At 67.9% G+C, this 54,977-nt stretch carries 53 protein-coding genes and 2 riboswitches; of the genes, 29 read left to right on the top strand and 24 right to left on the bottom strand.

The window, feature by feature from the left end:
* The first annotated feature begins 79 nt into the window (after nucleotides 1-79).
* Complete coding sequence (locus AC3WMR_RS12335) at nucleotides 80-883, top strand: aspartate dehydrogenase (RefSeq protein WP_492265243.1); 804 nt, start codon at nucleotides 80-82, stop codon at nucleotides 881-883.
* Nucleotides 884-926: 43 nt separating this feature from the next.
* Here AC3WMR_RS12335 and AC3WMR_RS12330 read toward each other — a convergent pair whose 3' ends face one another.
* Together AC3WMR_RS12330 and AC3WMR_RS12325 are read right to left on the bottom strand one after the other, a co-directional pair.
* Nucleotides 927-2,759, bottom strand: a complete 1,833-nt coding sequence (locus tag AC3WMR_RS12330) for an ABC transporter ATP-binding protein/permease (RefSeq protein ID WP_492265242.1) — start codon at nucleotides 2,757-2,759, stop codon at nucleotides 927-929.
* 187 nt (nucleotides 2,760-2,946) lie between these two features.
* The gene (locus tag AC3WMR_RS12325; RefSeq protein WP_492265241.1) at nucleotides 2,947-3,834 is read right to left on the bottom strand and encodes a LysR family transcriptional regulator; all 888 of its coding nucleotides are present in this window, start codon (nucleotides 3,832-3,834) and stop codon (nucleotides 2,947-2,949) included.
* A gap of 131 nt (nucleotides 3,835-3,965) precedes the next feature.
* Between AC3WMR_RS12325 and AC3WMR_RS12320 the strand changes: the two genes are divergently transcribed.
* From AC3WMR_RS12320 to AC3WMR_RS12305, 4 genes are all read left to right on the top strand, one after another.
* Nucleotides 3,966-4,802, top strand: a complete 837-nt coding sequence (locus AC3WMR_RS12320) for an amidohydrolase family protein (protein ID WP_492265240.1) — start codon at nucleotides 3,966-3,968, stop codon at nucleotides 4,800-4,802.
* Nucleotides 4,799-5,788, top strand: coding sequence for a tripartite tricarboxylate transporter substrate binding protein (locus AC3WMR_RS12315; RefSeq protein ID WP_492265239.1), 990 nt, complete (start codon nucleotides 4,799-4,801; stop codon nucleotides 5,786-5,788). Before AC3WMR_RS12320 ends, AC3WMR_RS12315 begins: the two co-directional genes overlap by 4 nt.
* Nucleotides 5,789-5,992: 204 nt before the next feature.
* Nucleotides 5,993-7,687: a putative bifunctional diguanylate cyclase/phosphodiesterase gene (locus AC3WMR_RS12310; protein WP_492265238.1), complete on the top strand. Its 1,695-nt coding sequence runs from the start codon at nucleotides 5,993-5,995 to the stop codon at nucleotides 7,685-7,687.
* Nucleotides 7,688-7,749: 62 nt separating this feature from the next.
* Nucleotides 7,750-8,130 carry an RNA-binding S4 domain-containing protein gene (locus AC3WMR_RS12305; RefSeq protein WP_025135705.1) on the top strand — a complete coding sequence of 127 codons (381 nt, stop codon included), beginning with the start codon at nucleotides 7,750-7,752 and terminating at the stop codon, nucleotides 8,128-8,130.
* Nucleotides 8,131-8,205: 75 nt separating this feature from the next.
* Here the strand turns inward: AC3WMR_RS12305 and ppk2 are convergent, their stop codons facing one another.
* Nucleotides 8,206-9,426 carry a polyphosphate kinase 2 gene (ppk2, locus tag AC3WMR_RS12300; RefSeq protein WP_492265237.1) on the bottom strand — a complete coding sequence of 407 codons (1,221 nt, stop codon included), beginning with the start codon at nucleotides 9,424-9,426 and terminating at the stop codon, nucleotides 8,206-8,208.
* Between the two features lie 246 nt (nucleotides 9,427-9,672).
* Between ppk2 and AC3WMR_RS12295 the strand changes: the two genes are divergently transcribed.
* Together AC3WMR_RS12295 and AC3WMR_RS12290 are read left to right on the top strand one after the other, a co-directional pair.
* Complete coding sequence (locus tag AC3WMR_RS12295) at nucleotides 9,673-10,131, top strand: hypothetical protein (protein WP_492265236.1); 459 nt, start codon at nucleotides 9,673-9,675, stop codon at nucleotides 10,129-10,131.
* Nucleotides 10,132-10,169: 38 nt separating this feature from the next.
* Nucleotides 10,170-11,237, top strand: coding sequence for a hypothetical protein (locus AC3WMR_RS12290; RefSeq protein WP_492265235.1), 1,068 nt, complete (start codon nucleotides 10,170-10,172; stop codon nucleotides 11,235-11,237).
* Nucleotides 11,238-11,325: 88 nt separating this feature from the next.
* On the opposite strand, the gene AC3WMR_RS12285 is transcribed toward AC3WMR_RS12290, so the two are convergent.
* The 7 genes from AC3WMR_RS12285 to AC3WMR_RS12255 form a co-directional block, all read right to left on the bottom strand.
* The gene (locus tag AC3WMR_RS12285) at nucleotides 11,326-12,516 is read right to left on the bottom strand and encodes a trans-sulfuration enzyme family protein (protein WP_025135701.1); all 1,191 of its coding nucleotides are present in this window, start codon (nucleotides 12,514-12,516) and stop codon (nucleotides 11,326-11,328) included.
* Nucleotides 12,517-12,562: 46 nt separating this feature from the next.
* Nucleotides 12,563-13,219, bottom strand: coding sequence for a methionine ABC transporter permease (locus AC3WMR_RS12280; protein ID WP_025135700.1), 657 nt, complete (start codon nucleotides 13,217-13,219; stop codon nucleotides 12,563-12,565).
* Entirely contained in the window at nucleotides 13,200-14,315 is a 1,116-nt protein-coding gene (locus AC3WMR_RS12275; protein WP_492265234.1) for a methionine ABC transporter ATP-binding protein, read from the bottom strand. Before AC3WMR_RS12275 ends, AC3WMR_RS12280 begins: the two co-directional genes overlap by 20 nt.
* 7 nt (nucleotides 14,316-14,322) lie before the next feature.
* Nucleotides 14,323-15,162, bottom strand: a complete 840-nt coding sequence (locus AC3WMR_RS12270) for a MetQ/NlpA family ABC transporter substrate-binding protein (protein WP_492265233.1) — start codon at nucleotides 15,160-15,162, stop codon at nucleotides 14,323-14,325.
* Nucleotides 15,163-15,359: 197 nt separating this feature from the next.
* Complete coding sequence (locus tag AC3WMR_RS12265) at nucleotides 15,360-15,785, bottom strand: CopD family protein (RefSeq protein ID WP_492265232.1); 426 nt, start codon at nucleotides 15,783-15,785, stop codon at nucleotides 15,360-15,362.
* A 169-nt stretch (nucleotides 15,786-15,954) separates the two neighbouring features.
* Nucleotides 15,955-16,839: a DUF2242 domain-containing protein gene (locus tag AC3WMR_RS12260; protein ID WP_492265231.1), complete on the bottom strand. Its 885-nt coding sequence runs from the start codon at nucleotides 16,837-16,839 to the stop codon at nucleotides 15,955-15,957.
* A gap of 151 nt (nucleotides 16,840-16,990) precedes the next feature.
* Complete coding sequence (locus AC3WMR_RS12255; protein ID WP_492265230.1) at nucleotides 16,991-18,391, bottom strand: spinster family MFS transporter; 1,401 nt, start codon at nucleotides 18,389-18,391, stop codon at nucleotides 16,991-16,993.
* Between the two features lie 183 nt (nucleotides 18,392-18,574).
* Here AC3WMR_RS12255 and AC3WMR_RS12250 point away from each other — a divergent pair, with 183 nt between their 5' ends.
* The 3 genes from AC3WMR_RS12250 (at nucleotide 18,575) to AC3WMR_RS12240 (ending at nucleotide 21,855) form a co-directional block, all read left to right on the top strand.
* Nucleotides 18,575-19,567, top strand: coding sequence for an AraC-like ligand-binding domain-containing protein (locus tag AC3WMR_RS12250; protein WP_492265229.1), 993 nt, complete (start codon nucleotides 18,575-18,577; stop codon nucleotides 19,565-19,567).
* Between the two features lie 189 nt (nucleotides 19,568-19,756).
* Nucleotides 19,757-20,854: an NAD/NADP octopine/nopaline dehydrogenase family protein gene (locus AC3WMR_RS12245; protein ID WP_492265228.1), complete on the top strand. Its 1,098-nt coding sequence runs from the start codon at nucleotides 19,757-19,759 to the stop codon at nucleotides 20,852-20,854.
* Between the two features lie 2 nt (nucleotides 20,855-20,856).
* Nucleotides 20,857-21,855, top strand: a complete 999-nt coding sequence (locus tag AC3WMR_RS12240) for a 3-hydroxybutyryl-CoA dehydrogenase (RefSeq protein ID WP_492265227.1) — start codon at nucleotides 20,857-20,859, stop codon at nucleotides 21,853-21,855.
* Nucleotides 21,856-21,884: 29 nt separating this feature from the next.
* Here AC3WMR_RS12240 and ampC read toward each other — a convergent pair whose 3' ends face one another.
* Complete coding sequence (ampC, locus tag AC3WMR_RS12235) at nucleotides 21,885-23,063, bottom strand: class C beta-lactamase (RefSeq protein ID WP_492265373.1); 1,179 nt, start codon at nucleotides 23,061-23,063, stop codon at nucleotides 21,885-21,887.
* A gap of 163 nt (nucleotides 23,064-23,226) precedes the next feature.
* A riboswitch (glycine riboswitch) is annotated at nucleotides 23,227-23,317 on the top strand.
* 1 nt (nucleotide 23,318) lies between these two features.
* A riboswitch (glycine riboswitch) is annotated at nucleotides 23,319-23,409 on the top strand.
* Between the two features lie 44 nt (nucleotides 23,410-23,453).
* Here ampC and AC3WMR_RS12230 point away from each other — a divergent pair.
* Nucleotides 23,454-24,683: a D-amino acid dehydrogenase gene (locus AC3WMR_RS12230; RefSeq protein ID WP_492265226.1), complete on the top strand. Its 1,230-nt coding sequence runs from the start codon at nucleotides 23,454-23,456 to the stop codon at nucleotides 24,681-24,683.
* Nucleotides 24,684-24,686: 3 nt separating this feature from the next.
* Here AC3WMR_RS12230 and AC3WMR_RS12225 read toward each other — a convergent pair whose 3' ends face one another.
* The gene (locus AC3WMR_RS12225; protein ID WP_492265225.1) at nucleotides 24,687-25,430 is read right to left on the bottom strand and encodes a sulfite exporter TauE/SafE family protein; all 744 of its coding nucleotides are present in this window, start codon (nucleotides 25,428-25,430) and stop codon (nucleotides 24,687-24,689) included.
* 174 nt (nucleotides 25,431-25,604) lie between these two features.
* Nucleotides 25,605-26,207, bottom strand: a complete 603-nt coding sequence (locus AC3WMR_RS12220) for a hypothetical protein (RefSeq protein WP_492265224.1) — start codon at nucleotides 26,205-26,207, stop codon at nucleotides 25,605-25,607.
* A gap of 228 nt (nucleotides 26,208-26,435) precedes the next feature.
* Here AC3WMR_RS12220 and AC3WMR_RS12215 point away from each other — a divergent pair, with 228 nt between their 5' ends.
* Entirely contained in the window at nucleotides 26,436-27,251 is an 816-nt protein-coding gene (locus tag AC3WMR_RS12215) for an alpha/beta fold hydrolase (RefSeq protein WP_492265223.1), read from the top strand.
* Here the strand turns inward: AC3WMR_RS12215 and pdxR are convergent, their stop codons facing one another.
* Complete coding sequence (gene pdxR, locus AC3WMR_RS12210; protein ID WP_492265222.1) at nucleotides 27,252-28,832, bottom strand: MocR-like pyridoxine biosynthesis transcription factor PdxR; 1,581 nt, start codon at nucleotides 28,830-28,832, stop codon at nucleotides 27,252-27,254.
* Nucleotides 28,833-28,937: 105 nt separating this feature from the next.
* Here pdxR and AC3WMR_RS12205 point away from each other — a divergent pair, with 105 nt between their 5' ends.
* Nucleotides 28,938-30,638, top strand: a complete 1,701-nt coding sequence (locus AC3WMR_RS12205; protein ID WP_492265221.1) for a M24 family metallopeptidase — start codon at nucleotides 28,938-28,940, stop codon at nucleotides 30,636-30,638.
* A gap of 42 nt (nucleotides 30,639-30,680) precedes the next feature.
* Here AC3WMR_RS12205 and AC3WMR_RS12200 read toward each other — a convergent pair whose 3' ends face one another.
* Nucleotides 30,681-31,175, bottom strand: coding sequence for a nucleoside deaminase (locus AC3WMR_RS12200; protein ID WP_492265220.1), 495 nt, complete (start codon nucleotides 31,173-31,175; stop codon nucleotides 30,681-30,683).
* Between the two features lie 146 nt (nucleotides 31,176-31,321).
* Between AC3WMR_RS12200 and AC3WMR_RS12195 the strand changes: the two genes are divergently transcribed.
* Nucleotides 31,322-31,768: an SRPBCC family protein gene (locus AC3WMR_RS12195; protein ID WP_492265219.1), complete on the top strand. Its 447-nt coding sequence runs from the start codon at nucleotides 31,322-31,324 to the stop codon at nucleotides 31,766-31,768.
* A 79-nt stretch (nucleotides 31,769-31,847) separates the two neighbouring features.
* On the opposite strand, the gene AC3WMR_RS12190 is transcribed toward AC3WMR_RS12195, so the two are convergent.
* Nucleotides 31,848-32,795: a Dyp-type peroxidase gene (locus AC3WMR_RS12190; protein ID WP_492265218.1), complete on the bottom strand. Its 948-nt coding sequence runs from the start codon at nucleotides 32,793-32,795 to the stop codon at nucleotides 31,848-31,850.
* A 118-nt stretch (nucleotides 32,796-32,913) separates the two neighbouring features.
* Here AC3WMR_RS12190 and AC3WMR_RS12185 point away from each other — a divergent pair, with 118 nt between their 5' ends.
* Both AC3WMR_RS12185 and AC3WMR_RS12180 read left to right on the top strand, forming a co-directional pair.
* Nucleotides 32,914-33,960, top strand: a complete 1,047-nt coding sequence (locus tag AC3WMR_RS12185; protein ID WP_492265217.1) for a transporter — start codon at nucleotides 32,914-32,916, stop codon at nucleotides 33,958-33,960.
* Nucleotides 33,961-34,155: 195 nt separating this feature from the next.
* The gene (locus AC3WMR_RS12180) at nucleotides 34,156-36,861 is read left to right on the top strand and encodes an autotransporter family protein (RefSeq protein ID WP_492265216.1); all 2,706 of its coding nucleotides are present in this window, start codon (nucleotides 34,156-34,158) and stop codon (nucleotides 36,859-36,861) included.
* Between the two features lie 79 nt (nucleotides 36,862-36,940).
* Here the strand turns inward: AC3WMR_RS12180 and AC3WMR_RS12175 are convergent, their stop codons facing one another.
* Complete coding sequence (locus AC3WMR_RS12175; protein WP_492265215.1) at nucleotides 36,941-37,915, bottom strand: GlxA family transcriptional regulator; 975 nt, start codon at nucleotides 37,913-37,915, stop codon at nucleotides 36,941-36,943.
* Nucleotides 37,916-38,085: 170 nt separating this feature from the next.
* Here AC3WMR_RS12175 and AC3WMR_RS12170 point away from each other — a divergent pair, with 170 nt between their 5' ends.
* Together AC3WMR_RS12170 and AC3WMR_RS12165 are read left to right on the top strand one after the other, a co-directional pair.
* A complete protein-coding gene (locus AC3WMR_RS12170; RefSeq protein ID WP_492265214.1) occupies nucleotides 38,086-38,454 on the top strand; it encodes a DUF1428 domain-containing protein in 369 nt (122 codons plus the stop codon).
* 133 nt (nucleotides 38,455-38,587) lie between these two features.
* Nucleotides 38,588-39,091, top strand: a complete 504-nt coding sequence (locus AC3WMR_RS12165) for a VOC family protein (protein WP_492265213.1) — start codon at nucleotides 38,588-38,590, stop codon at nucleotides 39,089-39,091.
* Nucleotides 39,092-39,238: 147 nt separating this feature from the next.
* Here the strand turns inward: AC3WMR_RS12165 and AC3WMR_RS12160 are convergent, their stop codons facing one another.
* From AC3WMR_RS12160 to AC3WMR_RS12150, 3 genes are all read right to left on the bottom strand, one after another.
* On the bottom strand, nucleotides 39,239-39,751 hold the full coding sequence (locus AC3WMR_RS12160) for a DUF1993 domain-containing protein (RefSeq protein WP_492265212.1): 513 nt from the start codon (nucleotides 39,749-39,751) through the stop codon (nucleotides 39,239-39,241).
* Between the two features lie 186 nt (nucleotides 39,752-39,937).
* Entirely contained in the window at nucleotides 39,938-40,939 is a 1,002-nt protein-coding gene (locus AC3WMR_RS12155; protein WP_232786479.1) for an extracellular catalytic domain type 1 short-chain-length polyhydroxyalkanoate depolymerase, read from the bottom strand.
* 203 nt (nucleotides 40,940-41,142) lie between these two features.
* The gene (locus AC3WMR_RS12150) at nucleotides 41,143-41,325 is read right to left on the bottom strand and encodes a hypothetical protein (protein ID WP_492265211.1); all 183 of its coding nucleotides are present in this window, start codon (nucleotides 41,323-41,325) and stop codon (nucleotides 41,143-41,145) included.
* 283 nt (nucleotides 41,326-41,608) lie between these two features.
* On the opposite strand from AC3WMR_RS12150, the gene trhA reads away from it, so the two are divergent.
* Nucleotides 41,609-42,253: a PAQR family membrane homeostasis protein TrhA gene (trhA, locus tag AC3WMR_RS12145; protein ID WP_025135674.1), complete on the top strand. Its 645-nt coding sequence runs from the start codon at nucleotides 41,609-41,611 to the stop codon at nucleotides 42,251-42,253.
* Between the two features lie 49 nt (nucleotides 42,254-42,302).
* On the opposite strand, the gene AC3WMR_RS12140 is transcribed toward trhA, so the two are convergent.
* Together AC3WMR_RS12140 and AC3WMR_RS12135 are read right to left on the bottom strand one after the other, a co-directional pair.
* Complete coding sequence (locus tag AC3WMR_RS12140) at nucleotides 42,303-43,487, bottom strand: FAD-dependent oxidoreductase (protein WP_492265210.1); 1,185 nt, start codon at nucleotides 43,485-43,487, stop codon at nucleotides 42,303-42,305.
* Nucleotides 43,488-43,621: 134 nt separating this feature from the next.
* Nucleotides 43,622-44,389, bottom strand: coding sequence for an AraC family transcriptional regulator (locus AC3WMR_RS12135; RefSeq protein ID WP_492265209.1), 768 nt, complete (start codon nucleotides 44,387-44,389; stop codon nucleotides 43,622-43,624).
* 101 nt (nucleotides 44,390-44,490) lie between these two features.
* Here AC3WMR_RS12135 and AC3WMR_RS12130 point away from each other — a divergent pair, with 101 nt between their 5' ends.
* The 4 genes from AC3WMR_RS12130 (at nucleotide 44,491) to AC3WMR_RS12115 (ending at nucleotide 47,539) form a co-directional block, all read left to right on the top strand.
* A complete protein-coding gene (locus tag AC3WMR_RS12130) occupies nucleotides 44,491-45,306 on the top strand; it encodes a sulfite exporter TauE/SafE family protein (protein WP_492265208.1) in 816 nt (271 codons plus the stop codon).
* 151 nt (nucleotides 45,307-45,457) lie between these two features.
* The gene (locus tag AC3WMR_RS12125) at nucleotides 45,458-46,162 is read left to right on the top strand and encodes a 4'-phosphopantetheinyl transferase family protein (protein ID WP_492265207.1); all 705 of its coding nucleotides are present in this window, start codon (nucleotides 45,458-45,460) and stop codon (nucleotides 46,160-46,162) included.
* 214 nt (nucleotides 46,163-46,376) lie between these two features.
* Nucleotides 46,377-46,781, top strand: a complete 405-nt coding sequence (locus tag AC3WMR_RS12120; RefSeq protein ID WP_025135669.1) for a DUF4168 domain-containing protein — start codon at nucleotides 46,377-46,379, stop codon at nucleotides 46,779-46,781.
* A 62-nt stretch (nucleotides 46,782-46,843) separates the two neighbouring features.
* Nucleotides 46,844-47,539 (top strand): glutathione S-transferase family protein, encoded by a 696-nt coding sequence (locus tag AC3WMR_RS12115; protein ID WP_492265206.1) that lies wholly within the window; start codon nucleotides 46,844-46,846, stop codon nucleotides 47,537-47,539.
* A 39-nt stretch (nucleotides 47,540-47,578) separates the two neighbouring features.
* Here the strand turns inward: AC3WMR_RS12115 and AC3WMR_RS12110 are convergent, their stop codons facing one another.
* Together AC3WMR_RS12110 and AC3WMR_RS12105 are read right to left on the bottom strand one after the other, a co-directional pair.
* Complete coding sequence (locus AC3WMR_RS12110) at nucleotides 47,579-48,340, bottom strand: ABC transporter permease (RefSeq protein ID WP_492265205.1); 762 nt, start codon at nucleotides 48,338-48,340, stop codon at nucleotides 47,579-47,581.
* Nucleotides 48,337-49,260 carry an ABC transporter ATP-binding protein gene (locus tag AC3WMR_RS12105; RefSeq protein WP_025135666.1) on the bottom strand — a complete coding sequence of 308 codons (924 nt, stop codon included), beginning with the start codon at nucleotides 49,258-49,260 and terminating at the stop codon, nucleotides 48,337-48,339. The genes AC3WMR_RS12110 and AC3WMR_RS12105 overlap by 4 nt, the downstream gene beginning before the upstream one ends.
* 191 nt (nucleotides 49,261-49,451) lie before the next feature.
* Between AC3WMR_RS12105 and AC3WMR_RS12100 the strand changes: the two genes are divergently transcribed.
* From AC3WMR_RS12100 to cynS, 6 genes are all read left to right on the top strand, one after another.
* The gene (locus AC3WMR_RS12100) at nucleotides 49,452-50,591 is read left to right on the top strand and encodes a sensor histidine kinase (RefSeq protein WP_492265204.1); all 1,140 of its coding nucleotides are present in this window, start codon (nucleotides 49,452-49,454) and stop codon (nucleotides 50,589-50,591) included.
* Between the two features lie 12 nt (nucleotides 50,592-50,603).
* Nucleotides 50,604-51,242, top strand: coding sequence for a response regulator (locus AC3WMR_RS12095; RefSeq protein ID WP_025135664.1), 639 nt, complete (start codon nucleotides 50,604-50,606; stop codon nucleotides 51,240-51,242).
* A 132-nt stretch (nucleotides 51,243-51,374) separates the two neighbouring features.
* Nucleotides 51,375-52,748: a CmpA/NrtA family ABC transporter substrate-binding protein gene (locus tag AC3WMR_RS12090; RefSeq protein ID WP_492265203.1), complete on the top strand. Its 1,374-nt coding sequence runs from the start codon at nucleotides 51,375-51,377 to the stop codon at nucleotides 52,746-52,748.
* Complete coding sequence (gene ntrB, locus AC3WMR_RS12085) at nucleotides 52,748-53,590, top strand: nitrate ABC transporter permease (RefSeq protein ID WP_492265202.1); 843 nt, start codon at nucleotides 52,748-52,750, stop codon at nucleotides 53,588-53,590. The genes AC3WMR_RS12090 and ntrB overlap by 1 nt, the downstream gene beginning before the upstream one ends.
* A 5-nt stretch (nucleotides 53,591-53,595) precedes the next feature.
* Nucleotides 53,596-54,390 (top strand): ABC transporter ATP-binding protein, encoded by a 795-nt coding sequence (locus AC3WMR_RS12080; RefSeq protein ID WP_492265201.1) that lies wholly within the window; start codon nucleotides 53,596-53,598, stop codon nucleotides 54,388-54,390.
* Nucleotides 54,391-54,399: 9 nt separating this feature from the next.
* The gene (cynS, locus tag AC3WMR_RS12075; protein WP_492265372.1) at nucleotides 54,400-54,843 is read left to right on the top strand and encodes a cyanase; all 444 of its coding nucleotides are present in this window, start codon (nucleotides 54,400-54,402) and stop codon (nucleotides 54,841-54,843) included.
* Nucleotides 54,844-54,977 lie beyond the last annotated feature (134 nt).

Here is a 54,977-nt window from a genome sequence, read left to right as displayed (position 1 = left end):
CCCTGGCCGGGCAGACCCACCGCCCGCTGGCCCAGCCTTCGACCCCGCGGCTCGCCGCGATCTTCATCCGGAATCTTCCATGAACAGCTACCGCGTCGGCATCGCCGGCTTCGGCGCCATCGGCCAGGCCGTGGCGCAATCCCTGGATGCCGGCCTGCCCGGCCTGACCCTGGCCGCCGTGGCCGTGCGCGACCCCAAGGCCCCGCCCGCCTTCGCCTGGCAAAACGCCAAGCCCACCTTCACCTCCATCGGCGAGCTGGTCGAACACTGCGACGTGGTCGTCGAATGCGCCCCCGCCGCCGTGTTCCGCGAACTAGCCGAACCGGTGCTCAAGGCCGGCAAGAAACTGGTGGTGCTGAGCTCGGGCGCGCTGCTGCGCCACGACGACCTGATCGAACTGGCGCGCGCCCACCAGGGCCAGATCCTGGTGCCGTCCGGCGCCATCCTGGGCCTGGACGCCATCACCGCCGCCGCCGAAGGCGTCATCCACTCGGTCACCATGATCACCCGCAAGCCGGTGCGCGGCCTGCTCGGCGCGCCGTACCTGGTGGACAACAACATCGACATCGCCGACATCACCGAGCCGCGCCTGATCTTCCGCGGCTCGCCGCGCGAAGCGGCCGTGGGTTTCCCGGCCAACCTGAACGTCGCGGTCAGCGTGTCGCTGGCCGGCATCGGGCCGGATCGCACCACGCTCGAAATCTGGGCCGACCCGTCGCTGGAACGCAATATCCACCGCGTCGAAGTGGTGTCCGATTCGGCCTCGTTCTCGATGGAAATCCAGAACATCCCGTCGGCCAACCCCAAGACCGGCCGCATCACCGCGCAAAGCGTCATCGCCGCGCTGCGCAAGCTGACCGGGCCGCTGCGCGTCGGTACCTGAGCGTTCCTTGATGCGACGTTCACCGCCGTCCTGAACGTCGTGCCTACGCAGCGGCCAACGTGCGCGCAGACCCGTGCGCAGCATCCATCGCCCCCATCGTCCACCCGCCCTCGCCATCCAGCGCCAGCCGGTGCGTATGAAACGGGTCCAGCGTGCTGCGATGGCCCACGCTGACCAGCATGCAATCCGGCAGTTCCTGGCGCAGCAGGCTGTACAGCATGTGTTCCAGGCCTTCGTCGGTGGCCGACGTGGCTTCGTCCAGGAACACGATGGCGGGCCGGTTGAACAGCACGCGGGCGAACGCCACGCGTTGCTGCTCGCCGATGGACAGGATGCGCGACCAGTCGGCCGCTTCGTCCAGACGCCCGGCCAGGTGGCCCAGGTTCACTTGCCGCAGCGCGGCCGCCAGGCGGGTGTCGTCACCCGCCTGGGCGTGGCCCGGATACGCCACCGCATCGCGCAGCGCACCCAGCGGCAGATAGGGCCGTTGCGACAGGAACAGCGCCGCCGCGCCCAGCGGCCGCTGCACGCTGCCCTGCGCATACGGCCACAGGCCGGCCAGGGCGCGCAGCAAGGTGGTCTTGCCACTGCCCGACGGCCCCTTGATCAGCAGGGCCTGGCCCGGATGCAGCGACAGATTCAACTGGCGCAACAAGGCCTGCCCGTCGGGCCGCGACACATCCAGGCCGGTGATCTGCAGGCCGTCGGACAAGGGTTGCGGCTCGATGGCCGGCAGTTCACGTGCCGCCGCGTTCGCATCCAGAAAGCCCGCCAGGCGGTTCAGCGTGGCGCGGTACTGGGCGAACGAATCGTACGAGGTACGAAAGAATGACAACGAATCCTGCACCTGGCCGAAGGCCTGCGCGGTCTGCATGACGTCGCCCAGCTTGATGGCGCCGCTGAAAAAGCGCTGCGCCTGCAACAGGAAGGGGAAAACCACCGCCACCTGGCTGACCGCCAGGTTGAAGCCGTCGAACTTCAGGCCCCGATACACCCGCGCCCACAGGTTGGCGATGTAGGCCGAAAACCGCGTCCACAGCGTGGCGCGCTCGACGGCTTCGCCTTGATAGAAGGCCACGTTCTCGGCGTTTTCGCGCAGCCGCAGCAAGGCGTAGCGGAAGTTGGCGGTCAGGCGTTCGGACAGGAAGTTCAAGAGGATCAACGGCCGTCCGATCTTGAAGGCGAACAACGTGGCGACGATGACATACAGGTACACCATGAAGACCATGGCGCGCGGAATCTCGACGCCGGCCACACCCAGCGGCCCGGACAGGTTCCACAGGATGCCCGTGAACGCCACCAGCGACACCATCGCGCTGAGCGCACCGATGGCCAGGCTGCGCGAACCGGTGACGAACATCGAGATGTCCTGCTCGATGCGCTGGTCGGGGTTGTCCACCGGCTCGCCGACGAAGTGGCTGCGGTAGTAGGCGCGCGCGCCCAGCCAGTCGCCGGTCAGGCGGTCGTTGAGCCACACCCGCCAGTGGATGTCGAAAGCCTGGCCGGCGTAGCTGTCGACCAGCGAGCGCACCACGTGCACGCTGGCCAGCACCGAAAAGATGCCCAGGAAGCGCCAGAATGCGGTCGGGTCCAGCGCCTGCAAGGCGCTGTAGAAGCCGTTGTACCAATAGGAAAACAGCACCGTCATGCGGACCGAGAACATCGCCAGGAACAGCAGCGCAGCCAGCGTCAGCAGCGGCCGCCAGCTGCGGCGCGGCGTCAGGTAGGGCCAGGCCAGGCGCCAGAACTTGCGGCCCCAGTCGGTCCAGCGCGACAACGCCAGGGACACCGCCACCAGCGCGATGGCGGTGATGCCACAGGCGCGCGCCAGCCAAAGCGCGCTTTCCCATAACTGCTGCTGCCAGTTCAGATCCATGACATGCCCCTCTAGCGTCGTTTCTGGTTAGAACGACGAAGGGGGGGTAGTTCCGGCGAAAACGCGGTCTTAAGCGTGGCTTAAGCGTTCGGCGGCGCGACTGAAGGCGGACTGAAAGACTGGGCCAGGATAGGCCCGCAGCCAGCTGCGCAGCAACGGCACCATGCCGTGCAAGGCGGCCCTGGCCTTACCGCGCCCCCAGATCCAGATTGGCGAACGTATCCGCCAGCGTCGGCACCGACCGCGCCGGCCAGATGGCGCTGAGGTCGAAGCTGGGCAGGCGTTCGCCGTCGCGCACTTCGCAGAAACGCACGCCGCTGAAATCCAGCGACCGGATCCAGCTGGGCAGCAGCGCCACGCCGCAGCCGCCCGCCACGCAGGCCAGCACGGTCAGGGTGCGGTTGGCTTCCTGCGCGACGTGGGCGTCGTGGCCGCCTTTGCGCATGGCGTCCAGGATGTCGGCATAGAACGCCGGCAATTGCGATTGCGGATACATCACCAGGCCGGCCTGGGCGATCTGCGCCATCGACACCTGGCCGTCCGGCGCAACCTCGAACTCGTCCGGCACGGCCGCCACCAGGCGGTCGCGCAGCAACTGGCGTTCGCGCATGCGGCCGCCCACCGCCACCGGGGTGTGCATCAGTCCGATATCGATCTCGCCGGTCTGCAAGGCTTCGGCCTGCTCGGCGTTGCTCATCTCGCGCAGGATGATGCGCACGCCGGGCGCCTGCCGCCGCATTTCGCGCAGCGCGCGAGGCAGCGTGTTGAACAGTGCCGACGACACCAGCCCCACGGTCAGTTGCCCGGCGCTGCCGCGGCCGATTTCCTGGGCGCGGCGGGCGGCGGCATCGATGCGGGTGACGCTGGCGCGCACGTCTTCCAGGATGGCGATGGCGGCCGGCGTGGGGCTGCTGCCCTGGCGCGAGCGTTCGAACAGGCGCACGCCGAGATCTTTTTCCATGCGGCCCAGCGCCTGGCTGAGCGCCGGCTGGGCAATGCCCAGCCATTCCGAGGCGCGGCTGACGCTGCCGTGGTCGACGACGGCCAGGAAATAGCGCAAATGCCGGGTTTCCATATCAATCCAATATAAATAAAGCGCTTTTACACAATAGAAAACTATACCTGGTGTCCCTACAATCCCGCCTTACAAAACCTTACAGAAGCGTGCGGGCCACTGGCTCCGCACCCGCCCTCAGGAGACCCGCCTTGCCCCCGTCCGCGACCGGCCCCGCCGTCGACACCCACGCCCACGTATTCCGGCAAGGCCTGGCGCTGGCGGACACGCGCCGCCACACCCCCGACTACGACGCCACGCTGGACCAGTACCTGGCCCTGCTGGATACGCACGGCCTGACGCACGGCGTGCTGGTGCAGCCCAGTTTCCTGGGCACCGACAACAGCCACCTGGTCCAGGCGCTGCGTGCGCAACCCGACCGGCTGCGCGGCGTGGCGGTGGTGGACCCCGCCATTACGGACGAGGCGTTGCAGGCCCTGGCTGCGGCCGGCGTGGTCGGCATCCGCCTGAACCTGATCGGCCTGCCCTTGCCCGACGTCGCGGCGCCGGCCTGGCGCCATCTGCTGGACCGCGTCAATGCGCTGGGCTGGCATGTCGAAATCCACGTGCAGGCCGCGCGCCTGGCCGATATCATGCCGGCGCTGCTGCAAGCCGGCTGCCGCCTGGTGGTGGATCATTTCGGCCGGCCCGACCCCGCGCTGGGCGTGGCCGACCCAGGCTTTGCCTGGCTGCTGCGCCAGGCCGACAGCGGCCGCGTCTGGGTCAAGCTGGCGGCCGCGTACCGCAATTGGCCCACGCCCGCCTGTGCCGCATCCGGGCGCGAGGCCACGCAGCAATTGCTGCGCGCCTACACGCCCGCCCGACTCATGTGGGGCAGCGACTGGCCCCACACCGAGCATCGCCACCTGGCGTCCTACCCCGCGGCGACGCAGTGGCTGGACGCCTGGCTCGACGACCCCGCGCAACGGCGCGCCGTTCTCGCCGACACGCCGTTGCAGCTGTTCCAATTCCAAGGAGACCCACGATGACCCCTCTGTTCAAACGCCTCGCGCAGCGCGGCAGCCTGCTGGCCGCCGCCGGATTGCTGGCCGGCGCGGCCGGCGCGGCACAGGCTGCCTATCCCGAGCGCGCCGTCACGCTGGTCGTGACCTACCCGCCCGGCGGCACGGTCGACGTGGTGGCCCGTCTCATCGGCCCCAAGCTGGCGGCCGAACTGGGCCAGCCGGTGGTGATCGAAAACCGCGGCGGCGCCGGCGGCATGATCGGCGGCGCGGTGGTGGCCAAGGCCCAGCCCGACGGCTACACGCTGATGCTGGACGCGTCCAACCACGCGCAGAACCCCGCCCTGCACCCCAAGATGCAGTTCGACACGCTGACCGCCTTTGCCCCGGTATCGCTGCTGCTGCGCGTGCCCAACGTGCTGGTGGTGACGCCGTCGTACGAAGTCAAGACCGTGGCCGACCTGATCAAGCTGGGCCAGCCCGGCGCCAAGGACCATGTCTATTTCGCCTCGGCCGGCCCCGGCTCCGCGCAGCACCTGGCCGGCGAACTGTTCAACCTGCTGGCCAAGACCCAGCTGCAGCACGTGGCCTACAAGGGCGGCGGCCCGGCCATGATCGACGTCATGTCCGGCCAGGTGCCGGTCATGTTCGCCAGCATGGGCTCGGCCTGGCAGCACGTGAAGAACGGCAAGCTGCGCGCCGTGGCCGTGGGCGGATCGCAACGCTCGAAGGCCGCGCCCGACCTGCCCACTATCGCCGAATCCGGTGTGCCGGGCTACGAGACCTATGAATGGAACGCCGTGTTCGCACCCGCCGGCACGCCGCCCGAGATCGTCAACCAGGTCTCGCAAGCCCTGGCCAAGGTGCTGAAGGACCCGCAGATCGCTGAACAGCTCGAAGGCATCGGCGCCGAACCCATCGGCTCGACGCCGGCCGAACTGGATACCTTCCGCCGCGCCGAAATCGAAAAATGGCAACGCGTGGTCAAGGAAGCCGGTCTGAAACTGGATTGAGTACTGCCCGGACCTGGCTGCGTCGCGCGTCCCCGGGATGCCAGGCACGGCCCGACGGTCCGCTACCGGATTGCCGGTCTTGGGGCGCCCTTAGGGGCGCCCGTTTTTTTTGGACGGCTTTTTGGTTGTTTTTTTGGTTTTACGCGGCCCCCCCGATGCGATACAAAGAGCGGATCGAATGCGCCCAGGGAAGTCCGGAACGAGATGAACCACGAAAGCAACGAGCCATCACCGCCCCCGCCCGCCGGCGCGGCCAACCTGGACGGCGCCACGCTCGACGGCCTGGCCGACGGCTTCATCTCGCTGGACCGCACGTGGCACGTGCGCTACGTGAACCCCGCCGCCGAACGGCTGCTGCGCCGCAGCAGCCAAGACCTGGTGGGACAGGCCCTGTGGGATGCCTGTCCCGACCTGGTCGGCACCGGCTACTACGAGGCCTGTCGCGCCGCGCTGCAAACGGACCGCCCGTCCAGCCACACCGGCTATTACGCGCCGCTGGCCACGTGGTACGAGGCCCGCGCCTTTCCCCACGACAACGGCCTGGCCGTGCTGCTGCGCGACGTCTCGCGCGAACGCGAAGAGACCGCCCAGCTCAGGTACCAGGCCACGCATGACTACCTGACCGGCCTGCCCAACCGGCGCCAGTGCATGGAAACGCTGTCCGGCGCCATCGCCGACGCGACGCCGGGGCTGACCGCGCAGAACCCGTCGCTGGCCGTGCTGTTCCTGGACCTGGACCGCTTCAAGGAAGTCAACGACGCCTTCGGCCATGCCGAGGGGGACCTGCTGCTGTGCGACGTGGCGGAGCGGCTGCGCAAGTTCTTGACGCCGTCGATCTTCTGCGCCCGCGTCGGCGGCGACGAATTCCTGCTGGTGCTGCGCGACACCAACGAGCGCGCGGCCGAAGCGCTGGCCAATTCGATCCTGAATGCGCTGTCGCGGCCCAGCGACATCCATGGCCGTTCGGTGTCGCTGGGCGCGTGCATCGGCATCGCGATGCTGAACACGCCCGGCGAATCCGCCGAGATGCTGCTGAACTATGCCGATGCCGCGATGTACGCCGCCAAGTCGGCCGGCCGCTTCCAGGTGCGCCTGTACCACCGCGAACTGATGCAGGGCCTGGGCGCGCGCCTGTCGCTGCGCGGCGATATTCAGGGCGCGCTGACCAACAACCAGTTCGAACTGCACTTCCAGCCGCAGATCAGCATGCACGACGGGTCGCTGTGCGGCGCCGAGGCGTTGCTGCGCTGGCGCCATCCCACCCGCGGCCTGCTGGGCCCGGCCGCGTTCCTGGACGTGATCCTGGATTCGCCGCTGGAATCGGCGCTGACCGAGTGGGTGGCCAATGCCACCTGCCAGCACATCAGCGAATGGCTGGCCGATGCCCTGCCCGTGCCGCGCATCTCGTTCAACCTGTCGGCCCGCCAGTTGGTGGCGCCCAACCTGGCCGGCACCATCGTGCGGCTGGCGCAGGTGCATGGCGTGCCGCCGACGCTGCTGGACGTCGAGGTGACCGAAAATTCGCTGATGAGCGACGTCGAAAAGGCCTCGGGAATTCTGATGGAACTGCGCCAGGCCGGCATCTCGGCGTCGCTGGATGACTTCGGGTCCGGCTATTCCAGCCTGGCTTACCTGGTGCGGCTGCCGATCGACACGCTCAAGATCGACCAGTCCTTCGTCTGGGCGCTGGGCAAAATGCCAACGGCCACCGCCGTGATCCGCGGCGTGGTGCGCCTGGCGCATTCGCTGGGCATGCGCACGCTGGCCGAAGGCGTCGAGACCGAGGCGCAGCGGCAGATGCTGATCGAGGAAGGCTGCGATGCCATGCAGGGGTTCCTCTTCAGCCGCGCCCTGCCCGCCAGCGCGTTTGCCGCGCTGCTGCGCGACTCGCAGTCGTGACGGTGTCGCGCAGGCGCGGCGCCAACCGCTATCATGTCCGGCTGATGTCTGGATGAACCACGATGGAAAAGATACGGCTGGATAAATGGCTCTGGGCGGCGCGCTTCTACAAGACGCGCAGCCTGGCGGTGGACGAGATCGGCAAGGGCCGGGTGCAGGTCAACGGCCAGCCCGCCAAGCCGGCGCGCGAAGTCGGCGCTGGCGACCTGGTCAGCATCCGCAAGGAAGACCCCGCGCTGCACGTGCGCGTGGTGGCGGTCAGCGGCGTGCGCGGCCCGGCGCCGGTGGCACGGCAGTTGTACGAGGAAACCCCCGAAAGCGCCGCCGCCCGCGCCCGCGCGGCGGAAATGCGGCGCCTGGCGCCGGAGCCCGCGCTGGATATCGCCGCCGGCCGGCCGACCAAGCGCGATCGGCGGCTGATCGATCAGATGCGCGGCAAGTAAGCGGCGCGCCTCGCACTCAGCGGCGACGCCGCGCCGGCCCGGCCGACGCGCAGGCCCAGCCCGACGAGCCCGGCTTTACAGCGCCCGCCCCACGATCAGCGAATCCAGCGCCATCTCAGGCTCGGCGCTCTTGCCTTCGTACGGCAGGCGGCCGATCAGGTAGCGCATGGCGTTCAGGCGCGCGCGCTTCTTGCAGTCGGACTTGACCACGATCCACGGCGCATCGGCGGTGTCGGTGTGCGCGAACATCGCCTCCTTGGCGCGGGTGTAGTCGTCCCACTTGTCCAGCGACGCCAGGTCGACCGGGCTGAGCTTCCACTGCTTGAGCGGATGCACCTTGCGTTGCAGGAAACGGCGACGCTGTTCTTCCTGGCTGACCGAAAACCAGAACTTCACCAGGTGGATGCCGCTGGCGACCAGGTTGCGCTCGAAGTCGGGCACCTGGCGCAGGAATTCAAGGTATTCCGCCTGCGTGCAAAAGCCCATCACGCGTTCGACGCCGGCGCGGTTGTACCAGGATCGGTCGAACATCACGATCTCGCCCGCCGTGGGCAGGTGCTGCACATAGCGCTGGAAATACCATTGGCCTCGCTCGGTGTCGGACGGCTTTTCCAGCGCCACCACGCGCGCGCCGCGCGGATTCAGGTGTTCCATCATGCGCTTGATGGTGCCGCCCTTGCCGGCCGCGTCGCGCCCTTCGAACAGGATCACCACGCGCTGGCCGGTCGCCTTGACCCAAGCCTGCAGTTTCAGCAGTTCAACCTGCAAGGCGTACTTCTGCTTTTCGTAATTGCGCCGCAGCATGCGGTGCTTGTAGGGGTAGATGCCCTCGCGCCAATCGGTGGCCAGTTCCTCGTCGGGATTGCGCCGGGCGGCGGGCGCCTGTGCATTGGCTTGCAGCAATGCGCGGTGCACGGCCATCGCGTCGTCGGGCGACAGTTCTTCGATGACCGAGCGCAGCGCCTCGTGGGCCTCGCCGGATTCGCCCACGGTGTAGCGCCGGGCAATGTCGGCCAGCACGGCCGTGGTTTCCTGGCGCGCGGCGACCTCACGCGCGTTGACGCGCTTGCGGGCCGTGACGGCGGGTTCGATGGACGGCAGTTGGGCGACGGCGGCCTCTGCGTGCTTGCTGCGCGAGGCAGACGATGCGGTGCCCGGCGCGCGGCGCGCGGCTTGCGAGCGCCTGGCGGCCGATGCCCGTACCCCGGCGGTGCGCTTGGCGGCGGACTTGGTGGCCGGCTTGGCGGCGATGTCGGCATGGGTCGATTCGGAGGCTTGCGAGGTCTTGTCTGTCATGGATCCCTGTCCTTGCTGCGCGTGGGGCCCGGCCAGTCGCCGGCGACCCGTCAGGAAAAAGCGCAACCCTAACCCGCGCCATGGCGCGGGACGTTGATATGAATCAAGACTTGTAACATCTTTGCAGCCTGCGGCCAGGGTGTCCGCTTTTGCCGGGATCGCCTTGCAGGGATTGGCGCGCTCGTCATACGGCCGGCGCCGCCCGCCGGTACACTGCCGCATCGAATCCGCTTCCCCGACGCCACCATGTGGTCATTCCTGAAAAGGCTGCTTGCCGGCCCGCCTGCCCCGCCCGACCCGTTCGCCGAAACCATCCGCTTCGACGACGCCGGCTTCACACGCGCCAGCGAGCTGGCCGCGCGCATGGGCCTGCGCCAATCGTGGCCCTGGGAAGACGTGCATGAATTCGGCTTTCGCTTTCGGCAGGCCGTGTTTCCGGACCCCTGGCATGGCGACTACATGGAAGGCCTGTGGTACGTGCGGGTGCAGGACGACGGCGCGTTGATGGCGGTGGAATTCGACGAGGACGTGCTGGACGCGCAGGCTTTGCCGCCGGCCCTGCTGCGGCACATGCCGGGCCTGAACCACGAGGTCCTGCGCGCCGGCCTGGCCGCCACGAAACGCGGGCCGCGCCACTTCGACGGCGCGGGCGAATGGGTGGCCTGGCAGCGAGATTCGATTGCGCCGGAAAAGGCCGCACAGTAACATTTACCGCCAATTATTTCTCGCCCCTTCCGCCCGCCGTGGACACGCGCAAAGACCCCATCCTGAGCCTTGAAAGCGAGCCCTCGGAAACGGCGGCGACCCCTGCGCTGGCCGCCGCCCTGCGTACCCCGCCCAGCGCCGGCCGCGCGCTCAAGTTCTACACCTGGGCGATCTACATCGGCCTCTGGTTGATGGCAATCAGCGTGCGGCGTTATTCGCCGTCGATGGATGCCAGCCCGGCAGCGACCGTCGGCTACGGCCTCGGCGCGGCCATCGCGCTGGCGATTCCGCCTGCGGTCGTGATCGGGGTGCTGTCACTGTTCAAGCGCTTGCGCACCCCTCGCAGCCGCATGCGTATCGCGTTCGGCGTGGGCCTGGCGCTCGTGGCCACGTTCGTCACCGTGAGCGCGATGGGCGCCTACCAGCGGGTGCAGAAAGACACCGCCTACGCCGAGATCCGCCATGCCGGCGAGCTGATGCGCACGGCCATGTACGCCGTCGACCATCCGACCGGCGACGTGCCGGACATCGACCCCACCCCCAAGGCCCGCGGCGCCTACGGCCAGATCGAGCGCGGCGTGAAGCTGATGCTGGGCCAGCGCCTGGCGCAATACCGCGCCTACATGAAGGAACTGGACGAGGTTCGGCTGTCGGAACTGTTCATCGCCAACCGTCTGGCGCGCGACCGCGGCCTGGTGGAAAGCCGGCTGATCCTGGAGCAATCGCAGCGCATCGTGCAGAAATACAGCCAGCAGAACCAGAAGCTGCTGGCCGACGTACCCGTCATCATCCGCAGCCTGGACCTGACAGAACAGCAGAAGAACCAGATGATCGAAGGCGCCCTGAAGTCGCGCGCAACCCAGCGGGCAACCCTGGCGCGCAACTGGGACATCGAACGCCAGACGCTGGCCGAGTTCGAAAAGATGATCAACCTGCTCGACGACAACCGCCGGTCGTGGCGCGCCCAGCATGACGAGATCGTGTTCGACCAGGACGCGCTCTTGACGCGCTTCCAGGCGCATCAGTTGACGGTGCGGCGCCTGACCGACGAACGCACCCGGCTGGAACTGCAGCAGTTCGACAACCTGACGTCGGACCTGCGCTGAGGTCAGCTCTGCGCTGACGCAGAACCGGCGCCGTCGCAGGATCGGCGCATCACTGCGTATCCTGCGGCACCACGCCCCCTCGCAGCGCCTACACCCGATCCAGCCCCTGTTTCAGGTCGGCCAGGATATCCGCGGCGGTTTCCAAGCCCACCGACAGACGCAGCAGTCCTTCCGACAAACCATATTTCTCGCGGTCTTCGGCGGTGTAGCTGGCGTGCGTCATCGATGCCGGATGCTGGATCAGCGTTTCCGGATCGCCCAGGCTGACGGCGATGCGCGCCAGTTTCAGGCTGTTGAGCAGACGCCGGCCGGCGTCCAGCCCGCCTTTCAGTTCGAACGCCACCAGGCCGCCGCCCGCCGCCTGCTGGCGCTGAGCGATCTCGGCCCCCGCGGTGCCCGCCAGGCCGGGATAGAACACGTCGGCCACGGCCGCATGTTCACGCAGGAACTTGGCCACCTTCAACGCCGATTCGCTGTGGCGTTCCACCCGCAGTTCCAGCGTCTTGATGCCGCGCAGCACCAGGAATGCGGTGAACGGCGACAACGTCGCGCCGGTGAAGTAGCGCAGGCCTTGCAGCCGGATCGCATCGATATGTTCCTTGCGCCCCACCACGGCGCCGGCCAGCAGGTCGCCGTGGCCGCCCAGGTACTTGGTGGCCGAATGCAGCACGATGTCGGCGCCGTGTTCCAGCGGGCGTTGCAGCACCGGCGTGGCAAAGGTGTTGTCGACAATGGTCAACAAACCCTTGCCGCGCGCAATCGCCGACACCGCGGCAATGTCCACCAGCCGCAGGTTGGGGTTGGCCGGCGTTTCAAAGTAGACCGCGCGGGTCTTGGGGCCGATGGCCGCGGCGACCGTTTCCGGACGGGTGAAGTCCGCGAACACGGCGCGGATGCCCAGGCGCGGCAGGCCCTGCGCGAACAGCGTGAAGGCGGTGCCATAGACGATCTGGTCCACCACGATCTCGTCGCCGCTTTGCAACAGCGACAGCAGCGTGGCCGAAATGGCCGCCATGCCGGATGCCGTCACCACGCCGGCCTCGGCGCCTTCCAGCGACGCCAGCCGCTCTTCCAGCAGCGCCTGCGTGGGGTTGCGGGTGCGGCCATAGACGTAGCCGGCCTTCTCGCCCAGGCGGATCTGGTCGAAGGCCTCGATGCTGTCCTGCGTGTAGGTGGACGTCAGGTACAGCGGCGGCGACAACGCGCCTTGCTCGTCCAGCGGCTCGTAGCCCAGGTGGATGGCGCGGGTGGCAAAACCGTGTTGGGGCGAATCGGACATGAGAAGGCTCCAGGAAAAGTCAGGATGCGGACGGCGCGGCGCGCCCTCAACGCTTGTGGTCGGCGCGGCGCGACAGCCATTCGCCGGTGAATTGCACGATCGACACCAGCGCGATCAGGATGACGATCACTTCGAACATCACGCGGGTTTCATAACGCTCGTAGCCGTAACGGATGGCCAGGTCGCCCAGGCCGCCCGCGCCCACCGCGCCGGCCATGGCCGACGCGTTGATCATGGCGATGACGCTGACGGTCATGCCGCCGATGATGCCGGGCAACGCCTCGGGCAGCAGCACGTGGCGCACGATGTGCCAGCGGCGGCAGCCCATGGCGCGGGCGGCTTCCACCAGCCCGTGGTCGACGTCGTTCAGGCTGACCTGGGCGATGCGCGCAAAGAACGGCACCAGGTTGGCCGACAGCGGCACGATCGCGGCCCAGGTGCCCAGCGTGGTGCCCACCAGCATCCGCGTGAACGGCAGCATCGCCACCAGCAGGATGATGAAGGGAATGGCACGAAAGGTATTCACGGTGACCGACAGCGCCTTGTTCAGGCGCGGCTTGGGGTACAGGTTGCCGGGCGCGGTCACCGTCAGCACCACGGCCAGCGTCAGGCCGGCGATGATGGCGATGGCGGCGGAAATGCCCACCATCGTCAGCGTCTGCAGGAAGGCCTGCGCGTATTTATCAAGCATCGACAGCGACATATCCCAGCACCTTGATCTGATCGGCCACCAGCGCGGCGCGCGCGGCCTCTTCCTGTAGCACCGCAGCGGGCACCGATACCAGCAGGCTGCCCTGGGCATGGCCGCGCAGGCGGTCCAGCCCGCCGTGCAGCAGCGTCGCGCCCGGCCCCAGCGCTGCCAGCGCTTGCAGGGACACGCCTTCGGGGCGGCCCTGGCCGGTAAAGCGCAGGCGCAGTACGGCCACGCCCGACCGGCCTTCCAGGCCTTGCAGGTCGGGCACCAGCCGCGCCGCCAGGTCCGCCGGCAGGTCGTGCTGCAAGGGCCGCAGCAAGGCGCGCGTGGCATCGGCCTGCGGATCGCCGAACACGCGCCAGACGTCGCCGTGTTCCACCTTGCGGCCGCCGTCCAGCACCAGCACCTTGTGGCAGACCTCGCGAATCACCGCCATGTCGTGGGTGATCAGCACCACCGTCAGGCCCAACTTGCGATTGATGTCCTGCAGCAGCGCCAGGATGGACTGCGTGGTTTCCGGGTCCAGCGCGGACGTGGCTTCGTCGCACAGCAGGATTTCGGGGTTATGCACCAGCGCCCGGGCGATGCCCACGCGCTGCTTCTGGCCGCCCGACAGCTTGGCCGGATAGGTATCCGCCTTGTCGCGCAGCCCCACCAGGTCCAGCAACGCATCGACCCGGGCCCGCGCCGCGGCCGGTTTCACGCCCGCCACGCGCAGCGGCAGGGCCACGTTTTCCGCCACGGTCTTGGCCGACAGCAGGTTGAAGTGCTGGAAGATCATGCCGATGCGGCGGCGCAGGCCCACCAGCGCGTCTTCGTCCAGGCTGCCGACGTCCACGCCGTCCACCCGCACCCGGCCGGCGCTGGGCCGCTCAAGCATGTTGATGGAACGCAGCAGGGTCGACTTGCCGGCGCCGCTGCGCCCGATGATGCCGAACACCTCGCCGCGCGAGATCGAAAACGAAATGTCCGACAGCGCTGCCACCGGGCCCTGCGGGCCAGGATAGTGCTTCTGCAGGCCTTCGAAGACGATGTGCGCATCCGGCGCCGCGCCGGCCTCGGCCTGCGCGGCCTCGTGCGGCAGGGAAAACTCGTGTTGGATCATGACGCGCTTAGAAGACCGGAATCACCGAGCCTTCGTACTTGCTCAGGATGAACTGGCGCACTTCCTCGGAGTGGTAGGCCTTGACCAGTTCCGGCACCCACGGCGCGTTCTTGTCCTTTTCGCGCACGGCGATGATGTTCACGTACGGGTTGTTTTCTTTCTTCTCGACCGCGATGCCGTCGCGGGTGGCGATGAGCCCGGCCTGGTAGGCAAAGCTGTTGACGATGGCCGCGGTATCCACGTCAGGCAGCGAGCGGGCCAGCACCACCGAGGCGCTTTCCACGAAGTCCAGCTTCTTGGGATTGGACGTCACGTCCGCCAGGGTTGCAGTGCCCGTGGCCGGATCGAAACCGTCGCGCAGCGTGATCAGGCCGTTGTCGCGCAGGATCACCAGCGCGCGGGTCTGATTGCTGGGGTCGTTGGGAATGCCGACCTTGGCGCCGTTGGGCAGGTCTTTCAGCGACTTGTACTTCCTGGAATAGAACGCGATGGGCGAGATCAGCGTGTTGGCCACCGACACCAGCTTGTAGCCGCGCTGCTTGATCTGGTCGTTCAGGAAGGGAATGTGTTGGAAGGCGTTGGCGTCCAGATCGCCGTTGTTCAGCGCCTCGTTGGGGCTGGCGGTGCCGGTGATGACGATCGGTTCGACGGCCAGGCCATTCTTCTTGGCGACCTGCGCCACGACTTCCCAGATCTGCTCGTCGACGCCGCCGCGCACGCCCACCTTCAGGGGCTTGGGATCGGCCGAGAACGCCGGTCCGTGGAACATCGCCGCAGCGGCCAGCACGGCGCCCAGCAGACCCTTGATGAGCGTGCCCGTGCGGGCGGAGAAAGTACGGGGAGTCATATGGAAATCGCCTCTAAGTCAAACCGGTTATGAGAGAGACGATTCTAGGGATGGCCCTTGCGCGCACGAACGAATAGTTGGTTGAGTCCTTATTACAGGGGTGTTTGGTTATGTGGCGGGCGCATATGGCGGCGGTGCGAAAAGCAGGAACCGCTTGGAGCGGACGGGCGCAGGGTCCCGGTCCGCCAGCCTGGCATTCAGAACGGCTTGACGACCACCAGCGTCACGATCACCGCAGCCGCAATGACAGTGAACGGCGCATACAGATCGACCAAGGGCGGTCGCTTGGCGCTGCCTTGGGCCAGGCGGCGCAGCGCGGCGCTCTGGATGCCCAGCAGCGCCGACAGTGCCACCGCCAGCGCCACCTTGATCCACAGCCAGTCCATGGCGAACCAGCCAAAGGTCATGGCCAGGTGCAGGCCGACCAGCCAGGCCAGCACCATGGCCGGCGTGGTCACGAACAGTGTCCAGCGGCGCAGCGCGCCCAGCATCTTGCGTTCCTTCGGCGCCTCGTCGCTGTCGGGCGGCTGCGACGACAACAGGAACAGGGACACGAACAACGAGCCGCACAGCCATGCGACCACGGCGGCGACATGCAACATTTTCAGGAGTTGGTAGGTCATGCGCGGCATTATCGCCGGACGGCGGACCGATGCGGGGCGGTATTGCGGCCCGGGTTTGCGCTGGGGCAAACGCGATGACGCCGGGCGCCAAGGCCGCGTGTGAGTCCCGCCGTGGCGGCGGCCTGCACCGCCTGTTGGAGGAAACGGTCTGCGCCGCCAGTCGGGGAAGTTACTTGGCGGCGTCGGCCGCCGGCTGCGTGGCAGGCGTGGCGGGCGTCGCTGCCGGCGTGGCCGCGGCAGGCGTGGTGGGGCTGGAGGCCGCCGCAGCCGGAACCGCCGAATCCCCCTTCACCGCCGGGCTGGCCGGCGCGGTGGACGCCCCGGCAGCGTTGGCGGGTGCCGCGGCAGGCAGTGCCCGGGCCGGCTCGGCCGCGGGCTTGTCGCCGGCCGCCGGCGCACCGCTGGCCGTGGACGGATTGAGCGTATCGGCCGGCGCGTCCGGCGTGGTCACGGGGTCGGCGGGCGGCTTGGGCGCGGCGGCCTTGCCGCGGCCGGGCGGCGGCACGTGGGGCGCCGCCGCGGCCTGCGCATCCGGCAGGAAGCGCTGCAACAGCTGGAAGAAGCCTTCATAGAACGCCGGCCGCGACACGGTCTGGCTGGCCGTCTTGACCAGCGAATCGTCGCTGGCGCCGAACGGCATCGATACCTGCCCCAGCACACTCACGCCCACGCTGGCCGAACTGGAGGTGCGCTTGATGGAATAGCGGTCCTGCACGGCGTTGGCGAACACGGTGGCGCGCTCGTTGGCGGCCCCGTCCGAGGCGCAATCGATGTTGAAGCTGATCTGCGTGTGCTGGCCGTCGTCGCCCTGGAAATTCTTGTGGCCGGTGACGCGCGAACCTTCGAACTTGTCGATGTTGTAGCCCTGGCTGAGCAAGGCCCGCCGCCCGGCGTCGCACGCCGTGGTGCTGCCCGCCGCGACCGACCGCGAGTAGGTGTCGTTCTGGGTGAAGTCTTCTTTTTCGAAGGCGGCTTTGGGAGCGGCGCATCCCGCCAGGACGGCTGCCAGGGCAGCGCACAACGGAAGGGCAAAACGAGGGGTGACGCGGGGCATGAAAAAATCCGGCTTCGGGGCGACGGGGGGATTATCGGCCAAGGGCCGAGCGTGCGTCGCCCGCGTGAGCCTGCGCAGTGATGAGTTGAAACAGCTTTATAGCCCATATGGGGCGTCGATGCCTGCGGGCACATGCCGTAACCCTTATGTGTCAAGGCGTAGCCCGCGCCGGCACGGGCGCCGCGCCGCCCGGGGTCGGCCCGTGCTCCGCCAGGGTCTCTTCCCGCACCAGACTGCGCCGATACTTGCCGCAGCCCACGGCCAGAAGACCCACGCACAACAGCGTGGCCACCCCGATCAGCAGCGACATGGAATGGCCCACCGCCGCGGGCAGCTTGAACAGGCGATCCGTCAGCAAGGCCACGGCCGTCGTGCCCGCCCCCAGGCCGATCAGGTTCGAGATCAACAGGAACAGCGCCGACACCTGCGCCCGCAGCTGGTTGGGCGGCAGGATCTGCATCGCGGCGGTGGACGTGGGCATGGGAAACGAGGCAAAGAACATCGCCGGCAGCAGCAGGCCCACCGACAGCCACAGGCCGTCGACCTGTGTGAACGCCACGGCGGGCACGGCCATGCCGACTGCGCCGATGACGCCGGCGCGCAGCGGCGCATCGCTGTAGCCGCGCTTGGCCAGCCAGTCCATCAGCCAGCCGCCGCAGAATACGCCGGCCGTATTGGCCACCAGCACCACCACGCCCAGCATGTAGCCCACGTCCACCGGCGACAGGCCGTACTTGCGCATGTAGAAAGCCGGCGTCCAGCCGAGCAGGCAGAACAGGATCATGGCGTAGAACGAAAACCCCAGGTAGTGGCAGAAGAACGTGCCGCGGTGACGCCCCAGGAAACGAAAGGTCTCGCCCACCGAAGGCTTTTGCGCCTGGCCGGCCGCATCGCGGCGCACGCCGCGGCGTTGCGGATCGCGCACGGTCAGCAGAATCAGCAGTGCCACCAGCAGCCCGGGCAGGCCGACGATGAAGAAGGTCACCTGCCAGGGTCGCAGCGCACCCAGCAGCGGCACCGACACGCTGTCCACGCTTTTGAGCAGGTTGATGACGTAGCCGCCGATCAGGAAGGCCATGCCGCCGCCGATGAACGAGCCGATGGAATAGATGCCCACCGCGCGGCCCAGCTTGTGGCGCGGAAACATGTCGCTCAGCATCGAATAGGTGGCGGGCGACAGCGCGGCCTCGCCCACGCCGACGCCGATGCGCGCCAGGAACATCTGCGCGAAGCTGCGCGACAGGCCACAGGCCGCGGTGGCCAGGCTCCAGAACGCCACGCCGATGGCGATGATGCGGGGCCGCGAATACCGGTCGGCCAGCAGCGCGATGGGAATGCCCATGAAGGCGTAGAACAGCGAAAACGCCAACCCGTGCAACAGGCTGAACTGCGTGTCCGACAGTTGCAGGTCGTGCTTGATGGGCTCGATCATCAAGGCCAGGATCTGCCGGTCGACGAACGAAAATATGTACGCTAGCATGCAGATCAGGACGACATACCACTCGTAGGCATAGCTGGTCTTGGCCGCGTCGTTTCGGGGGTCGCCCATCATGTTTTTCCCTTGTATCGCAACGGGATCGCGCCGGCCCCGCCAGGGTGGCGGCTGCGTCCCCTTGTCTGGTTCGCCAATCCGGGCTTGCGTCGGCAGGCCCGCATGGCTGCATCTTTTGTAGGCCTTTGCGCCCACCGGCTCTATACCGGGCGCGCAACGGCTATTCCCGGGGCGCAGGAAAGCATGTTCCAAGACACCTATCCGCTACAACGCCATTGCCTGCTCAATTCGGGCAATGTCTCTGAAATCACGGACCAGGTCAGCCAGCACCTGTGGTCGCACCGCATGTGCGTGGCCCCGGGCGAGCCCATGCGCTCGCGGCTGTACGGGGTGTTCTTCGGCACCGCCGCGCTGTTCGACCTGCACTACGGCGCCGACGTCGAAATCGATGCCGGCGACATCGCCCGCTACTACCTGGTGCGCGTCACGCTGCAAGGCGCCGGGCTGGTCACGCTGGGCAAGCGCAGCGCGCGCTTACGCGAAGGCAGCCTGACCATTTCGTCGCCGTCCGAACGCAGCATCATCCGCATCGGCCAGGACTGCCGCAGCCTGATCCTGCGCATCGAACGCCAGGCCCTGGAGCGCCACCTGCAGCAACTGCTGGACCGGCCGGTCAAGCAGCCGCTGGTGTTCGACCTGGAAGCCGCCCCGGGCTCGGCGGGCCTGGCGGCCGTGCAGGAAACGCTGGACTACGTGTGCCGCCTGTACCGCCACCCCGCCATCGAAGGCGTGACGCAGACGCTGGCCGCGGGCTTTTCGGACTATCTGGTGTCGTTGCTGCTGACCCAGCTGCCGCACAACTATTCCGATGCGGTGCGCGCCGACCGCCGCCAGCCGCTGCCCCAGCACGTGCGCCGCGCCCGCGACTACATCGAAGAACACATCGACGCGCCCATTGCCCTGACTGAACTGGCGGCGCATTGCGGCGTGTCCATCCGCACCTTGCAGAACGGCTTCACGCAGTTCCTCAAGCAAAGCCCCAGCGACTACCTGCGCAACCGCCGACTGGCGCTGGCGCACGCCGCGCTGGGGCAAGCGCGGGACGGCGACAGCGTCACCGACATCCTGCTGCGCTGCGGCGTCACCAGCTTCGGCCACTTCGCCACGCATTACCGCAAGCGGTATGGCTGCCTGCCGTCCGACACGCTCAGGCAGCGCCGCGCCTGTACGCCCTGATGGCGGCGGGCTGGCGCTTGAAGCAGTGCCTGGTCGCTGCCTGATCGCCGCCAGACTGCGGCCGCTGCCATGGCACGCACCTCGCCGCCCTGCATTTGCTTGCCGATCCGGTATCCCGCCTGCGCGTTCGGCGCAGACCGCGCCTTGTCCCATCGCTAGGATCAAAGCCTCTATCGAAGGAGCTTGATCATGCGCATCGGCGTTATTGGCGGCGGCCACGGCTGCTACGCGGCGGCGGCCGACCTGGTGGAAAAAGGGCATCGCGTGCGGCTGTGGCGCCGCGACGGGGCCGCGTTCGACAGCCTGCGCCAGGCCGGCGCCCTCACGGTGACCGACTATCGCGGCACGCGCCGCATCCCGCTGGGCGACGGCCCCGGCCAGCTGGCGCTGGCGGCTGACCTGGGCGCCGCGGCAGACGGCGCGCAGTTGCTGGTGATTCCGCTGCCGGCCACGTCCCACGCCGCCCTGGCGCCTGACCTGGCGCCGCACCTGCAAGACGGCCAGGTGGTGTTCCTGCCGCCCGGCACCTTCGGCAGCCTGCTGTTCGCCCGCGCCCTGAAAGACGCCGGCAACCCGGCCGAGGTGGCCTTTGCCGAGACCGGCACCCTGCCCTACCTGGCGCGCAAGCACGGCGACCGCGTCGTGATCAGCGCCTACGCCACGCGCCTGCCCACCGGCGTCTTTCCCGGCCGCCTGTCCGGCCCCGCCCTGGAAGTGCTGGCGCAGGCCTACCCCAGCATCGAGCCGATCGAAGACGCCCTGTCGGGCGCGTTGATGAACGCAGGGCCGGTGATCCATCCGCCGCTGATCCTGATGAACGCCGGCCCGCTGGAACACTTCGACAAGTGGGACATCCACAACGAAGGCACGCAACCGTCCATCCGCCGCGTGACCGACGCGCTGGACGCCGAACGCATCGCCGTGCGCACGGCGCTGGGCTATGCGGCGCCGCACTTTCCGCTGGCCGACCACTACGCCGCCGCGGGCGATGAATGGATGTACGGCCGCGGCGCGCACGGCAAGCTGACCGACAGCGGCGACTGGCGCGAGAACATCGACCTGGCGCGCCACCGCTACATGCTGGAAGACACGCGGCTGGGCCTGTCGTTTCTGGTGTCGACGGGCCGCTGGGCCGGCGTGCCCACGCCGGTGGCGCAGGGCCTGCTCAGCCTGGCCTCGGCCGTGACGGGCCGCGACCTGTATGCCGAAGGCCGCACGCTGGAAGCCCTGGGCCTGCACGGCCTGTCGCGCAGCGCCATGGCCGCGTTGCTGGCGCAAGGGGCCTGACCATGGACAAGACCTTGTGCGTGGTCGGCGCCGGCCGCATGGGCATCGGCATCACGCTGTCGTACATCCATGCCGGGCTGCCCGTCACCCTGATCGACATCAAGCCGCGCGAACGCGGCGAACAGGCCGAATATTTCGCGCGGGTGCTGGGCGACCTGCGGCGCGAACTGGTCACGCTGACGCGGCTGGGCCTGCTGGACGCGGCACAGGCCGACATTGCGCTGGGCCGCGTGCGCCTGACCACCCGCGACGACGCCCGCGTGGACCTGGCCCACGCCCGGGTCGTGTTCGAAGCCGTGCCCGAACGCCTGGACGTCAAGCGCGACACCTTCGCCTGGCTGGGGCGGGCCTGCGCGCCGGACAGCGTCATCGCGTCCACCACGTCCACCTTCCTGGTGACCGAACTAGCCGCGTTGGTGCACACGCCTGCCCGCTTCCTGAATGCGCATTGGCTCAACCCGGCGTATCTCATTCCGCTGGTGGAAGTGAGCCGCGGCCCGCAGACGGCGGACGCCGCGTTGCAGGACCTGCTGGCGGTGCTGCGGCTGGCCGGCAAGACGCCCGTGCAATGCGCGCCGGCGGCCGGCTACATCGTACCGCGCATCCAGGCCCTGGCCATGAACGAGGCGGCCCGCATGGTCGAGGAAGGCGTGGCCAGCGCCGAAGACATCGATACCGCCGTGCGGCTGGGCTTCGGCCTGCGCTTCTCGGTGTTGGGCCTGCTGGAATTCATCGACTGGGGCGGCGGCGACATCCTGCATTACGCGTCCCGCTATCTGGCCGATGCCATCGACCCACGCTTTGCCGCGCCGGACATCATCGCGCGCAACATGGAAGCCGGCCGCAACGGCCTGCGCGAAGGCCAGGGCTTCTACGACTACGCCGGCATGGACGTGGACGCCTACAAGCTGCGGCGGCTGGGGGAGCTGTGCGACCGGTTGCGCATCATGGGCATGCTGCCGCGTCATGACGGGGCTCGGGAAATGGGCGACGTGCGGTAAAGGGGCGCTGCCCCGCTGCCTGCCCGCTGTCAACGATCCAGCATCTCCAGCACCCGCAATGCCAGCCGCACGCGCGCCTCGTTGGGATAGTTGCGGTTGGCCAGGATCACGATGCCCTCTTTGCGCGACGGCACGAAGGCCACGTAGGCGCCAAAGCCGTTGGTGGCGCCGGTCTTGTTGATCCACGTCGCGGGCTGCGGCGCGCTCGGCGGCTGCAAGGCCTGCACCGGCAAGGTCTCGAAGGCCACCTTGGCAGAATTGCCGGCCACCAGGTCATCCACCGACACCGGATAACGGTACTGCTCCCAGATCAGGTCCTGCGTCATCGCGCCCAATTGGTAGTAGCCCGTGTGCGTGGCCGCGATCGCGCGCTGGATGGCGGCCTCCACGGGCGCCACGCCCAGGTTCACCTCGACAAAGCGGATCATGTCGCGGGCGGTCGATTTCACGCCATAGGCCTCGTCCGCCAGCACGCCCGGATTCACCCGCACCGGCGCGTTCTGCTTGTTGTAGCCCCAGGCGTAGTCCGGCATTTTTTCAGGCGGTACGTTCACATAGGTGCTGCGCAGGCCCAACTTGGGCAACAGGCCCTGCTCCAGCGCCGCCACGTAGGGCTGGCCCAGGCTGCGCGCGGCCGCGACGCCCAGCATGCCGATGCTGGGGTTGGCATAGGTGCGGTGCGTGCCGGGCGCATATTGCGGCGTCCAGGCCTTCAAGTAGGCCATCAGCTGGGCCGTGTCCTGCACGGCGTCCGGCACCTGCAAGGGAAAACCGCCCGCCGTGTGCGTGGCCAGGTTGACCAGCGTGGTCTTGGCGAACGCGCTGCCTTGCAGTTCGGGCACGTACTTGGCGGGGGTGTCGCCCAACGACAGTTTGCCCGTGGCCTCTGCATAACCCGCCAGCGTCACGGTGAAAGTCTTGCTGATCGAGCCCAGCTCGAACAGCGTGTCGGGCGATACCGGCTTGCGCGGTGCGCGCGAGGCATCGCCGTAGTTGAAAAAGCGCTGCTCGCCGTTGCGGGTGACGGCGATCGCCATGCCGGGGATGTCGTACTGGCGCATGACCTCGGCGACGGCGGCGTTGATCGCCTCATCAGTAGCCTGCGGCGGCACCGCAGCGACGGGTGCGCGGGGCGCGGACGACGCTGGCGCTGGCTGCCCCGCCGCCAGGGCGGGCCCGGCGCCTGCGGCCAGGGCCAGGAACCACATCGAAGTACGGAATCTTTCCCTCAGGCGCATGCCATTCTTCCTATCGCGTCACACCGGCTGGCGCCGGCCGAATGGCGCCCAGTGTAGGACGAAATTGGCACATCCTAGTACTAACCCTAAGTCTCGCCCGGCCGAAAATTTGGCTATCCTGCTTCGGTCGATTCAAAACCCCGCAGAAGAGACTCGCCCCCGTGGCGGGCGCCGACGGAGCAACCGCCCCGGAAACTCTCAGGCAACAGGACTGCGCGGTGTAGACAATCTGGAGAGAGGCGCCAAGCGCGCCCACCGAAGGGGATCCCGCGGCGCACACCGCCCGGGTGAAGCTCTCAGGTACCAAGACAGATGGGGTGCTGCTGCCGGTTGGCCGCAGCCACGCTATCTGGAGCCACCATGCCCCGCATCGCCATCATCGGCGCCGGTATCACCGGCGTCACGTCTGCGTACGCCTTGAGCAAACTGGGTTACGACGTCACGGTCTACGACCGCCAGCGCTATCCCGCCATGGAAACGTCCTATGCCAACGGCGGCCAGCTGTCCGCCAGCAACGCCGAAGTCTGGAACAGCGCCGCCACCGTCATGAAGGGCCTGCGCTGGCTGGGCCGCCGCAATGCGCCGCTGCTGCTCAACCCGCGCTTCTCCTGGCACAAGTATTCGTGGCTGGCCCAGTTCATGGGGCAGATCCGCAATTACCGCCAGAACACCATCGCCACCACCCGGCTGGCCATCGAGGCGCGCCAGCACCTGTACGCCATGGCCGAGGAAGAAGGCATCGACTTCGACCTGGAACGGCGCGGCATCCTGCACATCTACCACGACGCCGCCAGCTTCGAGACCGCACGCCGCGCCAACGCGCTGCTGCGCGAAGGCGGACTGGAACGCCACGCGGTCACGCCCGACGAAGCACGCGCCATCGAACCCGCGCTGCAAACGGCGTGCCATGGCGGCTTCTACACGCCGTCCGACGCCACCGGCGACATCCACAAATTCACCAGCGGCCTGGCCCGTGCCTGCGAGCGCCGCGGCGTGCGCTTCGAGCAGGACGCCGACATCCGCGCCATCAGCCGCGACGGCCTGCCCTACGTGCTGGACATTGCCCGCGAAGGCGGCACGCAACACGAACAGCACGAGGCCAGCGCCATCGTCATCTGCGCGGGGGCCGCCAGCCGCCAGTTCGCGCGCCGGCTGGGCGACTCGTTGAACATCTACCCGGTCAAGGGCTATTCCATCAGCGTGCACCTGGACGAGCCCGACAGCCGCGCCGCCGCCCCCACCGTCAGCCTGCTCGACGAGGCCGCCAAGATCGTCACCAGCCGCCTGGGCGACCGCTTCCGCGTGGCCGGCACGGCGGAATTCAACGGCTTCAACATGGACATCCGCGCCGAACGCATCCAGCCGCTGGTGGACTGGACCCGCAAGCACTTCCCCGGCGTACGCACGTCACGCGTGGTGCCCTGGTGCGGCCTGCGCCCCATGACGCCCAACATGATGCCGCGCGTCGGCCCGGGCAAGCGGCCCGGCGTGTTCTACAACACCGGGCATGGGCATCTGGGGTGGACCTTGTCGGCAGCAACGGCGCAGATGCTGGCGGCGAGTGTGCGGGACGGGGTCGCGCTGGCGTAGCGCCTACCGCGCCAGCAACTGCGGCACCGACGACGCCAGCAAGGTCAGCCCTGAACACGTCAGCAGCCCCAGCACCGTGCGCCGGAACGTCACCTCGGAAATGCCGATGTACAGGCGGGTGCCCAGCAGCGTGGGGATCAGCATCGCCGGCGCCACCACGGCGAACATGGGTGCCATGTCGCGGGTGACGATGCCGGTGGCCAGGTAGGTGGCCATCGTCACCGACAGCATGGCCAGGTTGAAGTTCTGGATCACGGCGCGCTGCGTGTCCTTGTTGAAGCCGCGCAGCGTGCACCACAGCGTGGGCACGCTGCCCGCGAAACCGCCGATGCCGCCCAGCACGCCGCCGACCAGACCCACGGCGCCATCGCCCAGGCGGTTGCCGCCGATGCGCGGCAGCCGCTGCGACATCAGCATGACCGGGCACCACAAGGCCAGCAAGGCGCCCAGCACCGCCTTGAACCAGTCCATGTCCAGGTGCGGCAGCACCAGCACGCCCAGCGGAATGCCGGCCAGGCCGCCGATCAGGAAAGGCCACAGCAGTTGCCAGTCAAAGCCCCGGCGCACCGAGAACACGGCCAGCAGTTGCCCGGTCAAGGCGCCGAAGACGGCCAGCGCGGCGGCCAGACGCGGGTCCAGCACCCAGGCCCAGAACGACATGGCCACCATGCCGAACGCGAAGCCCGACAGCCCCTGCACGAAGCCCGCCACCGCCGCGCCAAGCGCCACTACCCATACCGCATCCATCCCTGCTGTCTCCTTGATTCCGGGGCCGGTTGCGGCCTCTTGCTGTCATGACCGGGGATTCTAGGCAGGTACGGCGCGCAAGGTTATTTGAAGTGCTGATGAGGGAATAGGTTTTCGATAATGGCGCGCCGAAGCGTTGCGCGCGCGGTCGAACCCGGCACGCAAGCGTTCAGGCTAGCCTTGCAGAACCTCGTAGAACCTTTCGGCCTCGCCCCGGTCGCCCAGCACGGGGGTCAGTCGGTCGAGCACGGCGTCGCGGTAGGAAGGTTTGATCTCCCAGTCGTCGTTGCGCAGGTCTTCGTCCGCGTCCAGGTAGACCTCGCCCACGGCGGCCAGGGCGGCGGCCAGCGTCCAGAGGTCCGGCGCGATGTCGTCGGGTTCCCATTTGCCGGTGCCGTGCATCGCATACAGGATGCGGCCGCTACCCGTGTCCAGGATGAAGGGATCGGCGTTCAGGTCGGCGATGACCAGCCAGTTGTCCTGCCAGGCCGGCACCCGCTGGCCGTTGGAGGCATCCCAGCGGTAGCCGGCCTGCAGATCCCACAGGCGGCTGAGCGCGGGGAAACACACATTGGTTTCCGACAGCGTGATGCCGACCGGGCCGATGTGCGCGTGGTACGTCTGTCCCAACGGACCGATGCGGGCATAGAAATCGGCCAGCGCGTCGGGCAGCGGGATTTCGCCGCGCCATTCGTCGCGGCCTTGCGGGCGCAGTTCGCCGAAGCGGGCAAAGCGGTCCCGCAAGACGTCCACTGGGTAAGGGTCGAGCTGGGGCATGGAAAATTCCTGTGTCGCACGTGCCGTGTTGTAAGTGATCACGGCGCCGTTATTTTGCTACAACGCGCGGGTTGCGCCGGGCTACCCACGGCGCGCGCGTCAGGATTATTCCAGGCATTGGATTTTCGCCCGCCAACCCGATATGATGATGCTTCTTTCAAGACGCCCTCCCGGTCCGCCGGGAGGGCGTTTCTTTTGGCTTTTTCCAACCCAGAAGGAACCCTTGAAATGACCCATCCCCCCTCCTCCCATCCGAACGCCGGCAACGATGCCGCCGCGGCCAGCCTGTTGGGCTTTGTCCGCCACGGCCACGGCCCGGAACCTGTGCTGGTGCTGCACGACTGGCTGGGCGACCATGGCAACTACGCCGCGATGACGCCCTATCTGGACGGCGACGCCTGCACCTATGTGTTCGCGGACCTGCGCGGCTATGGCCTGTCGCGCCCCCTGACGGGCGCCTGCACGGTCGATGAGATCGCCGCCGATTGCCTGGCGCTGGCCGACCACCTGGGCTGGCCGCGCTTTAACGTGCTGGGACATTCGATGACGGGCATGGTCACGCAGCGCCTGGCGGCGAATGCGCCTGACCGCATCAAGCGGGCGATTGCCGTGTGCCCGGTGTCGGCTGCGGGCAATCGACTGGGCCCGGACGCGTATGCGTTCTTTGCCAGCACGGCGCACGACGACGAGGCCTTTTGCCGCCTGATGCAATACGTGACCGGTGGCCTGGGCCGCGGCTGGGCGCAGGCCAAGCTGCGGCGGCATCGCGCGTCGGTGGCCCCCGCTTGCCGCATTCCCTACCTGGACATGCTGGTCCACACGGATTTCGTAGACGAGGTGCGCGGGCTGACGACGCCGTACCTGGTGATCGTGGGCGACAAGGACCCGGGGCTGGACGAAGTCGCCATGCGGCAGACGTTCCTGGCGTGGCATCCGAACGCCCAACTGCGGGTGATGCCGAACTGCGGCCATTACCCGATGCAGGAATGCCCGCCGGCGTTTGCGACACTGATCGAGGCGTTCCTGGCGGACAAAGCCGTTTGATCAGGCATCGGCCCCGCGCAGCAGCGCCCCCACCTGTTCCAGTTCGGCCTCGCTGCGCGCGCTGTAGCCGATGACCACGCCGGGCGGCATCGTCACGCGCAGGCAGAAGTCGGCCACCGACTGGATGCCGATGCCGCGTGCCTGTGCACGGCGCAGCAGGTCCGCCAGGTCCATGCCGGGCGGCAGCCACCACACCAGGTGAAAGCCCGCCTGCTCGCCGCTGACGCGCAGCGGCGACGGGCCTGCGGCCTGTTGCAGCAGCCGCAGCAGCAGGTCGCGCCGGGCCGCGTAGACGGGCCGCGCGCGGCGCACGTGGCGGGCGAAACTGCCGTCTTCCAGGAAGTTGGCCAGCGTCATCTGTTCGATGATGCTGTTGGACCGCCCCGTGGTGTGGCGCGTCCGCGTGAACGCCGCCACCAGCGGCCGCGGCAGCACCGCATAGCCGATGCGCAGCGCGTTGAACAGGGTCTTGTTGAAGCTGCCGCAGTGGATCACGCGGTCCGCGCTGTCCAGGCTTTTCAGGGCGGCCAGCGGCGCGCTGTCGTAGTTGAATTCGCTGTCGTAGTCGTCTTCCAGGATCCAGCTGCCGGTCTGCGCGGCCCAATCCAGCAGTTCCAGGCGGCGCGACACGGGCATGGTGACGCCGGTGGGCGACTGATGCGCGGGCGTGACGTGCACCAGCTTGACGCCGCGCTGGCGGCGGGCGCTGGCCACCGAAAAACCGTGCTCGTCGATGGCGATGGGCGTGATGCGGCGCGTGTACTGGCTGAACAGCGGCACGGCGTTGAGGTAGCCGGGGTCTTCCACCAGCACCTTGTCGCCCGGCGACAAGAGCACGCGGGCGCTCAGATCGATGCCGTCGCGGATGCCGGTCAGCACCACTACCTGGTCGGCATCGCAGGCGATGCCGCGCGCCGCGCCCAGGTAACGCGCAATCTGCTCGCGCAGCGGCCGCCAGCCCTGCGATTCCTCGTTGGCCAGTTGCGACGGCGTGACGCGCTGGGCACTGGCCGTCAGCCCCTTGCTCCATGCCGCCATCGGGAACAGCGAGGCATCGGCGCTGCGGGCCGTGAAAGGCGGCTCTGAACGCGGCGGCGGCACCGGCGGCAGGCCGGTTGCCGGGCGTACCGATACGGCACGCGGTGGCGGAGCGGATGCGCCAGGCACTGCCGGCGTGGCCAAGTGGCCGCCCCCTTGCGCCGCCTCGCCGGGCAAGCCATCGCGAAAGAAATTATCGGGAATGACCGCCGCCACATAGGTGCCCGACCCGACCGTGCCCGCCGTATAGCCTTCGCTGTGCAACTGATCGTAGGCGGATTCGACGGTGGACCGCGCGATATGCCAGCGTCCGGCCAGGCTGCGCGTGGACGGCAGCCGGCTGCCCGAGGGCAGCACGCCTTTGAGGATGCGCTCGCGGATCTGGCGGTAGACCCAGGTCTGCTTGGATTCCCCGGCCCGGGGCGGGTCCAGCGGCAAGTCCAGGCTGGCTTCCTGGCGGGTTTCCCGCAGGGCCGCCCGGCGGGAAACCCGCCGCGTGTCGGGCGGGGTTTCCGGGTGGCTACCTCCGGTTGCATCCTGCATAAGTGGCTTGGTCATATTCATAAAAATGGCCCTGGCAGACAAAGCCATTCTATCGCTACATTGCGCTCCATGCGCCCCCCACGGGTCTATCAACGGAAACGCGCCATGACCACGCCCTCCCTATACACCATCACCCTCGACACCGGCCACTTCACCACCGACGGCACGACGACGCTGCTGGACGCCGCGTTGGCCCAGGGGGTGCCGGTGCCTTTTTCCTGTCAGCGCGGCGAATGCGGCTCGTGCCGGGCCACGGTGGTGGACGGCTGCCACGAACGCCTGGCCCCGCCCACCGAACGCACGTACGTCACCGCCGACGATGAACTGCTGATGTGCCAGTGCCGCGCGGCGGGCGACCTGGCGCTGCGCTTTCCGCATTGGCGCGAACCCGCCCTGCAAGCGCAGCGCCGCGAGGCCGTCGTCGTGTCGCGCGTGCCGCTGACCGAAGACGTGACCCAGCTGATCGTGCAGGTGCAGGGCGAAGACGCCTTCGCCTGGCAACCGGGCCAACACGTCGAATTCTTGCTGGAAGACGGCAGCCGGCGGCCTTTTTCCATTGCCAGCCTGCCGTCGGCCGCGGGCCCGGCCCGGCTGGAATTCCAGATCCGCCGCATGCCCGGCGGCGGCTTCACCGAACGCCTGCTGCCGCGCCTGATGCAGGGCGACACCCTGGCGCTGGAAGGTCCGCTGGGCGGTTGCACCTGGCCAGACGAAGGCTGGCCGGACGACATCGAACACCTGGTGCTGCTGGCCACGGGCACGGGCTATGCGGGCGTGTACCCGATCCTGATGGCCGGGCTGCAAAGCCCGGCCATCAAGAACGTGACGCTGTACTGGGGCGGCCGCTCGGCCGACGACTGCTATGCCGCGCCGATGCTCAATGCCCTGCTGGGCAAGGGCGGCTTTCAATGGCATGCGGTGGTGCCGCAAGACGACGCCGGTGCGCCCCCGCAGGCCCATGCCTACGTGCAGGACAGGGCCGCGGCGGCCGGCCACGACTGGGCGCGCACGGTGGTCTACGCCTGCGGCAACCCCGCCATGGTGCGCGCGGCGCGCGACCGGCTGCGCCACGCCGGCCTGCCCGACGACCGCTTTCTGTCCGAAGCCTTCGTGCCCGCGACCGGCGCCGGCCCCGTCGTGGCGCCCGCCCCGGCCCACCCGTGGGAACGGGTCAGCCCGCGCTTCACCATGGACGGCATTCTGCGTGCGCGGCGGCGGTCGCTGACGGCGGTGCGCGAGATCGCCGCGCTGATCCAGCCCGGCATGACCACGCGCGAAGCCATCACCGCGGCCGACGCGCACCTGCGCCGCATGGGCGCATCGCACAACTGGCATCCGACCTACGTGCGCTTCGGCGCCGACACGCAGTCACCCGCCGTGCATCCCACCGACTTCCAGCGCCGGCTGGGCGACAAGGACATGTTCGTGGTGGACATCGGCCCGGTCTGGGACGGCTACGAAGGCGACTATGGCGACACCTTCGTGGTGGGCGCGGACGCCGACCGCCAGCGCTGCGCCGAGGCCGCCCGCCAGGTGTTCGCCCGCACCCGCGAGGCCTGGCTGCAAGGCCTGAGCGGCGCGGCCCTGTACGACCGCGCCGAAGCCTATGCGCGTGAACACGGCTGCGAACTGGTGCGCGAGATTCCCGGCCACCGCGTGGCGGATTTTCCGCATGCGCTGTATGGCAAGCACCAGTTGGCAGACGCCGACTTCGTGCCGGCCGACGGCATCTGGGTACTGGAGATCCAGGTGCGCGACCGGACGCTACCGATCGGCGCGTTCTACGAAGACGTGCTGCTGCGCTAGGCGGCCGGCTGGGTCAGGCCCGTCAGGCGGGTCAGTTGCCCATCAGGCCGACCCCGCCCCCGCCGGCCGCTGGCGCGCCCGGTGCAGCGCCCCGACCTGTTCGGCCAATTCCGCGTCCGGCCCGTCCACCGGCGTGTCGGTGATGACATCGGTGATGCGCAGTGCCTTGACCCGCGGCGCGGGAAAACCCAGTTCCTGCATCCATGCGCTCAATTGCGGGGTGGAACTGGCGTAGACGATGCGGCCCAGCCCGACCCAGCCGTGCGCAGCGGCGCACATGGCGCAGTGCTCGCCCGACGTATACACGGTGCTGGCGGCGCGCTGGGCGGGCGTCAGGTTGGCGGCGGCCCACCGTGCGATCTCGAATTCCGGATGGCGCGTGTGGTCGCCCCCGGCCACGTGGTTGCGGTCTTCGAACAGCACCTGGCCGTCGGCCGACAGCAGCAGCGAACCGAAGGGCTCGTCGCCCTGGGCCAACGCCTGCCGCGCCAATTCGACGCAGCGCGCCAGGTAAAGCCTGTCTTGTGCAGAGATCATGCCTGTGCTCCTTTTGCGTGGCGCCGGGGCGATGATGCCCCCCTGACACCCTAGGGTTTATCCTGATCCATGTCCTGTCGATTTGCGGGAGGCTCATGCGTCGAGCCAGTACATCCCCCCACTTTCCCTTCAAGGCGGAAATGACCATGACGACAGGAACCGTAACTTTGCACCGCGTGCTGCGTGCCGCCCCCGACCGCGTGTACCGCGCCTTTCTCGAGCCGGATGCCGTCGTGCGCTGGCTGCCCCCGTATGGCTTCACCTGCCTGGTCCACGAACTGGACGCCAAGGTGGGCGGCTCGCACCGGATGTCGTTCCGCAATTTTGGCACCGGCCATCGCCACGACTTCGGCGGCAAGTACCTGGAATTGGTGCCGAACGAGAAAATTCGCTACACCGACCAGTTCGACGATCCTGACCTGCCGGGCCAGATGCAGACCACCATCACGCTGCGCAAGGTGTCCTGCGGCACGGAAATGACCGTGGTGCAGGAGAACATCCCGGCGGTGATTCCCACCGAGATGTGCTACCTGGGCTGGCAGGAATCCCTGGCCCAGCTGATGCGGCTGGTGGAACCGCAGATTCCGGATTGACGGCGCCTGGCTGCGGGGTGCGCGCGGGCGGCCACGCGCCGCGCCATCATTCGCCTGGCGGCCGCCCCCGCAAGGCGCGTCAGCGTTCGCGTTCGGCCAGCGCTTCGAGCAGCTCGGCCGACGGCGCGAAGAACAGGCCGCCGGTGACCGCGCGGCTGTAATCCAGCAGGCGGTCGTAGTTGCCCGCAGGACGGCCGACGAACATGTTTTCCAGCATCTGCTCGATGGGTGCGGGCGAACGCGCATAGCCGATGAAGTAGGTGCCGAATTCACCCGAGCCCGGGCGGCCGAACGGCATGTTGTCGCGCAGGATCTTGACCTCTTGGCCGCCCTCGTCCAGCGTGGTCAGCGAACTGTGCGAATACGACGGCTTGACGTCGTCGGGCAGCTCGACGTTGGTGAGCTTGCGCCGGCCGATGATGCGTTCCTGCTGCTCGGTCGGCAGGGCTTCCCAGGCGGTCATGTCGTGCAGGTACTTCTGTACCAGCACGTAGCTGCCGCCCGAAAAGGCCGGGTCTTCGTCGCCGATCAGGGTGAAGTCGGCCAGCTCGAAGCCCTGCGGGTTTTCGGTGCCGTCGACGAAACCGATGATGGCGCGGCGGTCGAAATAGCGGAAGCCATGCACTTCGTCGACCACCTTGGCGGCCGTGCCCAGGCCGGCCACCAGCAGCGTGGCCAATTCGAAACAGGCATCCATGGCTTCGGCGCGGATGTGCAGCAGGATGTCGCCGGGGGTGGACACGGCCACCCGGTCGCCCGAGCCGAATTCGCGGAACGGATGCAGCGAGGCCGGGCGCGGCGCGCCGAACAGCGTGTCCCAGGCGGATGAGCTGAAACCGCAGATACAGGACAGGTCGGCTGCCACGGCGCGGGTACCGACCGTGCGGACCAGCGCGGCGACGTCTTCGCACCAGGCGCGCACGGTGGCAGCGTTGTCGGCGCCGGGGTTCAACGTGGCGACCAGGAAGATCGCATAGCGGGCGTTGGGGCTGAGGACGGCTTGGGGTTCGACGGGTTTTTCGGGCATGGAATGTCTGGGTCTGGAAAGGCGGGAAGGAAACGCGCTTGAAATATAGCTGATGCCACGCGGGCTGCCGGGCGCACTGTCTCAGAACTGTCACGCTTTGGCGTCACCATCGCGCCTCATGACGACGCCCGCGGCCCCGGCCGACTACCAATCCGACATTTCCGGCCTGATCTGCGCATTCCGCTTCGCGGCGGGCGGCGGCGCCGCCACCGAAATCGCCCCGCCCGCACTCGCGGACCTGCTGGAACGCGGCCGGGCCACCGGCCCCGAGGCCCCGCCGGACGACGGCGCCTTCCTGTGGCTGCACCTGAACCTGTCGCAGGCCGGCTGCGTGCGCTGGCTGCAGGCCCACCTGGACCTGCCGGACACCTTCATCGCCATGCTGGGCGATGACGCCCATTCCACGCGTATCGAGCAGCAGGAAGGCGCGCTGGTGGCGGTGTTCAACGACGTGATCTTCGACTTCGACCGTACGCCCGCCCAGGTGTCGACGCTGTGGGTGTGCGCCCACCGCCGGCTGCTGGTGACGCTGCGGCGCAAGCCGCTGCGGTCGCTGGATCGGTTGCGCGAGCACGTGCGGCGCGGCGAGCCGTTCGAGTCGCCCGCCCAGTTGCTGGCGCACCTGATGCGCGACCAGGCCGACCTGATGATGGAGATCGTGCGCAAGGCCAGTGTGGACGTCGATGGCATCGAAGACCATTTCCTGGCGTCGCGCGGCGGCCCCGGCCGCCTGGACCTGGCCGGCACCCGCCGAGTGCTGGTGCGCCTGCAACGCACGCTCGCGCCCGAGCCGGGCTCGGTGTTCCGGCTACTGGCCCGTCCGCCCGCATGGCTGCGGCCGCGCGACGTGCAGGAACTGCGCGAATCCACCGAGGAATTCTCGGTGGTGCTGGGCGACATGGCCGGGCTGGTCGAGCGCATCAAGCTGCTGCAGGAAGAAATGACCGCGCGGCTGGACGAACAGAACAACCGAACGCTGTTCACCTTGACGCTGGTGACGGTGCTGGCCCTGCCCATCAACATCATGGCGGGCCTGTTCGGCATGAACGTGGGCGGCATTCCGCTGTCGGACGACCATCACGGGTTCTGGATCATCTGCCTGCTGGTGGCCGCATTCACGGGGCTGATGGGCTGGTGGGCGTTTCGTCGGCGGCGCGGCGGCTGAAGACCACGGCAGCGCGGCCCAACGCCCCCGCGTCCGGCCACCCGGAATCGGCTGGCACGGCGCACCCGCCGCCCTCATCTGCTGCGCCGCAAAAAGCGCAATCATTTGCTACCGGCCCCCGCCAACGGGATTTTGCAATGCTATAAGTCGACCCATTCTTGCAGACGGCGTATTCCCCTAGAGAGGACATTGCCCATGAAGAAGGCCATCGGCAGCGGTATCGGCAGCGTCGCCCTTTTTTCCTGCGCGATGGCGCCGCCCGCGATGGCCGCCTGCAGCAATGTGGCGCCCGCCAGCAACACCGTCGTCACCTGTTCGGGCGCAGGCATCGCTCCCGTCGCCGCACAGTCCGGCAGCACGGGCGTCACGGTCAACCTGGACAGCACCGCTGCCAGCAACTTCACCCGCGCCGTCAACCCGGTGGGCATCAGCGTCGAAGCCGCCAGCCGCATCAACAACAACGGCCAACTGGTGCTGACGGGCGGCGGCGGCAGCGGCGGTTCGCGCGGCGCCGTGCTGCTGGGCACCGGCGACGGCAATCAGATCCTCAATGGCGCTGGCGCCAGCCTCACCACCACCGGCGCCTTCAACGACGGCATGGCGGCCAACGGCAGCGGCAACACGCTGACCAATCACGGCACGATATCCACGGCAGGTCCCAATGCCTACGGCATGTCGGCCGCCTGGGGCCAGACCAACCAGGGCCAGCACGACAACACCATCACCAATACCGGCACCGTCACCACCACCGGCTCCAACGCGCGTGGCATTTCCATCCTTGGCAGCAACGGCACCATCATCAACAGCGGTACCGTCTCGACCAGCGGTCCGTCGGGCCAGGCGGTCTACATGCAAGGTAACAATGCGCGGCTTATCAATTCCGGCACCATCACGGCCAGCGGCGCAGCAAGCGGCGCCTCGCCAGACGCGGTGTTCTCGAACACGGTGGGAGCCAGTTTCACGGCGACCATCGAGAACCTGGCGGGCGGCCGCATCATCAGCCAGGCCGGCTTCGGCATCCGCACGCTCAATGGAGACACCACGATCATCAACGCCGGTCTGATCGAAAGCGGTGTCGGCACCGCGATCCGCATGGGCAGCGGCAACAATACGCTGATCCTGCAGACCAGCTCGGTCATCAACGGCAGTGCCGATGGCGGCGCGGGCAACAACACCGTCGCACTGCAAGGCACGGGTACGGCGGCCAACGCATTCCTGAACTTCGGCACGCTGCGGATGCAAGGCTCGCTGTGGAACTGGACCGGCAGCGGCACCTTCAGCCAGGCCTATGTGGACAGCGGCACATTGAACGTCGCCAGCACGCTGGACGCCCCTGTCAACGTGGCCGCCGGCACGACGCTGGGCGGCTACGGCACGGTCACCGGCGCTGTCATGAACAACGGCACGATCGCCGTGGCCGACGCCATGCCGTCGCTGGCCGGGTCCGGCAACGGCGCCTTCACCATCAACGGCGCGCTGACCAATGCGGGTCGGGTTCAGTTGGGCGGCGCCAATGTCGGCAACCGCCTGAATGCCGGCAGTTATGTCGGGCAGAACGGCACGCTGGCGCTCAATACCTACCTGGGGGGTGACAACGCCCCGTCGGATCAACTGGTGATCAACGGCGGCACCGCCACGGGATCGACCCAATTGCAGATCAACAATGTCGGCGGTCCGGGCGCAGCGACGGTGTCCAACGGCATCCAGGTGATCCAGGCCGCCAATGGCGCGACCACCTCGCCCAGCGCATTCATGCTGTCGGGCCCGGTGAAGGCCGGCGCGTACCAGTATTACCTAGTGCATGGCGGCGTTACGCCGGGCACGGCCGACAACTGGTACCTGCGCAACGCCGTGTCGCCGCTGGACGGTGCCACCGACTTGCCGGACCCGGCGATCGGCTCGCCCCCGCTGCCGGATCCCCCCGCTGCGGGTTCGGACCCTATCGTGCTCTACCGTCCCGAAGTACCGGTGTATGCCGCCCTGCCCGGCGTGGCACGGCAGCTTGGCATCCAGCAACTGGGCACGTTCCATGACCGGCAGGGTGCGCAATCCCTACTGACGCAGAATGGCACGTTGCCGGCCACCTGGGCGCGCGCCTGGGGCGGTCACGACACCCTGACCCAGCGCGGCGACGCCAACCCGCAGTTCAAGGGCGACCTCTTCGGGGCGCAGGCCGGGCAGGATATCTATGCGCGCACCGGCGACAACGGCCACCGTGACCGCTTCGGCCTGTTCGCCGGCTTTGCGCGGGCCACGGGCGACGTCAACGGCTTTGCGCTGGGCATGCAAGGGCTGGACGCCGGCCACCTGGCCGTGAACGCCTACAGCCTGGGCGCGTACTGGACCCACATCGGCCCGGGCGGCTGGTACACCGACGTGGTGCTGATGGGCAGTACGCTGGACGCCAAGCCGCGCTCGCGCGATGGCATCGGCGACACGACGCACGGCCGGGCCATCACCGGGTCGGTGGAAGCCGGCCTGCCCATCCCGCTGGGCGCCAATGTCGAGCTGGAACCGCAGGCGCAACTGGTGTGGCAGCGGCTGTCGTTCAACGACCTGGACGACGGCATATCGACGGTGGGTTTCAACCGCGGCAATACCTTCCTGGGCCGCGCCGGCCTGCGGCTGCTGGGCCGCTATGAATCGGCGCGCGTGAACTGGCAGCCCTATGTGCGGCTGAACCTGCTGCGCACCTTTGGCGACAACGACCGCACCACCTTCGGCGGCGACACGGTGCTGGGCGCCAACGTCGGCCAGACGGCCGGCAAGGTGGACCTGGGCGTGGCGGCGCAGGTGGGCCAGTCCACCAGCCTGTATGCGGCCGCCAGCGGCTTGACCAACCTGGGCGGCGAACGCCAGCGCAGCGTGTCCGGCAGCGTGGGCGTGCGCTGGGCATGGTGACGCGCCCGGCTACCCGGTGCGTGCTGGGCGCAGCAGCGCGAACTGCCCGGCGCGTGGTGGCCGGCGTGCGCCCAGCCACTTACTGATAGCGTTCGCGATAGCCCACCGGCGACATGCCGCAGTACTTGTTGAAGATGTCGCGAAACGCCTTGGTGTCGTTGTAGCCGACTTCGTACATGACTTCGGCCACGCTCTTGCGTGAGCTTTCCAGGCGCTTCTTGGCGGCCTCGACGCGCACGCGCTGGACGTATTCGACGATGCTGTTGCCAGTGGCCTGGCGAAAACGCCTTTCAAGCGTGCGCCGGCCCATGGCGTGGCGGTCGGCCAGGTCTTCGACGGTGATCTTTTCGGTGTAGCGGGTTTCGATTTCGTCCTGCACCGCGCGCACGACCTGATCGGCATGGGACTTGTGGCCCATGAACACCGAGAACGGCAGCTGGCTCTGGCGGCTCCAGTCGAGCTGGAAGTACTTGGCGCACCAGATGGCGGTGTCGCGGTCGGTGTATTTTTCGATCAGGTGCAGCACCAGGTGCGCGGCCGAAAATGCGCCGCCGCTGGTGTAGATGCCGTTTTCGGCCATGACCACGCGGTCGCTGGACCACTGCACCGACGGGAACAGGCTGGCATAGAGATCGCGCGCCACCCAATGCACCACCGCCTGCTGGCCGTCGAGCAGGCCGCCGGCCGCCAGCAGCGCCGCCCCCATGCACAGGCTGGCGACTTCGCCGCCCTGGCGGTAATGGCCGGCCAGCCATTCGATCAGTTCACGGTTGGACAGCACGGCATCGGACACCGCGCCCAGCAGCGGCGGCACGATGCAGATGTCGATGCCCTGCGCCTGGTCGAGCACCAGGTCGGCCTGCACGGTGATGCGGCCGTCGTCCAGGCTGACCTGGCGCGTGGCGGCCAGCGTGCGCACCTGGAAGCGCGGTTCGCGCTTCTGCGCGGCCAGGTATTCGTTGGCCACCAGGAAGCCATGCCGGGCGGTTTCCAGCGAAGCGATATTGGCGCCGCCGGGCAGCAGGAACGCGATGTTTTTCATGCCGCCAAGCATACGCTTCAGACCTGTCGCAATCCACCCTGAAGATGTCGCAATTGCCTATCTGAAAGCGGCGCCGATCCCGATACAGTGGCATCTACCGGCAACGAGGCCGGTGCCGGTTTCCCGGGAGCAAGCGGGCCTTGGGCAGCCGCCTACAACAACATGGCAAGAAGGAGCATCTGATGGAACAGTACATAGACGGTTACCTGTTGAGCGTGCCCAAGGCGAACCTGGAGGCGTACAGGAAAATGGCCGACACCGCCGGCTCGATCTGGCTGGAATACGGCGCGCTGGAGTTCCGCGAATGCGTGGCGGACGACATCGACGGCGAAGGCTTCGGTTCGTTCAGCGCCGCGGCCGGCACGCGCGAAGGCGAAACGGTCGTGTTCTCGTGGATCGCCTTTGCCAGCAAGGCCGAGCGCGACCGCATCAACGCCAAGGTCATGGCCGACCCGCGCCTGGCGAACATGTCCTGCGAGGGCGTGTTCGATTTCAAGCGCATGTGCTGGGGCGGCTTTGCCACGTTAGTGGCCAAGGTGGCCCCGCGATAAAAAAAAACCGGGCGCGCTGTCGATTCTGGCGCCGCCCGTTCGTCGTAGAACAAGAGCAGGCTGAGGGTCAACCGGCGGCCTACTTGGCAGTAGCTATCCCGACTACATCCCCAACGATACACGGAGACACACCATGGCAACCCCCGCAAGCAAGGCGATTCCCGACGGCATGCACACCCTGACCCCGCACATCGTGTGCGAGGGCGCGTCGGACGCGATCGCGTTCTACAAGAAGGCATTCAACGCCCAGGAGCTCACGCGCCTGCCCGGCCCCAACGGCAAGGTGATGCACGCGGCCATCCGCATCGGCGACTCGGTCCTGATGCTGATGGATGATTTTCCCGAATGGGGCAGCCTGGGCCCCAAGGCGCTCAAGGGCTCGCCCGTGACGCTGCACCTGTACGTGCAGGATGCGGACGCCGCCATCGAACAGGCGGTGGCGGCCGGCGCCCAGTTGGCGATGCCCGCTGCGGATATGTTCTGGGGCGACCGCTACGGCCAGGTGATGGACCCGTTCGGCCACCGCTGGTCGCTGGCTACCCACAAGCAGGACCTGACGCCCGAGGAAATCCAGCAGAACATGGCCAAGATGGGCGAGATGAGCGGCTGCGGCGATCCGGCGCAGAAAAAGGGCTGATGGCGATGCGGTGGCGCGGCGCCGGCCGGTCGGCTTGACCGATCCGGCCTGGCCCGTCGCGTTGCCAATCGAACGCGACCATGCCGTGGTGCGGCGAGCTGTCCGGCCTGCCCCCCAGGTCACCGGACCGCCCCCGCGCCCCCCCCCTCAGGCCTTGTACGGCCCCAGGAAATCCAGCTTGCCGATCGCTACCCCGGCATGGCGCAGGATGTCGTAGGCGGTCGTGACGTGGAAATAGAAGTTCGGCAGCGCGAACGTCAGCAGGTAGGCATCGCCCTGGAATTCGGGCTTGAAGTCGCCGAAGCTGAGCGTGACCTTGCGGCTCTCTGCGCCGTCGAGCTTGTCGGCCGGCACCGATTGCAGGTAGGCGATGGTGTCGGCCACGCGCTTTTGCAGCTGTTCGAACGTGGCTTCCTCGTCGGGAAACTTGGGCGATTCGACCTGCGACAGGCGCTGCACGGCAAACTTGGACGCATCGCTGGCGCGCTGCACCTGGCCCGACAGCGGGTACATGTCGGGGGCCAGACGCGCATTGACGAGTTCGGCCGGATCGATACCGTTGGCGGCCGCGTGGGCGGCGCCCTTTTCCAGCAGCGTGGCCAGCACGGTCAGGCCGCGGATGAAGACAGGCACGCTGGCCTGGTACATGGACAAAGACATGATGTTTTTCCGAAAGACATGATCGGCCGACGCCGGACGTGGCGCCGGATTTCCGAGCGTGCGGCGATGTTAGCGCCCGGTGCTTTCAAGCGGCCGGCGATGGCCGCGACAACTCCATTCCCGATTCCGGAACAATAGCGCCATTGCCGGCCCGGCGCAGGGGTTTCGCATGACGATGCATGCCCGTTACTGCGCGATCGCGACGCGGCGCTGGCCCTGGAAAAACCGCCAGATCAACGCCGAGGCATCCGGGCCGCTGCGGGCGTGGTAGCGCACCGACGCGTCGCCGCCGCTCCAGGCATGCTCGACCCGGGTGATCTCGCACAGCCGCAGCACGGTCTTGCGGCCCCGCACCAGGTCGACGCGGCGATAGGCCTTTTCCGTGCCCAGCCCCAGCACGCGCTCGACCGGCAAGTCTTCAGCGCCCAGGCCGTTCAAGGCGCGGAACTGTTCGAACAGTTGCTTGGCGTTGCGCGGCGCGACAGCCGGGTCCATCTGCCCTTGCAGGATCATGGCGGGCATGCCCAGCTGGAACACGGCCGGATCCGCCACGCTCTGCACCAGCGGCAAGAGCGGCTTGACCGAGCCGCGCCGCATCGTGGAAAGCCCCGCCGCCGCGGTATGCGCATCGCCCACCACCGGCCCCGAATGCATCGCCACCGCGGCAATCAACGCGGGATGGCGCAGGGCCACCAGCGCGGCCATGCTGGCGCCGGCCGACAGGCCGGCGATATAGACGCGTTCGGGGTCCAGGCCGTGGCGCGCCACTTCGGACTGGATCAGCGCGGCGATCAGGTCGGCATCGGCCCCGCCGTGCAGCGCGTCGGGCTGGAACCAGCGCCAGCAACGCTGCACCTGCCGGGTCATGGACTGCTGCGGATACAGCACCATGAAACCGCCGGCATCCGCCCATTGGTTCATGCGCGAGCCGCGCGCGAAGGCCAGCGCCGTCTGGCGGCAGCCGTGCAGCATCACCACCAGGGGCATGCCCTGGCGCGTTGCGGTGGCGGGGGTGTAGCGGGCGAAGGTCAGGCGCCGGCCCAGCGCATCGGAGAACTGCCGCGAGGCCTCCCAGCGGCCGGCGCCCAGGCTGGACGCAGCAGAAGCGGCGGTCTTGGCCGCCTGCCGCGCCACGGCGGCCTTGCGCGCCGACACGGTGCGCTTGCGAGCGGCTTTGGGGGCCGCCATGCGCAATGCCGCGCGCTGGAGTTTGCTGAATTTTTTTGCGGCGTTGAAAAACAAGCTGGTAAAACTGCGCGCCATTGTCAGGCCTCTGCCAGTAAACCTCTTTTAACTCCACGACGACGTTTGAAAACCACCTGGCCGCACCGTGCGGCCCGCCGACTGCCGCGTCCGCGGGAGCGGACGCCAATGCCCTGGAATCCGCCGGATCAGAACCGGCCGGATTGAATCGCGGCGCTGCTGGTCAGAAGGTCCAGACAGGACACCACTGCGACCACGATGGTCAGAATCGAAAGCACTTTGACGACTTTGTTGGTATCGGGTCGGGTCAACGTCGCGGTCATGCGCGTGACGATATAAGCCCCAACCATCAGGCCAATTGCCGGAATCATAAGTGCCTCCCCTTCAAGAGTCTGTGCGGGCCCGCCGGATGCGTCGCCCGTCGTTAACGCGGTAAGCCGCCCAATCGCCGCCTCTGTCGGGCAAGCTGATTAGCGTGTGAAATGTATCACACAGTAACTTAACCCCGCAGCATTTCGGATGACGGCAGGACGACGCGCTTGCACCAGATCAAGCCCGGCACTTGTTCGGACCGATGCCGCTTGAGGCTGCGGCCCAAAACGCCTATGGTAGAAACCCTAATCTTCAATTCCAGCATCGTCCTTGCCGCAAACCATGTTCCCGAACGACCGCCGCCAGACCCTGGGCGAAGAAATCGCCAACACCATCAGCCACGGTCTGGGCGCGGCCGGCGCGCTGGCCGCCGCCCCCATTCTCATCATTGCGGCCGTGCGCCAGGGCGACGCCGCCTTCATCGCGGGCGCCGCGGTGTTTGCCGCCACCATGTGCCTGCTGTACCTGGCGTCCACCATCTATCACGCCCTGCCCGACAACCGCGCCAAGCGCCTGTTCAACGTGCTGGACCACTCGGCCATCTACCTGCTCATTGCCGGCACCTACACGCCGTTCGCGCTGGGCGCCCTGCGCGGGCCGTGGGGCTGGACGCTGTTCGGGCTGGTCTGGGGCATGGCGCTGCTGGGAGTGGGCCTCAAAGCCAGCAAGCGCCTGAACCGCCCCGCCGTGTCCACCGGCCTGTACCTGGCCATGGGCTGGCTGGTCATCATCGCCGTCAAACCGCTGCTCGAACTCGTGCCCACCGGCGGCCTGTGGTGGCTGGTCGCGGGCGGGCTGGCCTATACCGGCGGCGTGGTGTTCTTCGTCTTCGACAACCGCTGGCGCTACAGCCACTTCATCTGGCACCTGTTCGTGCTGGCGGGCACGGTGTGCCATTTCTTTGCGGTGCTTTGGTATGCGGCGTAGGGGTGCGACGGGACACCCTTGCCAACAAGCACCCCGAGCGGGTGCTTTTTTACGCCCGCGATGAACGCCGCGCCGCCCCCGGTTCAGGCATGGCGAGCAGGCCGCGTTTCATCAGGCCGCGCATGCCGGGTATCAGCAGGCTGCCGGCAAAGGCCAGGTCGCGCCACAGGCCGGGGCCTGACGCCTGAAAGCATGGCGTCAGCGCGCGGCTCAGGGTCTGGTACAGGCGTGACGGCGTGAGGCGGCTGCGCGCGTATTGGGCGGGGCCGTCCGCGGCGCCGTGCTGGTTGACCGCCCGCGCCAGCGCCAGTGCGTCCAGCACCGCCAGCGTGGTGCCCAGCCCAAGTTGCGGGCTCATGGCGTGGGCGGCATCGCCCACCGCGCAGTAGGGGCCGCTAGCCAGGGCGCGAGGCCAGCTGTGGCGGTAGGTCGCCACCGCCAGGTCATCGTGGGCGGTGACCTGGCTAACCACCGGCTCGGCCTCGGGCCAAAGCTGCAACAGACGGGCTTTCCAGGCGGCAATGGGCGCGGCGCGCCAGGCCGGCAAGGCGTCGTGGCGGATGCTCCAGAAGAGCGACAGGCGCACGCCCTGCGGCCCCAGGTCCGTCGGCAGCAAGCCCATCATTTCGCGGGTGCCGGCAAAGCGTTGCAGCAGTTGCGAGGCGCCGGCCCATTCTGGCACCCAGAACTGGCCCCACAGCGCGCCCCAGCGATAGACGCTCGAGCGGGCCGCCAGCCCCACCTGTTCGCGCAGCGCGGACGCGGCGCCGTCGGCCACCACGAACAGGTCGAAGGTCGATTCGCCGCCTGCGTGGCGCACGCGGGCGCGGCCCTGCGCGGTGTCCAGGCGTTCCACCGGACAGCCGAAGGAAAACTGCGCGCCGGCGCGTTGGGCGGCGTCGAACAGCACGCCGCCCAACGCGGCGCGGTTGACGGCGCGCGCGCCGTCGCCCACGTAATCGATATCCACCACGCGCCAGCCGCGATGCGACACGCCCAGCAGCCGGTCGATGGGCGCGCCGACGTTCAACGCCGCGATATCCACGCCCAGCGCCTGCAAGCCGCGCACGCCGGGCGGCTGCAGCAAGAGACCCGCGCCCAGGGTGGTGAAGCCCTGGTGCTTTTCGAAGACCTGCACGCGATGCCCGGCGCGGGCCAGGGCCAGCGCGGTGGCCAGGCCGGCGCTGCCGGCGCCGGCGATGCCGATGGAAAGCGGGGAATGCGTGGACGACATGAACGCGGCGCCGTGTAGGGAAAGTGGGGGCATAGTACCAACGCGCGCAAGCTGTGCCGGGAGAAGGTTTCCCTGGACTGCCGTCATGCAGGCGCACTGCGCGTCGCGGATGACGTCCCCGCGCTGGGTTGCCCCTACTCCGCCCGCAGGTAACTCGTCGGCGGCCGCCCCAGCACGCGACGGAACATGGTGGAGAACGCGGCCGGGCTTTGGTAGCCGAAATCCAGCGCGATGGCGGTCACCGGTGCGCCGGCCGCCAGCCGGGCCAGCGCCAGTACCACGCAGGCGCGCTGGCGCCATTCCGAGAACGCCATGCCCGTCTGCTGGCGGAAATGGCGGCTGAAGGTGCGCGGGCTCATGTGCAGGCGTTCGGCCCAGGACTCGGGCGTCTGGCGCACGTCGGGCGCGGCGATGAAGGCGCGGCACAGGGGCGCCAGGCGCTTGTCGGGCGGTAGCGGAATGTGCAGCGGCAGCACGGCAGCGCGGTCCATCTCGTGCAGCAGCAGCGTGGCCAGCGCGCCGTCGCGGCCGGCCAGGTCGTAGCGCGGCGGCATGTCGACGGCTTCAAGCAGCAATTGGCGCAGCAGCGGCGACACGTCCACCACTTCGCAGGCCGCGCTGGCGGCGCGCACGGCGCCCGGCTCGATGTAGGCGCTGCGGGTACTGACATCCTGCATGCGGACCTGGTGCGCCACGCCGGCCGGGATCCAGACCGCGCGCTGCGGCGGCACCACCCAGTTGCCGTCGCGCGTGACCACGTGCATGACACCGGTGGCGCCATACAGCAACTGCGCGCGACGATGCGAGTGTGCAGGCAGCAGATGACCGGGCGGGTAGTCGTTGCCGATAGCGACGACCGTGCGGTCCAGACGGTCGTGCAGGTCGATGTGGGTATTGCGCATGGGCAGGCGGTTGGCCGAAACACGAACATTATTGTCCAATCCTCGAAAGCAGGCCACTGACGGCCGGCCTATCGTGATGTTTTCCCATCAAGGATGCAGACATGCTGTATGTGGTGTTGGCGCTGTTCGGCGCCCTGAGTGGCGTGACCACGGTGCTGTTCGGGTTTGGCGGCGGCTTCGTGGTGGTGCCGGTGTTGTACGGCGTGCTGACGGCCACGCATGGCGCCCAGGACGCCATCGGCCAGGCGGCGATGCACATCGCGGTGGCGACGTCCACCTGCGTGATGATCGTCAATTCCATTGCCGCCACCCGCAAGCACCAGCGCAACGGCAACATCGTGCGCGCCTATGTGTGGCCGCTGGCCGCCTTCATCGGCGTGGGTGCGCTGGTGGGCGCGTGGGCCGCCACGTCGGCCAGCGGCGACCTGGTGCGCTACGCCTTCATTGCCTACCTGGGCGTGACGATCCTGGACTGCCTGCTGCGCCAGGGCTTCATGGCGCACACGGACACGCAGGGGGCGCGGCCGCTGGGCCAGGGGGTGATCGTGGGCGGTGGCGTGGTGATCGGCGCGATCGCCACCTTCCTGGGCGTGGGCGGCAGCGTGATGACGGTGCCGCTCCTGCGCCGCCGGGGCCTGCCCATGGCCAAGGCCGCGGCCATGGCCAACCCGCTGACGCTGCCCGTGGCCATCGTGGGCACGCTGGCCTACATGGCGGCGGCGCGCGAACTGGCCGCGCCGCTGGCGCCGTGGATCGTCGGCTATGTCGACCTGCTGGCATTCGCCGCGCTGGCGCTGGGTTCGCTGGCGGGTATCCGGCTGACGGCGCCGCTGATTCCGCGCATTCCCGACCGGCTGCATGCCCGCGTGTATGTGCTGCTGTTGGTTTTGGTGATGGTGAGCATGGTGCTGGCGTAGGATGGGGGCAGGCCCTGATGCCCTATGATCCTGGCTGCGCGCCGTCGGTCATCAAGATGGCTGACGGCCTGGCACGATTGCCCGCGCCATGCCCCCTGGCGCCTCGATTCCAGGGACCTTGGCGCATCGATTTTCCCTTGCCCCTGACACCGTGAATCCACTACCCGACGCCTACGCGCCTTTCGTCCTGACCGGCCGCATCGCCCAGCGCGTGCTGCGGCTGCCGGTGGAAGTTGGGGCGGCCCATGTCGGGGCGGTACACACCGCCGCGCCCCCGGCCGCGGCTGGTGTTGCGATAACGCTCGCCGCACAGCGCCGCCATGCCGAATACCCGGCCGGACGCGACCTGGCCGCCACGCTGCTGGCGGGGTTGGGCGCGCAGACGCTACGGGTAGGCACCGACGCAGACCGCGCACCGGTCTGGCCCGACGGTTTCACAGGTTCGATCAGCCACAGCCGGCAGTTGCTGGCGGTGGCCGTGGGCCGCGTTGAAGACACGCGCGGCCTGGGCATCGACCTGGAGGCCATCGCCAATGCCGACGAACGGGAAGCCATCGAATCCGTCTGCATGGTGCCGGAAGAACACGCGCTGGTCGGCAATGCGCTGCCCCGCGCGGACTGGGCCACGCTGGTGTTCTCGGCCAAGGAAGCCTTCTACAAGTGCCAGTTCCCGCTGACGCGCTGCCCGCTGGAATTCGGCGACCTGGCCGTGATGCACGCGGACGTGTCCGCACAGCGGCTGGTGCTGCGCTTGCAGCGCGACGCCGGGCCGGATTTCCGGCGGGGCCAGTCGTTTCATTGTGGCTATCGCTATGGCCAGGGACACGTGTACACGGCGGTGCAATTGGCGCCGTAAGGCCGCACAGCCGACATCTGCCCTGCGATCCGCTTTCCTAATGTCACGAAGTTGCGGGCAAAACGTTTCCACGGCATGCCCGGGGCGCTTCCCCCGTGCAGACCCCGCAGCACTGTGGTCGGCCGACACAGGAAAACACATTGCGAAACTTGAACCCTCCCCGGACCGGTTGTCATCATGGCCAGACACTTACCCGGAACCAGGAGGATTTTTTATGCAGCGTTCCAAGACCGCAATCCTATCGGCCGTGCTCGCGGCGGCCGCGTTGTCCGGTGCCCCTGCCTTGGCGCAAAACGCCCCGGCCACCCAGACCCCGCCACAGACTCAGGCCGCCCCCCCGGCCGTGCAGCCGTCCGACCAGCAATTGCAACGCTTCGCGTCGGCGTCGCAGAAGGTGTCGGGCGTGGTGGACGAATACCGGCCCAAGGTCGAAGCCGCCAAGAGCGACGCGGCCAAGCAGAAGATCGTCCAGGAAGCCGACGCCAAGATGGTCAAGCTGGTGCAGGCGGACGGCCTGTCCGTCGAGGAATTCAACGGCATCGGCCGCGCCGTGCAGCAGGATCCGCAGCTCAAGCAGCGGCTGATGAGCATGGGCAAGGCCGGCGCAGCGGTGCAGTAAGTTCACGCGCCGCGGGGTTATCCTAGGCAGACCTTTCCCAGGACCGCCCAGGAGACCCCGCCTTGACCCCGGAACTCACCCTGTATGACCTGGCCGGCGCCGACCCGGCGCTGCGCTTTTCCCCGCATTGCTGGAAGACGCACCTGGCGCTGGCGCACAAAGGCCTGACGGCCCGCACCGTGCCGTGGCGCTTCACCGAAAAGGACGCCATCGCGTTCTCCGGCCAGAAGCTGGTGCCGGTGCTGGTGCACGAGCAGCACGTGGTCAGCGATTCCTGGCAGATCGCCTGCTACCTGGAAGACACGTTTGCCGAACGCCCTTCGCTCTTCGGTGGCGATACGGGCCGCGCGCTCAGCCTGTTCATCAACGGCTGGTCCGACACCACGCTGGTACCGGTGCTGGCGCGCCTGTTGCTGCCCGAGATCCACGGCCTGATCCGCGACGAAGACAAGGACTACTTCCGCACCACGCGCGAAAAGCGCTTTGGCCGCCTGGAAGACTTGCCGGCCGGCTACGCGGACCAGATCGCCGCCTTGCGCGCCGCGCTGCTGCCGCTGCGTCAGATGCTGGCGCGCCAGCCGTTCCTGGCGGGCGCGCAGCCGGCCTATGCGGACTACGCCGTGTTCGGCATGTTCATGTGGGCGCGCTGCACGAGCACGCTGGAACTGCTGGCCGAAGATGACCCGGTGCACGCCTGGCGCGAGCGCCTGCTCGACGCCCACGGCGGCCTGGCGCGCAATGCGCCGATGGCGGCCTGACAAAAAAAAGCGCGGTCCCCAAGACCGCGCCCTGCCCCATCAGGTCTTCAGGCGGTAGCCCGTCTTGAAGATCCAGCGCACCGCGATCATGCACACCACCAGGAACACCAGCGTCATGCCGACGCTGACGCTGGCGCTGACGTCCGACACGCCGTAGAACGCCCAGCGAAAGCCGCTGACCAGGTAGACCACCGGGTTGAACAGCGTGGCGGTCTGCCAGAACGGCGGCAGCATCTTGATGGAATAGAAGGTGCCGCCCAGGAAGGTGAGCGGCGTGATGATCATGAGCGGGATGATCTGCAGTTTCTCGAAGCCGTCGGCCCAGATGCCGATGATGAAGCCGAACAGGCTGAAGGTGACGGCGGTGAGCACCAGGAAGCCGAGCATCCAGAACGGATGCACGATCTCGAACGAGACGAACAGCCGGGCCGTGGCCAGCATGATCAGCCCCAGCAGGATGGACTTGCTGGCTGCCGCGCCCACGTAGCCGGCCACGATTTCCATATACGAGATCGGCGCCGAGTGGATCTCGTAGATGGTGCCGGAAAAGCGCGGCATGTAGATGCCGAACGAGGCGTTGGCGATGCTTTGCGTCAACAGCGACAGCATGATCATGCCGGGCACGATGTAGGCGCCGTAGCTGACCCCGTCGATGTCGACCATGTGCGAGCCGATGGCCGAGCCGAACACCACGAAATACAGCGACGTGGAAATCACCGGCGACAGCACGCTTTGCATCAGCGTGCGCCAGGCGCGGGCCATTTCAAACAGATAGATGGCGCGGATTGCGTAGAAATTCATGATTGGGCGGTCACCAGGCTGACGAAGATTTCCTCGAGCGAGCTTTCGGAAGAATTGAGGTCGGTGAATTCGATGCCGAGTTCGCTCAGATGGCGCAGCAGGGCCGAGATTTCACCGCCGCCGTGGTTGTCGTAGGTGTAGACCAGTTTGTGGCCGTTGTCGGACAGGTCCAGCTGGAAGGCATCCAGCGCCGTGGGAATGCCCGGCAGCGGCGCCTTGAGCGTCAGGGTCAGGCGGCGCTTGCCCAGCTTGGCCATGAGCTCGTTCTTTTCTTCGACCAGGATGATCTCGCCCTTGCGGATCACGCCGATGCGGTCGGCCATTTCCTGGGCTTCTTCGATGTAGTGGGTGGTGAGGATGATGGTGACGCCGCTTTCGCGCAGGCGCCGCACCATTTCCCACATGCCGCGCCGCAGTTCGACGTCGACGCCGGCGGTGGGTTCGTCCAGGAACAGGATCTTGGGTTCGTGCGACAGCGCCTTGGCGATCATGACGCGGCGCTTCATGCCGCCGGACAGGGCCATGATGCGGCTGTCTTTCTTGTCCCACAACGACAGATCGCGCAGCACCTTTTCGATGTAGGCGGGGTTGGCCGGCTTGCCGAACAGGCCGCGGCTGAAGGTGACCGTGTTCCAGACGCTTTCGAAGGCGTCGGTGGAGATTTCCTGCGGCACCAGGCCGATGGCGGCGCGCGCCGCGCGATACTGCGACACGATGTCGTGGCCGTCGGCCAGCACCCGGCCTTCGGTCGGGTTGACGATGCCGCAGATGATGCTGATAAGGGTGGTCTTGCCCGCGCCGTTAGGCCCGAGCAGCGCGAAGATCTCGCCGCGCTGGATGTCCAGGTCGACGCTCTTGAGCGCCTGGAACCCCGAGGCGTACCGTTTGGATAGACCCTGTACTGAAATGACCGGCTGCACTCTGGCTCCCAGCGTGATGGACAACCCTGGATTTTACCTTCCCGGCCAGCCGGGCTTGTTCGCCCCAGCAGAACGGTGTGTTTGATAAATGCGATAAACGGCCAGAGCTGCCTTACACTCTTGTGCACACAAAAAGGGGCGAAACAGCCCCGAACCAGGGGACCGGGCCGCCAGGCGCCCGGTGAATCGATATGTTCGCGGACCTGAAACACCTGTCGCACCATGCCGCCTGGCGGCGCCAGCTGGAAATGCTGCTGGAATCCGCCGGGGAAGGCATCTACGGCATCGACCTGCGCGGGCGCTGCATCTTCATCAACGGCGCGGGCGCGGCCATGCTGGGCTACACCCCGGACGAGGTGGTGGGGCGCAACATGCACTACCTGATCCACCATTCCCACGCCGACCGCACGCTGATGCCGGTGCACGACTGCCGCATCTTCAAGGCATTTCGAGACGGCCGCGGCGAACGGGTGGACGACGAGGTGCTGTGGCGGCGCGACGGCTCGTGCTTTGACGCCCAGTACGCGTCCTACCCCATCCGCAACGACGACGACGTGGTGGGCGCGGTGGTGACGTTTTCGGACATCACCGCGCGCAAGCGCATCGAACGCGAGCTGCATGGCACCCAGGCGCTGCTGGAAGCCCGGGTCGCGGCGCGCACGGCCGAACTGAGCGCCGCGCATGAGTCGCTGCGCAGCCTGTCGTCGCACCTGAGCACGCTGCGCGAAGAAGAACGCGCCCATATCGCCCGCAACATCCACGACGACCTGGGCGCGTCGTTCACCGCCTTGCAGCTGGACCTGAACTGGCTGCGCCGCCAACTGGCCGCGCAACCGCCGCTGCAAGCCCACCTGGACCGCATGCTGGACGTGACGCAGACCGCCATGGACGCCACCCGCCGCATCCTGAACGACCTGCGCCCCGTGGTGCTGGACCATCTGGGTCTGTGGGCCGCGCTGGAAACCCTGCTGCAGGACCTGCAGGCGCGCAGCGGGCTGCAATGCCGCTACCTGTGCCCGCCCGACACCGAGAGCCGCCGCCTGGCCCCCCCCGCCGAAATCGCCGTGTACCGCATCGTGCAGGAACTGCTGACCAATGTGCAGCGCCACGCCCGGGCGCGCAGCGTCAGCGTCAGCGCCACCTGGGGCGAAGACGGCCTGCTGCTGGCCGTGGAAGACGACGGCGTGGGCATGCAATTGCCCGAAACGCGCCAGACCTTCGGCATTCTGGGCATGCGCGAACGGGCTCGCGCCATCGGCGGCGACCTGGTGCTGGACAGCGCCCCGGGCGCCGGCATGCGCGCCCGCCTGCGCCTGAACCCACCCGCCTGAGACCACGACGCCATGGCCCTGAACCTGCTGATCGTCGACGATCACCTCATCATCCGCCGCGGCCTGGCCCGCATCCTGCTGGAAGACCCGCGCGTCGGCCAGGTGGACGAGGCCGCCGACGCCCCGTCTGCCCTGCGCGCGCTGCGGCAAGGCCGCTACGACGCCCTGGTGCTGGACGTGGCGCTGGGCGAACGCGACGGCCTGGACGTGCTCAAGACCGTGCGCGCCGACTACCCCGGGCTGGGCGTGGTGATGCTGTCCGTGTACCCGGAATCCCAGTTCGCGGTGCGGGCGCTGCGGGCCGGCGCCCATGCCTACCTGAACAAGGGCTGCGACCCCGACGAATTGCTGGCCGCCCTGGTCAATGCCGCGGCCGGCAGGATGTACGTCACCCCCGCCGTGGCCGAACTGCTGGCACATACGGTGCGCCAGGACAGCACGCGGCCGCCACACGAGCTGCTGTCCAACCGTGAATTCCAGGTGCTGCAACTGCTGGTGGCCGGCAAATCGGTCTCGGCCATCGGCGAGCAGCTGGCCCTGTCGGTGAACACCATTTCGACCTACCGCGCCCGCATCTTCGAAAAGCTGGGCGTGCGCACGCTGGTGGAACTGGTGGCCTACGCCAATACGCACCAGCTGGGTGCCCGCTGACGCGCCACGCACCGCCTTGGCGCCAGACTCGCACCGTGTAGTGATTGCCCTACACGCATATGGTTGAACCGGCGATACCGGCTGCCCGCGGCCGGCGCCAAGATGAAGGCCTTCCCCATTCCGGAGGCTTCCATGTCCCTGTTCAGCAACCCGTTCGATCCCGGCAGCCGACTGGCCTGCGGCTGCGGCCGCCATGCGTCCCAGGCCGAGCACGCGCGCGCCCAGGGCGGCGCGGTGCTGGACGCCGCCGCGGACAGCGCCGTGGAAAATGCGGTAGAAAATGCCGTGATGCGCGCCCTGTTCCCGCAGGACGCGCTGCGCCGCCGCTTCCTGCGCGCCGTCGGCAGCGGCACGGCCCTGGCCGCCGTCGCATCGCTGTTCCCGCTGGCCGCCGCCAAAGAAGCCTTTGCGCAGTCGACCGGGCCGCTGGAAAAGCAGAAGCTGAAGGTGGGCTTCATTCCCATCACCTGCGCCACGCCCATCATCATGGCGCATCCCATGGGCTTCTACGGCAAGCAGGGGCTGGACGTGGAAGTCGTCAAGACGGCCGGCTGGGCCCTGATCCGCGACAAGGCGATGTCCGGCGAGTACGACGCCGCCCACATGCTGTCGCCGATGCCGCTGGCCATTTCGCTGGGGGTCGGCGCCAGCCGCGCGGTGCCCTGGACCATGCCCGCCGTGGAAAACATCAACGGCCAGGCCATCACGCTGTCAATGAAGCACAAGGACCGGCGCGACCCCAAGGACTGGAAGGGTTTCAAGTTCGCCGTACCGTTCGACTATTCGATGCACAACTACCTGTTGCGCTACTACCTGGCCGAGCACGGGCTGGACCCCGACACCGACGTGCAGATCCGCTCGGTGCCGCCGCCCGAGATGGTGGCCAACCTGCGCGCGGACAATATCGACGGCTTCCTGGCGCCGGACCCCGTCAACCAGCGCGCGGTGTACGACGGCGTGGGCTTCATCCACACGCTGTCCAAGGCGATCTGGGACGGCCATCCGTGCTGCGCGTTCTCGGCCAGCCGGGAATTCGTGACCACCCAGCCCAACACCTACCAGGCACTGCTCAAGGCCATCATCGAGGCCACCGCCTACGCCCGTAATCCGGCGAACCGCAAGGAAATCGCCACCGCCATCGCCGCGCCCAATTACCTGAACCAGCCCGTCACCGTGGTGGAACAGGTGCTGACCGGCACCTACGCCGACGGCCTGGGCAAGGTGTTGACGGACCCGGCCCGCATCGATTTCGATCCGATGCCGTGGGGCTCGTTCGCCGTCTGGATCCTGACGCAGATGAAGCGCTGGGGCCAGATCAAGGGCGACATCGACTACCAGAAGGTCGCCCGCGAGGTGTTCCTGGCGACCGACGCGGTGCGCCTGATGCGCGAGGCCGGGCTGACCCCGCCCGCGCAAACCGACAAGACCTTCAGCGTGATGGGCAAGCCCTTCGACCCCAGCCAGCCCGAGGCCTACCTGGCCGGTTTCAAGATCCGGAGAACCTGATGCAGGCCGTGCAACCCTGGCGGGCGACGTTCCTGTCCGTCGTGCTGTTCCTGGCGTTCCTGCTGCTGTGGCACGCCGCGACCCGGCCCGCGGCGGGCGCGGCGACAGTCGACCCGGCCTACGCCGCGCTGGTCGGCAACGCCGCGGCCAGCGGTTCGAAAACGCCCTTTCCCGGCCCGGCCGAGGTCGGCGCCAAGCTGTGGCAACACCTGCAAGACCCGTTCTACGATCGCGGCCCGAACGACAAGGGCATCGGCGTGCAGTTGGCGTATTCCGTGGCGCGGGTGCTGACGGGCTTTGGCCTGGCGGCCCTGGTGGCGATACCGCTGGGATTCCTGATCGGCATGTCCCGAACCGTGTACCGCGCGTTCGACCCGTTCATCCAGGTGCTCAAGCCGATCTCGCCGCTGGCCTGGATGCCGCTGGCGCTCTACACCATCAAAGACGCCGACACCTCGGCCATCTTCGTGATCTTCATCTGCTCGCTCTGGCCGATGCTGGTGAACACGGCGTTCGGCGTGGGCGCGGTGCGGCAGGACTGGCTGAACGTGGCGCGCACGCTGGAAGTGACGCGGCTGCGCACCGCCCTGCAAGTGATCTTGCCCGCGGCCGCGCCGACCATCATGACGGGCATGCGCATTTCGGTCGGCATCGCCTGGCTGGTCATCGTGGCCGCCGAGATGCTGATCGGCGGCACCGGCATCGGCTACTTCGTGTGGAACGAATGGAACAACCTGTCGATTGCCAACATCATCTGCGCCATCCTGTTCATCGGCCTGATCGGCATGCTGCTGGACAACCTGCTGGCGCGCGCCGCGCGGCTGGTCAGCTATCGGGAATGAACGCCATGAGCCGACCTTTTCTGCAAGTGCAGGCGCTGGGCAAGCGCTACCCCGGGCGTAACGGCCAGCCCACGGCGCCGGTGTTCGAACAGATCGACTTCGGTATCGAACAGGGCCAGTTCGTCTGCGTGATCGGCCATTCGGGCTGCGGCAAGACCACCATCCTGAACATCCTGGCCGGCATCGACGAGGCCAGCGAAGGCGTGGTCATCATGGACGGGCGCGAGATTGCCGGGCCGTCGCTGGCGCGCGGCGTCGTGTTCCAGGCGCATGCCCTCCTGCCGTGGCTGACCGCGTTGCAGAACGTGGAATTCGGCGTGCGTTCGCGCTGGCCGGCCTATCGTCGCGAGCAGGTGCGCGAGCACAGCCTGCGCTACCTGGCCATGGTGGGCCTGGCGCATGCCGCCGACAAGAAACCGTGCGAACTGTCGGGCGGCATGAAGCAGCGCGTGGGCATCGCCCGGGCCTTTGCCATCCAGCCGCGGATGCTGTTGCTGGACGAGCCCTTCGGCGCGCTGGACGCGCTGACCCGCGGCACCATCCAGGACGAGCTGCGCGCCATCGTCCAGGACACCCGCCAGACCGTCTTCATGATCACGCACGACGTGGACGAAGCCATTTTGCTGTCCGACCGCATCCTGCTGATGAGCGCGGGGCCGCATGCCCGCATCGCCGAGTCCGTCGACGTCGACCTGCCGCGCGGCCGGACCCGCGCCAGCCTGCACCACGAACCGCGTTATTACGACATTCGCAACCATCTCGTCGACTTCCTGGTCGACAAGGCTTCCCATAAGGAGTGAACCCCCATGATGTCCCGCGCCGAAGTCACCGAACTGGTCGTTACCCGCCGCCTGGAAAAAAAGCTGTCCTGGGCCGCCATTGCCGAGGCCGTCGGCCAGAGCAAGGAATGGACCACCGCCGCGCTGCTGGGCCAGATGACGCTGACCGAAGAGCAGGCCCTGGCCGCGGCCCGCGTGCTGGACCTGCCGGCCGATGCCGTGTTGCAGTTGCAGGTGGTGCCCTACAAGGGGTCCCTGCCCACGTCTGTACCGACCGACCCGCTGATCTACCGCTTCTACGAGTTGATCAACGTCTACGGCACCACCTTCAAGGCGCTGATCAACGAAGAATTCGGCGACGGCATCATGAGCGCCATCGATTTCAAGATGGACCTGACGCGCGAGGCCGACCCCAAGGGCGACCGGGTGCAGATCGTGATGAGCGGCAAGTTCCTGCCGTACAAGATGTATTGAGCAGGACGGGGCCGCATCGCGCGGCCCCGGGTCCACACGGGCGGGGGTTGCGCTGACTGACCTCCCCCCTAAAAGTTGGACAGTTGATAACTGGAAAATTCCGGCGAAACTAGCCCCCAGGAGGGCGTCGCCAT

The sequence above is a fragment of the Achromobacter sp. FW305-C-28 genome (assembly GCF_058783235.1).
Note: the sequence above shows the minus strand (reverse complement) of the source record. Positions and strands in the feature narration are given on the sequence as shown.

Excerpts from the sequence above, each read along its gene's own strand:
- AC3WMR_RS12335 (WP_492265243.1), top strand. The coding sequence starts at position 80 with ATGAACAGCTACCGCGTCGGCATCGCCGGCTTCGGCGCCATCGGCCAG.
- AC3WMR_RS12330 (WP_492265242.1), bottom strand. The coding sequence starts at position 2,759 with ATGGATCTGAACTGGCAGCAGCAGTTATGGGAAAGCGCGCTTTGGCTG.
- AC3WMR_RS12325 (WP_492265241.1), bottom strand. The coding sequence starts at position 3,834 with ATGGAAACCCGGCATTTGCGCTATTTCCTGGCCGTCGTCGACCACGGC.
- AC3WMR_RS12315 (WP_492265239.1), top strand. The coding sequence starts at position 4,799 with ATGACCCCTCTGTTCAAACGCCTCGCGCAGCGCGGCAGCCTGCTGGCC.
- AC3WMR_RS12310 (WP_492265238.1), top strand. The coding sequence starts at position 5,993 with ATGAACCACGAAAGCAACGAGCCATCACCGCCCCCGCCCGCCGGCGCG.
- AC3WMR_RS12305 (WP_025135705.1), top strand. The coding sequence starts at position 7,750 with ATGGAAAAGATACGGCTGGATAAATGGCTCTGGGCGGCGCGCTTCTAC.
- ppk2 (WP_492265237.1), bottom strand. The coding sequence starts at position 9,426 with ATGACAGACAAGACCTCGCAAGCCTCCGAATCGACCCATGCCGACATC.
- AC3WMR_RS12295 (WP_492265236.1), top strand. The coding sequence starts at position 9,673 with ATGTGGTCATTCCTGAAAAGGCTGCTTGCCGGCCCGCCTGCCCCGCCC.
- AC3WMR_RS12285 (WP_025135701.1), bottom strand. The coding sequence starts at position 12,516 with ATGTCCGATTCGCCCCAACACGGTTTTGCCACCCGCGCCATCCACCTG.
- AC3WMR_RS12280 (WP_025135700.1), bottom strand. The coding sequence starts at position 13,219 with ATGTCGCTGTCGATGCTTGATAAATACGCGCAGGCCTTCCTGCAGACG.
- AC3WMR_RS12275 (WP_492265234.1), bottom strand. The coding sequence starts at position 14,315 with ATGATCCAACACGAGTTTTCCCTGCCGCACGAGGCCGCGCAGGCCGAG.
- AC3WMR_RS12270 (WP_492265233.1), bottom strand. The coding sequence starts at position 15,162 with ATGACTCCCCGTACTTTCTCCGCCCGCACGGGCACGCTCATCAAGGGT.
- AC3WMR_RS12265 (WP_492265232.1), bottom strand. The coding sequence starts at position 15,785 with ATGACCTACCAACTCCTGAAAATGTTGCATGTCGCCGCCGTGGTCGCA.
- AC3WMR_RS12260 (WP_492265231.1), bottom strand. The coding sequence starts at position 16,839 with ATGCCCCGCGTCACCCCTCGTTTTGCCCTTCCGTTGTGCGCTGCCCTG.
- AC3WMR_RS12255 (WP_492265230.1), bottom strand. The coding sequence starts at position 18,391 with ATGATGGGCGACCCCCGAAACGACGCGGCCAAGACCAGCTATGCCTAC.
- AC3WMR_RS12250 (WP_492265229.1), top strand. The coding sequence starts at position 18,575 with ATGTTCCAAGACACCTATCCGCTACAACGCCATTGCCTGCTCAATTCG.
- AC3WMR_RS12245 (WP_492265228.1), top strand. The coding sequence starts at position 19,757 with ATGCGCATCGGCGTTATTGGCGGCGGCCACGGCTGCTACGCGGCGGCG.
- AC3WMR_RS12240 (WP_492265227.1), top strand. The coding sequence starts at position 20,857 with ATGGACAAGACCTTGTGCGTGGTCGGCGCCGGCCGCATGGGCATCGGC.
- ampC (WP_492265373.1), bottom strand. The coding sequence starts at position 23,063 with ATGTGGTTCCTGGCCCTGGCCGCAGGCGCCGGGCCCGCCCTGGCGGCG.
- AC3WMR_RS12230 (WP_492265226.1), top strand. The coding sequence starts at position 23,454 with ATGCCCCGCATCGCCATCATCGGCGCCGGTATCACCGGCGTCACGTCT.
- AC3WMR_RS12225 (WP_492265225.1), bottom strand. The coding sequence starts at position 25,430 with ATGGATGCGGTATGGGTAGTGGCGCTTGGCGCGGCGGTGGCGGGCTTC.
- AC3WMR_RS12220 (WP_492265224.1), bottom strand. The coding sequence starts at position 26,207 with ATGCCCCAGCTCGACCCTTACCCAGTGGACGTCTTGCGGGACCGCTTT.
- AC3WMR_RS12215 (WP_492265223.1), top strand. The coding sequence starts at position 26,436 with ATGACCCATCCCCCCTCCTCCCATCCGAACGCCGGCAACGATGCCGCC.
- pdxR (WP_492265222.1), bottom strand. The coding sequence starts at position 28,832 with ATGCAGGATGCAACCGGAGGTAGCCACCCGGAAACCCCGCCCGACACG.
- AC3WMR_RS12205 (WP_492265221.1), top strand. The coding sequence starts at position 28,938 with ATGACCACGCCCTCCCTATACACCATCACCCTCGACACCGGCCACTTC.
- AC3WMR_RS12200 (WP_492265220.1), bottom strand. The coding sequence starts at position 31,175 with ATGATCTCTGCACAAGACAGGCTTTACCTGGCGCGCTGCGTCGAATTG.
- AC3WMR_RS12195 (WP_492265219.1), top strand. The coding sequence starts at position 31,322 with ATGACGACAGGAACCGTAACTTTGCACCGCGTGCTGCGTGCCGCCCCC.
- AC3WMR_RS12190 (WP_492265218.1), bottom strand. The coding sequence starts at position 32,795 with ATGCCCGAAAAACCCGTCGAACCCCAAGCCGTCCTCAGCCCCAACGCC.
- AC3WMR_RS12185 (WP_492265217.1), top strand. The coding sequence starts at position 32,914 with ATGACGACGCCCGCGGCCCCGGCCGACTACCAATCCGACATTTCCGGC.
- AC3WMR_RS12180 (WP_492265216.1), top strand. The coding sequence starts at position 34,156 with ATGAAGAAGGCCATCGGCAGCGGTATCGGCAGCGTCGCCCTTTTTTCC.
- AC3WMR_RS12175 (WP_492265215.1), bottom strand. The coding sequence starts at position 37,915 with ATGCTTGGCGGCATGAAAAACATCGCGTTCCTGCTGCCCGGCGGCGCC.
- AC3WMR_RS12170 (WP_492265214.1), top strand. The coding sequence starts at position 38,086 with ATGGAACAGTACATAGACGGTTACCTGTTGAGCGTGCCCAAGGCGAAC.
- AC3WMR_RS12165 (WP_492265213.1), top strand. The coding sequence starts at position 38,588 with ATGGCAACCCCCGCAAGCAAGGCGATTCCCGACGGCATGCACACCCTG.
- AC3WMR_RS12160 (WP_492265212.1), bottom strand. The coding sequence starts at position 39,751 with ATGTCTTTGTCCATGTACCAGGCCAGCGTGCCTGTCTTCATCCGCGGC.
- AC3WMR_RS12155 (WP_232786479.1), bottom strand. The coding sequence starts at position 40,939 with ATGGCGGCCCCCAAAGCCGCTCGCAAGCGCACCGTGTCGGCGCGCAAG.
- AC3WMR_RS12150 (WP_492265211.1), bottom strand. The coding sequence starts at position 41,325 with ATGATTCCGGCAATTGGCCTGATGGTTGGGGCTTATATCGTCACGCGC.
- trhA (WP_025135674.1), top strand. The coding sequence starts at position 41,609 with ATGTTCCCGAACGACCGCCGCCAGACCCTGGGCGAAGAAATCGCCAAC.
- AC3WMR_RS12140 (WP_492265210.1), bottom strand. The coding sequence starts at position 43,487 with ATGTCGTCCACGCATTCCCCGCTTTCCATCGGCATCGCCGGCGCCGGC.
- AC3WMR_RS12135 (WP_492265209.1), bottom strand. The coding sequence starts at position 44,389 with ATGCGCAATACCCACATCGACCTGCACGACCGTCTGGACCGCACGGTC.
- AC3WMR_RS12130 (WP_492265208.1), top strand. The coding sequence starts at position 44,491 with ATGCTGTATGTGGTGTTGGCGCTGTTCGGCGCCCTGAGTGGCGTGACC.
- AC3WMR_RS12120 (WP_025135669.1), top strand. The coding sequence starts at position 46,377 with ATGCAGCGTTCCAAGACCGCAATCCTATCGGCCGTGCTCGCGGCGGCC.
- AC3WMR_RS12110 (WP_492265205.1), bottom strand. The coding sequence starts at position 48,340 with ATGAATTTCTACGCAATCCGCGCCATCTATCTGTTTGAAATGGCCCGC.
- AC3WMR_RS12100 (WP_492265204.1), top strand. The coding sequence starts at position 49,452 with ATGTTCGCGGACCTGAAACACCTGTCGCACCATGCCGCCTGGCGGCGC.
- AC3WMR_RS12095 (WP_025135664.1), top strand. The coding sequence starts at position 50,604 with ATGGCCCTGAACCTGCTGATCGTCGACGATCACCTCATCATCCGCCGC.
- AC3WMR_RS12090 (WP_492265203.1), top strand. The coding sequence starts at position 51,375 with ATGTCCCTGTTCAGCAACCCGTTCGATCCCGGCAGCCGACTGGCCTGC.
- ntrB (WP_492265202.1), top strand. The coding sequence starts at position 52,748 with ATGCAGGCCGTGCAACCCTGGCGGGCGACGTTCCTGTCCGTCGTGCTG.
- AC3WMR_RS12080 (WP_492265201.1), top strand. The coding sequence starts at position 53,596 with ATGAGCCGACCTTTTCTGCAAGTGCAGGCGCTGGGCAAGCGCTACCCC.
- cynS (WP_492265372.1), top strand. The coding sequence starts at position 54,400 with ATGTCCCGCGCCGAAGTCACCGAACTGGTCGTTACCCGCCGCCTGGAA.